Here is a 57,671-nt window from a genome sequence, read left to right as displayed (position 1 = left end):
AGAATGTTTTTGCCAAGAAGAAGCGCTGTAATAGCATCTTCAATAATGCTGTTATCAGATGCTTTATATATTTTCTTTCCAATTAAATGTGCATTTTCACCAGCTTCTTGTTTATTTTTTTCGTGAATGGTTGAGAGCTGTTGTTTTAAATCAGCATGTATATGAAATTGTTCTAACATGTATTTCCCACCTAACATTATTTTCATAAAGTAATACATCTTATGATAACTTGTTTTAATATGGTATGCAAAGAAAAGGAGAGAGGAGAAATGGAAAAGAAAAAGCAATCAATATTACATTGATTGCTTACAGTAAAGGAGAAATGAGTCGCATGAAAGACTCTAATATTCGTTTTTTGATACTTCTTTTTTGGAATGCGTTCCATTTAATTTCAGTGGAATGCTTAAAGTCGTCTTCAAAATCATGTTTAATATCATGAACGGTTTCTGATTCATATAGTACGCTAATAAGTTCATAATTTAACTCAAAGCTGCGTACGTCCATATTTGCCGTTCCAATTGTCGCGATCTTATCATCAACGAGTACAATTTTTGCATGCATAAAACCATCTTTATAACTATAAATGGAAGCACCAGCTTTTAAAAGCGGAGTGAAGTAGGACTGAGATGCTTGATCACTAATAATACTATCACTTTTACCAGGATATAAAATGCGTACATCTATGCCAGATATTGCACTTAAACGTAATAATGTTAAAGTTTCTTGATCTGGAATAAAGTAAGGTGTAGCGATCCAAATCGATTTTTTTGCAGATCCCATAACAGCTAATAATGTATTGCGAATGCTTTTATCATCTGAGCTAGGCCCGCTGGCTACAATTTGCACAGCACCTTCTGCACTTGAAATTTCTTTACCTGGGAAGTATTGTCTATTCATAAATTGATCCCAAGAATAAGTATTCAATCCACTAGAGGCATAGAGCCAATCTTCTAGAAAAATTGCTTGTAATTTATATAACGCTTTTCCTTCTATTTTTAAATGACTATCACGCCAAACGGGAAATTTTTTTGAACGGCCAAGATATTCATCACCGACGTTGAGTCCACCAGTAAAACCGATTTCTCCATCTACAATAACGATTTTTCGATGGTTACGATAATTGACAGTTTCAAGTAACCAAGCTGAAAAAATAGGGTCAAATTCTACAATTTCAATACCAGCTTCTTTCATAGGTTTTAAAAAGCGTCTTCTTAACGTATTACTTCCGAGTCCATCATAAAGAAAGCGTACAATAACACCAGATTTTGCTTTTTTTATTAAAGCATCTCGAACTTTCGTACCAATCTCATCAGATTTATAAATATAGTATTGAATATGTATGTGATGTTTTGCTTGCTCGATAGCTTGCAAAATTTCTGAGAATGTTTGATCTCCATTTGTTAAAAGTTTTGTCGTCGTTCTATCTGCGGCAGGCCCGCCTCCAAATTTTTGTACGACTTCTGTTAAATGTACAGAACGTTCATGTAAGGGGACTGTGAGTGCTAATTCTAGTCGTCTTCCTTCTAATATTTCACGGAATAATTTTCTTTGTTCTTCTGAACGATGGAGATGTTTTTTCCTTCTCCAACGGCTACGACCGAAAATAGAGTATAAAAGCACCCCTATAACGGGAAGAAGTGCTAATACTAAAAACCACGCTAAGGTGCTTTGAGGAGACCTATTTTCGATGAAAATAACGAATGAAATTCCTATGATTGTGATGGACCAGAGAGCGCCGACAAATGTATATAACGAAATAAATGATGTATTTAATAGGAAAAGAACGATAGATATAATTACAAATATTGATAGTAATTGAACGATAGGCTTCTTCATTTCTATAAAATTCCTCTAATCTTTCTTAAGTATAGACTTCTTATATAAAAAGGTATAATCCGACATTCTTATTATAAAGTGTTTTGTTTTTTTTACAAAATATAGACATTTTCCCCATGCTTTCCGCATTTGTCCTACATACATTATACTGTGACGTTATTATCCAGCTATTTGCTGGTTAATAAACAGTATAGGAGGGACAAAACCCTTGCCCTTTATATAGGAAAGGGGATAACCATATCATGGATTTGTAGCAGGTGCATGATGAAGACCAGGATATAGTTATCTTTATTACGCGGATTCTTCTTAATTATATAGGTTACTAACAAGGTCCGTACTATCCATACAATACCTATTAAGATGAGAAAATGGAAAAGGAGAGGGGAAACATGAATTATATAGAAAATAACGGATTGTATTATCGTAATCATCATCCTCATGGAGGGCACAACCATAACGGCGGACATCACCATCATGGAGGGCACAATCACTATGATCATCACCACCCTCACGGAGGCGGATGGGGCTGGGGTGGCGGCTCATGGGGCGGCGGATTTTTCCCAGGAAGTTTTGCTGGAGGCGTGTTAGGTGGACTTACAGCTGGCGCATTAACGGGTGCAGCAAGTGGAGGCTACTATCCAGCACCGTACCCAGTAACTTATCCAGCGCCATACCCAGCACCATATCCAACTCCATATCCGGGGTATCAGCAAATACCATATCCGTATTAAACTAAAAAAGAGGCTTTCCTCTTTTTTTAGTTTAATAAAGTATTTATAAAATATTTCCAAAATAAAGGTGAAAATATGTTAATATTTTGTTATTGTAATTCAAAAACATATATACTAATTTTAACTTTTATATTATTATCCGTGAATAGTTGTATAGTGTGCTCGAAATTCTATTTCGCTAGTAAAGTAAAGAGGTTAGATATGAGCGGGATTAATAGGGAATAGGCATTGTATAGAGCTAGCTATAAAGGAATGTAAGAGAATGAATTATAATAAAGTAAGCTAATTATAGCGATAAGAAACTACTGTTTATAATTGAAATGGTATTATATTGCTTTTTATTACAAATAATATTATGTTATTTTAATCGGCATATTTCAAAATGTGATGAATGCAAATAGCTATTATTAAGAAATGAAATATCTCTATTTCTATGAAGAGAAACAAGTTGTGTTTTAGTCAGATAGGAAGCAAGGAGAGATGCGCATGCTAGAACAAAGAGGTCATGCATTATATGACTCTTCATTGCGAGATTTAAAGTTAGCATTAGATGAGTCTTCAATTGTTGCGATTACAGACCGAAATGGTCTTATTACATATGTAAATGATAAGTTTTGTAAAATCTCCAAATATACACGAGAAGAGTTAATAGGAAAAGATCATCGTATTTTAAATTCAGGATATCACCCGAAAACATTTTTTCAAATTCTATGGAAGCGTATTTTGAACGGAAAAGTATGGAGAGGTGAGATTCGAAATCAAGCAAAAGATGGGACGTATTATTGGGTTAAAACAACAATTGTTCCGTTTTTAAATGAAAAAGGAGAGCCGTATCAATTTATCGCGATCCGAAATGATATTAGTAGTAGGAAAGAAGCAGAACAGAGGTTGCGGTTAAGTGAAAGTCGTTATAGGGAGCTTGCGTATCATGATGCTTTAACGAGTTTACCGAACCGATTGCAGCTAATAACGACTGTAAACGAGATGATTGCAGGAAAAAAAGAATTTGGTATGATTTACTTTGATTTGGATCGTTTTAAATTAGTAAACGATACGCTAGGTCATATGATAGGGGATTTACTTTTAAGCGAAGTTGCTTCACGGTTGCATTATGTGCTAGGAGAGAAAGACGTTCTGGCTAGGCTGGGTGGCGACGAATTTGTGCTGTTAACAAAAAATCATAAACAAGATGAAATGAGGCAGTTAGCGACATCTGTGTTGTCGTGTTTTCAGGCACCATTTATGCTTGAAGGTCATGAAGTATACATTTCAGCTAGTCTAGGACTGTGTTCATATCCGCAAGACGGACAAGATGTAGAAACTCTATTGAAAAATTCGGATTTAGCCATGTATAGTGCGAAAGAACAAGGCAGAAATGCCGCGTGTTTCTTTACAGATGAGTTACGTGCAAAAATAAATCGTAGAATGAAAATTGAATTCGCTTTGCAAAAGGCAATTCGTGATGAAGAATTAGATGTGGTACTGCAGCCTATTATTGATTTGAAAACGAAGAAATATACCGGTATTGAGGCTTTAGCACGTTGTTCGACAGAAGAAGGGCCTATTTCACCAGGCGAATTTATTCCAGTAGCTGAAGAATCTGGACTTATTATAAAATTAGGAGACTGGGTATTAGAAAAGTCATGTCGCTTGTTTAAAACATTGCCAGATTACGAAGAAGGACTAAAGTTATCTGTTAATTTATCCATACAACAATTAATGCAAAAGCGTTTTATTTTATCTGTACGTAGCATTTTAAGGAGAACTGGCTTTCCACCGAATCGTTTAATTTTGGAAGTAACGGAAAGTATCGCTGTTCGCCATTTTGATTATATTATTGCTACATTACAAGAATTAAGAAATATGGGTATTTTAATTGCTTTAGATGACTTCGGAACGGGCTATTCTTCCTTATATTATTTAAAACAATTACCACTGGATATAGTAAAAATTGATCGTAATTTTATTCGTGAATTTCATTATGATCATGCACAGCCAGAGCGAACGATTGTAAAATCTGTTATTGAAATTGCCCATAGCTTAAATTTAGCGGTAGTTGCTGAAGGGGTAGAAACAGTAGAGCAAGAAAGTTTATTACAATCTATGGGCTGTGATTACGTCCAAGGATTTTATTATGCGAAACCTTTATCTGTAGGAGAGTTAAAAGAAAAGTTAATTACAGATTTTTAATAAAAAAGAGAAGCTGGTAGCTTCTCTTTTTTTAATTCGTTTTTTGTGAGTTTTTCATTAGTACTGGATAAAGAATAAGACCTAATACGAACAATCCAATTCCTAAGAAGAACGTTTTTAAATCAGCAGTTCCGGTTTTGATAACCCAAATAGAGTATACAAATGCTAATGTAGTAATGATCCCATCCTTTATTCGAGAGCCAGGCATTATATCATACGTTTCTCCTGTAATAACCAATTTGAATTGGTACAGCGTAGAAACAAGGTATGGAATTAAATAAGCTAATGTTGCTACAACGATAGCGAAATTATACGCTTCTGACACGGTACCAGAAATCGTTGAGAATAAGAAAATTTGCGTCATCACATTTGTAATAAATAATGATTTTGAAGGACTACCTTTTTTATTTGTTTTCGCAAAAAACTTAGGGAAAAGTCCATTCTTTGCTGCTTGGTAAGGTACTTCTGAACTAACAACGATCCAGCCAACTGTAGATCCAAATAAAGATACAAGTGCAAGTAAAGCCATTATATAGGCGCCTTTATTGCCAATTGCTAAATTTAATGCGTCTACTAATGGTTTTTGAGATTCTTTTAAAGCATCTTGCGAGAGAGCTCCCATTGTAAGTAAAGTAATTGACATGTAAATAAGAAGAGCGATAATCAACCCGAAAATGGTAGCTTTTTTTACATCGCGCTGAGATTTTGCGCGGTTAGAAAGCATTACAGCAGATTCAATACCGATAAATGCCCAAAGTGTTGCGATAGCAGCTGAATTGATTTGTCCACCTAACGAAATTGATTGTCCTGCTTCATTCATAAATGTTTGACCGTCTCCGAAATTAGAGGCATTGAAAATGAATAATGTGATTACAATAAACATTGTAAATCCAATAATTTTTGCAATGGTAGCAAGAAGATTCATATTTCCAGCTCGGTCAATATTTTGAGAAAGAATATATTGAATTCCCCATAACATAAGGCTACATACGAGGAAAGTTAGTCCTTTTCCGAGTTCTAGTGAAAATCCGTTCGTTGAAAAAAGAATTTGCTTACTTTGTAACACTGGAAAGAATGTTGATAAATATCCAGCAAAGGAAATAATAACAGATGCGGTTGCAGCCCAGTTCGCAGCCCAATAGCCCCATGCCATACTATATCCTGCAACTTTACCCGCTTTTTTTGAAGGGAACATCGCTTGAGCATAACTTTGTGGTCCAGCTTTTAATTCTGGTTTTCGGATTGCTAAATTTCCAAATACGAGTGCAATCATAAATACGCCAAGGCCTGTAATACTCCATGCGAGTGTAGAACCCATTGGACCTGATACGTGTGCTAAATTTGCTGGGAGCATAAATACGCCACCGCCAACCATATTTCCGATTACAAAAGCTGTTAAAATCCATAATCCCCATTTTTTCGTTTCCATTTTTGTTAACTCCTTTGTAGTAAGTTTTGCTTAAACATCATTTTTTACTAGCTTTTTGGCAATAAAAAAAGAGCCATGTAGATAAAAAATACCTACATGGCTCTTCGCCTAACGTAGGTACAACGGGAATAACCCTTGTACCTACGCGTAATTTTTCCGCTAGGTTTCAAGGGTTACGTATGATGATGATGTTTTTGTGCAAATGTAACTACAATTGTTGTATAAGTAAGCATAGTTCTTTGCTCCCTTTCTCCTCTGATTTTGAAGTTAGTATACTACATGTTTTTTTGAATGAAAAGAAAAATATAAAAATTTTTATAAAAATACGTTTTAGAGATTAAATATTTTCCTGTATTTTTCCTATACTGGAAAATAAGTGAGAGATTGGCAGAAGAGTGTAGCATGGTATAATACATATAGAATTAGAAGGTGACAAGGGGCTATTGTAGATGATGAGTAAGTATGAACAAATTTATACAGAAATCAGTAAGTCTATTGATAATAAGCAATTAAAAGAGGGATGCAAAATCCCATCCGAAACTGAATTAATGAAGCAGTATGAAGCAAGCCGCGGTACGGTAAGAAAAGCTGTAGATTTATTACAAGAGCGTGGATATGTTCAAAAAATACATGGAAAAGGTGTTTTTGTTTTAAAGCGAAAAAACATTGAATTCAACTTTGGTGGTATTGTAAGTTTCCAAGAAGAAAATGAACGTTTAGGACGCCATTGTATTACAGAAGTCGTGGAAATGGAGAAAGTAAAAGCGACAAAAGAAGTTGCGAAGCTATTAAATGTGAAAGAGAAAACAGAAATAGATCATATTAAACGAGTACGAAATATTGATGGAGAAAAAGTAATTTTGGATATTAATCATTTTGTATCGGAATATATTCCTGGATTAACGAGTAAAATTGCAGCGGAATCCATTTATAAATACATTGAGAAAGAATTAGGTCTTCATATTAGTTACTCACAGAGGGTAATTGAAGTGCAGCCATGTACAGAGGACGATAGAGAGTATTTAGATTTAAATGGAACAGACTATGTTGTCGTTGTGAAAAACTTTACGCATTTTTATGATGGAAGTCAGTTCGAATATACAGAATCACGCCATCGTTTAGATATTTTTCATTTTTCGGATGTGGCGCGGAGAAAATAAGGAGATGGAACGAAATAACGTTTCATCTCTTTTTTTATAAAAAAATCACAAACTCGTATATACGAGTGTTGACTAACTTATATATACGAGTTAATATGTAATTGTAAACGGTATCAAAAAAAGAAAAGAGGGACGGGAATATGGGGAAAGACTATCGTCAAACAGCAGAGGAAGTGTTGCAGTATATTGGTGGGAAAGACAATATTGAACAAGCTGCGCACTGTGTAACGAGGCTCCGTATCGCTTTAAAAGATGAAAGTAAAATAGATAACGATAAATTGCAGTCTGTTTCATTAGTGAAGGGAGCGTTTCATAACGCTGGAGTATTTCAAATTGTAATTGGTCCAGGAGATGTTGATCGAGTATATGCAGAATTGATAACGCTTGCAGGTATGAAGGAAGCGACAGTAGCTGACGTGAAAGACTCTGGAAACCAAAAGTTAAACCCAGTTCAAAAGTTTGTAAAAGTATTTTCAGATGTATTTATGCCGATATTACCAGCGATCGTAACAGCTGGTTTACTAATGGGAATTAACAATCTATTAGGAGCGAAGGACTTATTTTTTGAAGGTAAAAATTTATTAGATGTATATCCAAACTTAAGTGGGCTTTGGGATTTAATTAATATGATGGCGAATACAGCATTCGTATTCTTACCAGCACTTGTCGGTTGGTCAGCAACGAAGCGTTTTGGTGGTAGTCCGATATTAGGGATTGTTATGGGATTAATGCTTGTGCATCCAGCCTTATTAAACGCGTGGGATTATGGTAAAGCAGCAACTGGTTTAGATGGACAAAAGATTGAGTACTTCGATATTTTAGGATTATTTCAAATTGAAAAGGTAGGGTATCAAGGTCAAATCTTGCCGGTCTTAGTAGCAGCATTCGTACTAAGTAAAGTAGAAATCTTCTTAAAGAAACATGTACCAAATGCAATTCAATTATTAGTTGTACCAATTACAACGATTGTCGTAACAGGTGTGTTAGCATTAGGAATTATTGGTCCAGTTACACGTCATATTGGAGATTTATTAACAGTTGGATTAGTAGGTGTATATGAAACAGTACCAGTAGTTGGAGCAGTATTGTTTGGAGCATTATATGCACCGCTTGTAATTACAGGTATGCATCATATGTTTATTGCTATCGACTTACAATTAATTGCACAGCACGGTGGTACATTCATTTGGCCAATGATTGCTCTTTCTAACATTGCGCAAGGTAGTGCGGCACTTGCGATGTTCTGGATTTCTAAAAATCAAAATGATAAAAGCATGGCATCTACATCAGCAATTTCAGCATATTTCGGTATTACAGAGCCAGCTATGTTTGGTGTAAACTTACGAAATAAATTCCCATTCTATGCAGCAATTATAGGATCGGCTATTGCAGCTATATTTATTACGTTAAATGGTGTATTAGCACCTGCTATCGGAATTGGCGGATTACCAGCATTTATTTCTATCATTCCGAAATCGATTCCAATATTTATTGTAGGAATGATTATCGCAGTTGTAATCCCGTTTACGTTAACATGGTTATTTGCAAAACGAGTAAAACAGAAGTAGGAGGAAGTTAAACATGAAGGATTGGCATAAAAGTGTAGTTTATCAAATTTATCCGAAGAGCTTTAATAGCTATTACAATAAAGAAACTGGTGATATAAAAGGGGTTACAGAAAAACTAGATTATTTAAAAGAACTCGGAGTAGATTATATTTGGTTAACACCGATATACCAATCACCACAAAATGATAATGGATACGATGTAAGTGATTACTACAGTATTGATCCATCTTACGGAACGATGGAAGAGTTTGAAGAGCTTTTAGAAGAAGCAAGGGCACGTAATATTGAAATTATGCTGGATATCGTGGTAAATCATAGTTCGACGGAGCATAAGTGGTTTAAGGAAGCGAAGGAAGATAAAAATAGTCCATATCGTAATTACTATATTTGGCGTGATGAAAAAAATAATTGGCAATCTAAGTTTGGCGGGTCTGCTTGGAAATATGATGAGAAGACAGAGCAATATTTTTTACATCTATTTGATGAGACGCAAGCGGATTTAAATTGGGAAAATGAAAAACTTCGTGAAGAAGTATATGATATGATGCGTTTTTGGCTTGATAAAGGGGTAACTGGATTCCGATTAGATGTTATTAATTTAATTTCAAAAGATCAACAGTTCTTAAATGATGATGGAAGTACGGCGACAAGCGATGGGCGTAAATATTATACAGATGGCCCGCGCGTTCATGAATATTTACAAGAGATGAACCGAAATGTTTTTGAAGGGAAAGATGTAATTACAGTTGGAGAAATGTCATCTACGACAATTGATAATTGTATTAAATATTCAAACCCTGAGCGTAATGAATTAAGTATGACGTTTAGTTTCCATCATTTAAAAGTAGATTATCCGAATGGAGATAAGTGGACGCAAGCGGATTTTGATTTCATTAAATTAAAAGAGATTATGTCTAATTGGCAAATTGAAATGCAAAAGGGCGGAGGATGGAATGCGTTATTCTGGTGTAATCATGACCAACCTCGCATAGTATCACGCTTCGGTGATGATAGAAAGTACCGAAATGAATCTGCGAAAATGTTAGCGACAGCTATGCATATGTTGCAAGGAACACCTTACATTTATCAAGGCGAAGAAATCGGTATGACGAATCCTAAATTCGAGTCCATCGAGCAATATCGCGATGTGGAATCGTTAAATATACACGATATAAAGCTAGAAGAAGGATTATCAAAAGAAGAGATTATCGGGATTTTAAAACAAAAATCTCGTGACAACTCTCGTACTCCGATGCAGTGGAATGAAGAGATGAACAGTGGTTTTACAACAAGTACACCTTGGATTTCAGTGGCTGAAAACTTTACAGAAATAAACGTAGAGAAGGCATTAGAAGATAAAGAGTCTGTATTTTATCATTATAAAAAGTTAATAGAACTTAGAAAAACGTATGATGTAATTACAGAAGGAGAATATGCTATTTTAGATGAAAATCACCCTAAGATTTGGGCATATACACGTATTGTAAATGATGAGGTATTACTTGTTATCAATAACTTCTATGGAGAAGAAATAACGTATTCTGTACCAGTCCATACTCAAGTAGATGGAATGAAGCAAGAAGTGTTATTGTCAAACTATAAAGATTCAAGCAACGATATTACAAAGCTTGACTTAAGACCATATGAATCAATTGTATATCGATATACGAAATAAAAAGGTTGTATGCCCATGGGGCATACAACCTTTTATTTTAAGACACCACTATACAAAATGCTTACTTCTACCTCAGGTTTGAATTTTACTTTTGCATAATCTTTATTCCAATTTTTTTTCTTCCATAAGTCAGTATGATAAGCGATAAGATGTCTGCCAATCCCGAAAGCATCACAATTTGCTTTTTGTAACTTTTTCGTTATCTTTTTAGCCTCTTTCGTAAGCTGTTTAGACAATTCTTTGTTTAGTTTGGCTCTTTCATCCATTTTGTAAAGATTATCTCTCGGAGCTTCAAGCGCTATAACTTTTAATTGAAGCTTAATGTGAGCATAAACATTTCCTTTTTTATCCGTTGTTATTTTTAAATCTCGTTTTAATTTTCGATTGCTAATTTCCATTGTTAAATAATCAGATGTCTTCTCTGATTCATCGCTAGTAAGTTTTTGGGTTATACGGGCACTTGTTCCCATTTTTCCGGTTAATAACACGAATAAAACAGAGTGTTTCAAAGGTAAATGCCCAGTTAATTTATCATTATTAAATAAAGCTAACCCGTTTGTAATTACTTCTTTTCCTTTTATTTTTATAGAGGGGAGGATAAAGTCTTTACCGGGATCTAGCATTTTTGTAGCAGCTGTTTCTAAAGTTTCTTTTGGAAATACACTCATATCTTCTAAGCTTTTCACTTTTTTCTTTAGAAAATCTCCAATTAGTAAATTTCCTACTTTCTTTTTTTCAAGTATCTCGGATGTTTCACCATCTACTGTAATAAGTTTTACTAAAGCAGTTGGGTTTGTTGGGTCACGAAAGCTGACATCTAAATAGGGTAGTATACCTTTTTTTAGAATTTTGGTTCCTAGTAATTGAACACCATATTTGAAATAGCGAATATTCCCAGTCACATTTTTTTTTAGGGCATCGCTTGTATCCCTTATGTTATGCCCGGTTGCTGAATGTATTTCATTTTCGAATGAAGATTGCTCTCCGCTTGAACTTTTTACGAGCTCGATAGTTTGCTGGAGTTTATTCTCTTCCGTAATATCAGATCCAATACTATAAGCTAACCTTGCCTCCCTTAATGGTTCTTGATCCCAACAGCCAGAAAGGAGGGAACTAGTACATAATATAAAAAGTAATTTAACTCTTTTTTTGAACATACTGTTCTCCTTTCTTCTTTCTTATTACTGAATAAAGTAGAAATAAAAGAGGGAGGACAACGATGAAAATATAGGTGAACTTATCAGTGAAAGTTGCAATTACTTTTAATTCTTCAGGTGTATCTATAAATAAGGCTATACTAAAAGCAATAATACCAACGATTGGAACAGCTTTTTTATGATTAGCAAGATTGAAGATATGTCCAATTCCGATTGAAGCAGCGCAATAATAACTCGCAATAGAAGCCACAACTGTTATCATCCATATTGGAATGAATAGTAAATCAGTCCGGTCTATAATCCCGATATGTAAGGAGCGTAATAAGTAAGCAACTGGCTCTGGAATAAGTTCAATTTGTTTTGGACTAAATACGATAAAGCAAATCCAAACAGTAAAAGTATAAAAAAGAGTTACAAGTCCATTAGCGATAGAAATGGCCTTTAGTTTTGCAACAGCAGTCCCATTTACTTTAGGAAATGCAATGAGAAAGATTTCAAACCCATACATGGCTGTAATTGTTTCTTTCGATGCTTGAATAATATTCCACCATCCAGCCTCTGTAATGGGGAAAATATAAGAAAAATCAGCCCGCGAGAGCCCAAGTGCAATTAAAAGTGCCATGGGGATAATAAGAATAGAAGCCATGACATAAAATCGTACAATCACTTTAAATGTATTATAGGCTACGTAGCAACAAGCTATTGTAAATAGTATGAGAATGGCATACCAAGGAGTTGCTTGTAATATCCAAACTTTAATGACATTACAAGCATTTAACATAACCGTCATACCGATAAGGGTAAAATAAAAAACATAAGCAAAACCTAATAGTTTTCCAAACTTATTCCCAAATAGCATACAAACACTTTCATACATATCTGCATCAGGAAATCGTTTTAAGAAAAGCCACATAAGTAAAATAATAAGTTGAATTGCAAGACCAGCGATGAGAGCAGAAATCCAACCACCGCCTTTGGCAATGGGGTGAAGACGGTTTGGTAAAGAAAGTATACCAACTCCAATTTGGCATTGAATAACGAAAAAGGTAAATTGAACTAGCGAGATTTTACTTTGCGTGTTTGTCACCGTCCTCATCCTCTCTCGTTACATGTTGTCGTTGCATTTTTTTCGGTTTTGGATCATGTGGTCGTTCCCAAAATGACCAAATTGGTAGTCTTACGAAAGAATCTTTCATGTCTTTTATCCGCATCGGGGCAACGGGAGAAAGATATGGTGTATGAAATGAATGTAGTTGACATAAATGAACGAAAGTTATAATGAGACCGAATGAGATGCCTACATATCCAAATATGGCAGCAAGGAGCATTAATGGAAAACGAAGAATTCGAACTGCTGAACTCATATCGTTTGATGGAACGAGAAAAGATGAGATTGCAGTTAAAGCTACAACGATGATCATTGTGTAAGAAACGAGTCCAGCTTTTACAATTGCATCACCAATTACTAAACCACCTACAATACCGATTGTTTGTCCAACGCGGCTTGGCAAGCGAATACCAGCTTCTCGTAACAATTCAAAGATTAATTCCATTAAGAGAGCTTCAAAAATAGGAGGAAGTGGCACTTTTTCTAATGAAGCTTTAATCGTATAAACAAGTTCGAGCGGCAACACATCAGGATGAAAAGCAACTGTTGCGATATATATAGCGGGCAAGAGAAAGGCAATCAAGAAACTGACTAAGCGAATCATTCGGATGAAAGAACCGACAATCCAGCGGTTATTATAATCATCTGGTGATTGATAGAAAGCAAATAACGTAACTGGAACGATAAGTGCAGTTGGATCTCCATCAGATAAAATAGCAACTCGTCCTTCCATTAAATTTGCTGCGACTCTATCTGGACGCTCTGTATTTAATTGTTGCGGAAAGGGTGAGAAAGACGTATCCTCTATAAATTCTTGTATGTATCCTGGAGGCATAAGGGCATCTGTCTTGATCATTTCTAACCTTCTTTTTACTTCTGCAACTAAATCGTCATTAACTATATTTTGCATATAAGTAATTGCCACTTTCGTGTGCATTTCTTCCCCGAGTGTGAAATATTTAACGACGACATTTGGACTTTTTATGAGTTTACGAATAGAAGCTAAATTGGTTGCTAAATCTTCTACAAAACCAGTATGCGGTCCACGTACAATGCCTTCATTATCAGGTTCTGTTATATCTCTCTTTAAAGATAGAGCTGTTTCGAAAATACAAAAGCTGTCGACGTGTTCATGAAAATATAAGGATTTACCTTGTAATAAAAGCTGCACACCATAATTTAAATTTGTTTCTTTTTTCATATTTAATGTGGAAAAAGCTTTATCTAAAGACAAATCCGACCTAGTTAATAAAGGCTCAAGAGCTAATTGGTGGATTAAATTTGGGTCGGCTAAAGATTCGATATATAAGATTGTTCCTTTTCCGTTTTGAAAAGGGAGATCTAATTTTTTTATATCATCAGAATGAGAAAGTTTATTTTCAATGTAATTAATGTTCTCCGGAAGTGATGGAAACATATGCTTTTGGTTCTTATTCTCTTGTTGTTCTTTGTGCTCTGTCATAATTTCCACCTCTTTTAGAATAAAATTACTTCTGTTAATTTTTGCTTTTTGTGAGAAAATTATGCTTGGATTATTTAGAAAAGTAGGGGAATGGAAAGAACGTATATATTTGCGATATTAATATATATCTTTTGTACTATAAGGGGGTAAACCTAGCGGTATGCATAATTACATCATTCGATGAATAGGAAATTTAAGAAAAGCGATTTATAATACTAGTATTGTGTCTTGCCTTTTTAGGTACAGTACACAGCCGGTGATTGGCTAGTGGAGGTTCTTCCATTTTGCCAGTGCCGGTTTTTTATTGGATAATAGAGAAAATGAAGTTTTATAAAGAAAGAAGGGGTTGTTTTGAAGGAGGTAAATTCTATCTTTATGAGAGAAAAGATTGCTAGTACTTATCTTTATTTTATTTCTTTTCTTGGTTTGGTTACTATAACTATATCTTTACTTGAAATTAAAATCCCTTCTCATCCAACAATACTAATATTGTTGTTACTATTTATGGGGATTGCAGAGTATTTTCCTGTACGATTTTGGAGAGGAACTAGCTCGCTTACCTTTCCGATCATTTACGCTATGAGTTGGCAGTTTGGAATTCATATAACTATTATTGCTATTGTACTCGTAACGCTAATTATTCACCTGCATCGTCGTTCACCGATACAAAGGATGTTATTTAATAGTACTCAGCATGCACTTAGTTTAATCTTGGCCGAATGGTTTTCAAACAAATGTATGTCCATATTAATTAATAAGATAGTTATGTCAGCTCTGTATGAAAATTTAATATCTTTGTTATTATTTTGCGTGTTTTTTTGTTTTTTAAACAACCGCTTTTACGATTTATTAATGATACTCCTTCCGCAGCCATACTCAATCTATCAGTGGTATAAAAAAACTGTAACGGTATTTCTTTGCGAAACTTTTGGTTTCTCTTATGCGGCACTGATGCACGTATTAATTAGTACATATAGTGTGGAAGTAAACGAGATTACAGTACTGTTTTTCTTTTTTCCACTTGTAGCAACTTCCGTTATTAGTTCTTTTTCGGTACGGATAAGGATGGAGAAGGAACGATTATATGAGTTATTTCTTATTACGACCGAAATTAGTCGAGGATTAACCGGAGGAAACTTGAAACATATTAAACAAGCACTGAAAGGGTTTTTTGGCATACAAGCATATGTAATATGGACAAAAGATGATGGGAACTGGAATATTCTATTAAAAGATGGGAAAGTGCGCTCAGATATATCTGATGATTCAGAAAAGTTTAGGGCGTTTGAGGAACTTTCTAAAAATCTTGTATTTAATGATTGGAAAATTGGTACGGCTCCTGGAGATGAAATATTTGATAGTGTTATACGCTCACTTGTATATTTTCCTCTTATAGTAAATGGTGAATTAGTCGGAATGTTTGTTGCAGGGAAAAGTAGAAATGCGGGTTTCTTTCCGGAAGATGTACAGTCGTTAGCTACATTTTCTAACCAATTAGCTAACGTTGTTAAAACAAGGATATTGATTTCTGAACAGAAAAAAAGAATGATCTTAGAAGAAAGAAATAGAATCGCACGAGAAATTCACGATGGTATTGCACAAACATTAGCTGGGGTGATATTCCAGCTAGAATCTGCGCAGAAAAAATACCGTGATAAACCAATAGATATGCAGCAAGTAGTAGAGAAAAGTATAAAAGATTTAAGAGGGAGCCTAGGAGAAGTTCGCTATTCTATTTATGCTTTAAAACCATATCCGACACAACAATTAGGGCTTAAGCAGGCGATAGCAAGTAAAATAAAATCTTTAAAACAAGAATATGAACTAGATATTACATATCATGAAAGAGGTCATGCACGTGCGCTTAGTTTTTCAAAAGAAAGAGTTATTTTTGATACATTACAAGAGAGTTTGCAAAACATCGTAAAACATGCACAAGCAGAAAAGACTGATGTTTTACTCAGCTATCAAAGTGAGCACGTACTTTTAAGGGTCAAGGATAATGGTGTTGGTTTTTCACTATTTGAGTCTATGGTTAAAACGAAGAATGAGCCACATTATGGTATATTACATATGAATGAACAAGCTGAACAATTAGGGGCTACTTTACAGATTGATAGTTCTGTAGGGCAAGGGACAGAAATTACACTGTTAATTCCAGATTCACAAACAAGGGGTGCGTAAAATGATTAAAATATTAGTAGTAGATGATCATGCTTTTTTACGGGACGCAATTCGGAGCATACTAGAGGATGAATCTGATATGAAAGTGGTTGGAGAAGCTAGCTCTGGGGATGGAGTATTGGGAAAAGTAGAAGAATGCCGACCAGATTGTATTTTGATGGATATTAATCTTCCAGGGAAAAATGGGATTGAAGCTACAGAGTTAGTGAAAAAAAAATATCCAAGTTGCAGAGTACTTGTGTTTACAATGTATGAACATGATGAGTATTTAATGGATGCACTCCAGGCCGGTGCTGATGGTTATTTATTGAAGGATTCCTCATCAGAGCAGGTAGTAGCAGCAATTCGAATGTTATATCGAGGCGATTCAGTTATTCATCCGCGTATGACTAAAAAATTAATTACATATCATCAGCAAAAGATGAAAGTAGAATCAAATGAAAATGAACTGACGGAACGGGAAAAGGAAATTCTATTTGAACTAGTAAAAGGACTTAGTAATAAAGAAATTGCTGAAGTTCTATATATTAGTGATAAAACAGTTAAAATTCACATCAATAAAATTTTTAAAAAACTAAATGTGAAAAGTCGATCGCAAGCAGTGATTTATGCAGTTCGAAATCAATTGGTTCCGTTGGATTAAATAAGAAATCTATCAAAGAACTATCGTGTTGCTTTATTCTGTATTACAAAGAATAAATGACAAGATAGTTCTTTTGTACTATGTAGGCATAGAATCCTTAGAGAAAAGATACTCCTTTTGATTAATTTTCGGAATAATCAAAATGTGAAATAATAAAAATAGAATTATATTTTAATCCTATTAATAATTCATTGTGTGAAAATCTTTTGTTGGAAATAAATGATGGGGGGCTCCTATAGAAAGAGTAAAGTGAGTGATTAGCTATATAAGGTATGGGGATGGTAGTAGTGTTGGAAATCTTTCATGATACAAAAGATTAAGATTGATAGATTTTCCAACGCTAAGTAGGAATGTAAGAATCAATTTGTTTCAAAAAATAATATGAATAATGGGGAGATGCAATATGAAACGAGGGAAATTTGGAAAGATTCTTATTGGAACGTTAACAGTTGGAATGTTATTGTCTCAAGGAATTCCATATAACGTATTAGCGGAAGAGGTAAATACGTCTACTTTAACTGGAATTGATGATGCAAATGCTATCTTAAAAGGTCTTACCAAGGAACAACGTAATGCCTTAAAAACGTTAGATACTAAACCAGGTTTTGTTATTTCGCCAGGTATCAATACAGCAAGTCCTAATAATGTGAATGTCATTATAGAATTTAAGCAAGCACCTAGCAAAATTGAGGTATTAAAACAAGCGGCTAAAGGGAAAAAAGTAGCTCTTTCAAATGCGGAACAAAAGGTAGAGGCATCACATAAAGGATTTAAAGCAGAGCTTGAACAGCTTCAAAAGAATAAAGAGAAAGGGACAAATGTAAAATCTGCAAAAATAAAAAGAGAATATAAGAATGCTTTTAATGGTGTAGCGATTTCTTTACCAGCGAATATGATTGAGGACTTAGTTCGTACCGGTATCGTTAAGCGCGTATGGGAAGATCATGAGGTTAAAATTGATTTGCCGAAAGAAACAGCTAAGACTGCTGTTGAACCGAAAATGGCAGATAGTGTACCGCAAATTGGTGTGGACAAGCTGCATGATGAAAAAATAACAGGTAAAGGAATTAAGGTAGGTGTACTGGACACTGGTATTGATTACAACCACCCGGATTTGAAAGATGCATATAAAGGATATCGTGCAAAACAAGGTGAGGATCCAAGCAAAATAGATCCGAACTCAATAAAAGGATGGGACTTTGTTAATAATGATGCTGATCCAATGGAGACAACGTATAAGGATTGGCAAAATTCTGGGGGATATCCTGAGATTTATGAGGGAAGTGCATATTATACATCCCATGGTACGCATGTAGCTGGGACAATTGCTGCAGACAAACAGAATAGTGTGGATTATGCAGTGAAGGGTGTTGCTCCAGATGTAGACTTATATTCATATCGCGTATTAGGTCCATATGGAAGTGGACAAACAAGCGGTATTCTTGCTGCGATTGATAAAGCAGTGAAAGACGATATGGATGTTATCAATTTATCACTAGGAGCGTCTATTAATGATCCTTTATATCCTACTTCTGTCGCAGTGAATAATGCGATGTTAGCAGGTGTTGTTACAGTAGTAGCAGCTGGTAATAGTGGTCCGGAAGAAGGTACCATTGGATCACCTAGTGCAGCAGCACTTCCCATTACAGTTGGAGCCAGTGATGCTGCAATGACTATTCCAACGTTTTCCGCCGATGCAGGTGATGTACATGTAGATAAGATGATGCTACTTGGAAAAAGCTTTACTGATAAGATTGAAGATTTGAAAGGACAATCCTTATCGGTTGTATATGCGGGGCTTGGGAAATTAGGTGATTTTACAGGGAAAGATGTAAAAGGGAAGTTAGTTCTTATCCAACGAGGTGAGATTACATTTGATGAAAAAATTAAAAATGCTAAGGATGCAGGCGCAAAGGCAGTAATTGTATATAACAATGTAGATGGGGAAATTACAAGTTATCTTGGGGAAAGTACTTCATCTATTCCATCGTTCCGCTTAACAAAAGTAGATGGTGAGAAATTACAAGCAAAAGCTGTACAAGGAGATGTGTCGTTAGCGTTTGGAGAACTTAGTAATATAAAAACAGAGGGAGATCACTTAGCTGATTTCAGCTCCCGTGGTCCTGCAACTAAAACAGATGATATTAAGCCAGATATTATAGCACCAGGTGTGTCTATCTTCTCAACTGTTCCTGAATATATTAATGATCCAAAGGATGGAGAAAATTATCCGTTAGCGTATGGACGTATGTCAGGTACATCTATGGCAACTCCTCATACTGCAGGGGTTGCGGCACTGATTTTACAAGAACATCCAAATTATAGTCCATTTGAAGTAAAAGAGGCACTTATGAATACCGCAGTTGATTTAAAAGAAGAGCGTTCTGTATTTGAGGTGGGATCAGGAAGAATTGATGCATATCGTGCAGTTCATGCAGATACATCTATTGAGGTTATCGATAAAACATCAAACGTTGTAGATGATGAAGAAGTAGAAATTGAAGAAAAAACAGGTTCTATTGCATTTGGGTATAAAAATCAACTTGAAAGTGGGCCTATTAAAGATAGTCGAAAAGTCTTAATTAAGAACAGCAGTAAAACAGATGGGAAAGAGTTTAAATTAGAAGTAGAATTTTCACCTACAAGTGTAGGTGTGCAAGATGCAGCGAAGAATGGTGTGAAGCTAAACGTATCAGATTCTATTAAAGTAGCTCCTGGTACATCAGAGGAAATTAGCCCTGAAATTATCATTCCAGAAAACGCTGAATTTGGTAGATATGAAGGCTATATTCATATTACAAATAAAAACAATGAAAAAGAAGTATATCAAGTACCATTTGCAGTTAAATTCACAGAAAAAGGGATTGCGTCTGTAGATTTATTGAGAGATGCAATGGCAACAGATACATCTAAATTCCATCCATTTATGGAAAGACCAAGTTCGCCGTTGGCATTTAAATTAAATAGTCCTCTTGAAACTATTGATGCAGTTGTGAAGGACCGAAAGACAGGGAAGGCATTAGGAGTCGTTGGTACACTTAATGCAAGTAGTCTAACACCGAATGTTGAATATATGATGTTTTCTGGTATGGGAGGGTATGTATTTCCATTCACAGGAGATCCAGCTCACCCAATTGGGGATAAGCCTGTTATGTTGCCTGATGGAGATTACGAATTGGACTTCGTTGGATATGATAAAGAAGGAAAATCGTATACAAAAGGCGATAGCATTATCATTGATAATGTAATACCTGAAATGAAATTTAAGGATGTACAACCTGGTATACACGAAGTCAATGATTCCATGTTTAAAGAAGAAGACGGTCAACGTGCATTATGGGTGCATGGTAATATTTATGATTCTACAGTAGATGCATTAAAGGCAAAAGGCTTGCAGTATGATCAAAAAGCGAATCAAATTGTATATTATCAAAACTCAGCCTTTCCATCAGGTTGGTTAAATACAATTCAAGCAAATGGTGATTTTAAATTTGGAGTACTTCCAGAGGAAATAAATGAGCCGTTAAATTTAAAATTATTTGGATATGACCTTGCCACTGCAGGGAATATGGCAAATGGATTTAAAGATTATGTCTTTGTTAAAGAGGGAACGGAATACGCTGTCCCAAGCTATGACAAGGATAAAATTAAACTAGGAGAAAAAATTACGTTAACTTTAAATCTTAATAATGTGAAAAAACTTATGTCAGGTACATTTGAGATTCCTTATAGTAAACAGTTGTTTAAATTTACAGATGTGAAACCAAATCCAGCACTTGCAGAATATGTAAAACAACATGGACTGGACCTTAAATTAGAAGATCCGAAGGTAAGTGAAGAAGGAGCTTGGGAAAATAAAGTGAAAGTTGGCGCGTCATTGGAAGGAAAAGAATTTAAAGGATTAGATGGTGATACACCATTTTTAGATGTTACATTCGAGATGACGAGTGATGAATATTTTAATGATTTAACTGCATTTGCAGCAGATAAGTTCACTTATACAAAAGCTGGTGCATCAGAAGGCACTGAGATTCCTGTGTTTAAAGATAAATCTTTTGCTATTGTCTCGAAACATTCAACGGTTACAGGTTATATTGGTCCGGAAGCTTTCTTAAATGAAGAGGGGTATTTAGGTAAGAAAGACTATACAAAGCTAGGAGCAAAAGTGTATGCAGTTGGTAAGGATGGAAAGAAATATACAGGAACGATTGATGATAACGGACAATTTGAAATTCGTAGTGTCCCTGTAAGCGATAAAGAATATGATATTTTCGTAGAAATGCCAGGTCATTTAAATAGTAAATTAACAACAAAAATAGGGGAAATGCAGGATGGAGAATTAGTGGGACAAAACTTTAGAGCTGACATGGATGATAATCTTGCAGGTGATGTAAACGGCGATAAAATGGTGGATATTCAAGATGCTAGAATAGCAGCTCTGTCATATGGAAAAGGAAAAGTATCTGTAAAAGATGGAGATATAAATCAAGATGGTGTTGTAGATGAAACGGATATTCGTTTTATTGAGAAAAACTTCTTGAAAAAGGGTCCAGATGCTAAAGAAAATCAAAAACCGAAAGAAAATGTAGGGCCAGTGACGTTAGATAAAATCTTACGCTCTATTGGTTTAGAACCTAAAAAATAAGTGGGCAAACTTCTAGGGTAAATAAAGCAATCAGACAATGAATAGTAAATGAAATGAGATTGGCTAAAAAATAACCGGTAATGATTTACAGGAACATTACCGGTTATTTTAAAAGTAATAGTTGTTTGGGTACATGAAGCAACTAGTTTAAAGTTAGTTCGCTTTTGATATGGGACAAGGTAGTTGGTTAATTAGTATTGTTTGTGGGATGGAAATAAGGTTTGGAGTTTGAACTTTAAAAATAGGGGGACTTGTGAAATGGGTATTAAGAAAAAACTTGGTATGGGTGTTGTAACTGCAGGGCTTGGTTTATCTTTAATTGGCGGGGGGACATATGCGTATTTTAGTGATAAGGAAGTATCACAAAACACGTTTGCAGCGGGTACTTTAGATTTGAGTGTTAATCCTGAAGTTGTTATTAATGTCGACAATATTAAACCAGGTGATGAAATGGAACGCGGTTTTCAATTAGTTAACAAAGGAACTTTAGCGATAGGAGACGTGAAACTTTTTACAGATTATAGTGTAATCGATGCTAAAGGAGATAATAGAAGTGCTGATTTTGGTGATCATATCCGTGTCGATTTCTTATGGAATTTGGATAAAAATGAGGTTCCAATTTGGTCTACTACATTATCTGAATTAAAGGTAGCTACGCAAAACGGAAGTATTCCTGATCTTGTACAAAAAGGTGTTGTAGACCGAGAAGGAAATGGACTTGCTCCTGGTGATGATGATACTTTCTATGTAATGTTCACATTTGTAGATAGCAATGAAGAGCAAAATGTATTTCAAGGAGATTCATTAAAATTAAATTGGACTTTCAATTCAATGCAGACAAAAGGTGAAGAGAGATAAAGATAAATGTTATATATAAGAATAAATTGATGAAGAATTGAGAAATAAAATTTTTAATAGTGTAAGGGTTGATTTAGTGAATCAACCTTTTTTGTGTTTTGAGAGAAAATTATGCTTGGATTATTTGAAAAAAATAAGCTTGAAAGTTACGTTACGTCATCTTTTATACTTAAGGAAACACGGAGTAGAGGGATGGTGTATATAATTTTGAAAAGTATGTGGGGATGGAAAGAAATTTTATATTTATTTGTGTTTGTATTTATTATTGTTCCAGTAACTGTTGAATCTCTTTTTTATGACTATGCTTTAAAAGTAATAGGGAACGCATTATATGCTGGAGTATTAATGGGATTTATAATGGCAGTGATATTTACTACTGTAGTTTATCTTTTTTGTATAAAAAGGTATAAACTCTCGTGGAAAGATATTGGAATTAGGAAGCTTTCATGGAAAAATCTTTTATGGACAGTTGGAGCGGTTATTTTCTTACTTGTAGCTAGTGTTGCTGTATTAGTGATAATGGAGAAAATGGGTATTTCTTTTGAAAATAGTAAGACGGAGGCGGTCCAAAATGATAAATCAATATATTCATTCTGTATCGCGGTAATTGGAGCGGCCATTATATCACCGATCTATGAAGAGATTTTATATCGAGGTGTTTTTTATACATTTTTTCGTGATAGGTATGGCATGTGGGGCGGTATGTTTATAAGTTCTATCATATTTACCGTTGTCCATATTCCCACATATAACACATTACCGGTGAACTTTTTGAGTGGGGTAGTATTTGCATGGTTATATGAGAAAACAAATTCTATTTTATCAGCTATGATTGCCCACGCACTATTCAATTTCATAGCAGTACTTTTAACATTTATGTCGAATTAAGAAGATATATAGGAGGGATATATATGGAAATAGCTGTAGAACGAGTTTTTACAAAAGAGATTTTAGCAAGAGCAGCAAAGGCATTTTATGTAACAGTGGAAGAGAAGCCGCTTGGAGATTTTGAAAATTATATTTTTAAGGCGAAGGGTGATCGTGGTGAAGATTACGTATTACGTTTAACACACTCTTCTCATCGTTCTAAAAAAGAAGTCGAAGCTGAACTAGATTTTTTACGATATGTTGCGGAGAATGGGGCAAAGGTAGCAGGGCCTCTTTATTCAGCGTCTCAAAATCTTGTAGAAGAAATTAGAGCAGAGGATGAAACTTTCTTTTTCGCTTCTTTATTTACATATGCAAAAGGTGAGCAAGTAAAAGGGGAAGGATCGCCTTATTGGGGAGATGCTTACTTTGAAGCATGGGGTAAAGCGATTGGCCAACTGCATCGCCTAACAATGAACTATCCTAAAACAGACTATCGTGATACGTGGGAAGAAGATGAAAGTGGAATTGTTAATGAATTAGAAGATGATCAAGTGAAAAAGATTGCAGCGGTATTAATGGATGAAATAAAGGCTCTTCCAATTGAAAGAGAAACGTTCGGCCTTATGCACGGTGATATCCATCCCGGTAATTTTCATTATGATGGTAAAGAGCTAACAATCTTTGATTTTGATGATGCGGCTTATAATTACTTTATACATGATTTAGCGATGGTTCTCTATTACTCTGTTCTATTTACACCGTGGACAGCGGAAGAGAAGACAGACTTTGCTCGTAAACAGCTACAAGTGTTACGAAAAGGCTATGAGCATGAGCACAGACTGGCGGATAGTTGGTATGAATCGTTACCGTTGTTTTTACGTCTACGTGATGTTGGTTTATACGGTACACTTCAAAAGAAGTTTAAGGGGAAAGATATGCCAGATAACTTCCGAGAATTATCAGAAGATCTATATGAAAGAATTATAAAAAGAGAAGCAATTGTGAATATATAATACATTTTGTTCAAAACAAAGTATATAAAATAAATATATACTTTGTTTTTTTATACAAAAATATGTTTGTTTTATTAAAATAATATTGTTATAGATTCGGTATACACTTATAATTTTATATATATATTCAGAATATTCTTTATAAAGAAGGAGGGGGAATATTGGAAGCTATCGTAAATTGGATAAATAATATTGTTTGGAGTCCAGCACTTGTTTATTTATGTTTAGGAGTAGGGTTATATTTTTCCATTCGAACGAGGTTTTTACAAGTAAGGCATGTAGGAGAAATGGTGAAGCTGACATTTCAAGGAGAAAAATCAGAGGCTGGTGTTTCTTCATTCCAAGCGTTAGCACTTTCGTTATCAGGGCGCGTTGGGACAGGGAATATAGCTGGGGTAGCAACAGCGGTTGCATTTGGTGGACCAGGAGCTGTATTTTGGATGTGGGCAGTGGCCTTTTTAGGAGCAGGATCAGCTTATGTAGAATCTACATTAGCACAAATATATAAGACGAAACATCAAGGGCAGTTTCGTGGTGGACCTGCTTATTACATTGAAAAAGGTTTAGGTGTGAAATGGTATGCATTAGTATTCGTTGCAGCGACAATTCTTGCAACGGGGCTTTTACTGCCAGGTGTGCAAGCAAATAGTATTGCTGTAAGTTTAGAAACAGCTTTTGGAATTAACACTACCGTATCAGGGGCTTTATTAGTTGTTGTATTAGCTATTATCATCTTCGGTGGGGTAAAGCGAATCGTTAACGTTGCACAAGTTGTCGTACCGTTTATGGCAGTTGGTTATATTTTAGTAGCTTGCGTTATTGTTGCTATGAATATTGAAAAGTTGCCAGAAGCATTTATGCTAATTATAAGGAGTGCTTTTGCATTAGAAGCGGCTTTCGGTGGTATTATCGGTTTAGCAATTTCTTGGGGAGTAAAACGTGGTATTTATTCCAATGAAGCAGGGCAAGGAACTGGACCACATGCAGCAGCTGCTGCGGAAGTATCACATCCAGCTAAACAAGGTTTAGTGCAAGCATTTTCCGTTTACATTGATACATTATTTGTTTGTTCAGCAACAGCATTTATGATGATTATTACAGGCATGTATAACGTATTTGATGCAAGCGGAAAAAGCTTTATCGTAAATAAATTAAATGGTGCTCAGCCAGGACCGGGATATACACAGGCAGCGGTAGAATCTGTTTTCCCTGGATTTGGAAACGGTTTCGTTGCAATCTCGTTACTATTCTTTGCATTTACAACAATTATGGCGTATTACTACATTGCAGAAACGAATATCGCGTACTTAAATCGTGATAAAGACCGTCCTTGGCTGTCTATGATACTAAAGTTTGTATTTTTAGGAGCTGTATTCTACGGCTGTATAAAAACAGCAGCAACGGCGTGGGCTTTAGGTGACATCGGTGTAGGAATTATGGCATGGGTAAATATCATTGCGATTTTATTATTACAAAAACCTGCATTAGTCGCATTAAAGGATTATGAAAAGCAGAAAAAAGAAGGAAAAGATCCAGTATTCGATCCAGGGCCATTAGGAATTAAAAATGCTGATTTCTGGGAGCATGAATACGGAAAAGATAAGAAAGAAGAAGTATCTTAATAGAATAGAAATGAAGAAGCAAAGGGAAATCCCTTTGCTTTTTTTATGGATAAAATGAGGCTGGAAGTTATTTTTTTGCCTATTTTTGAATATAAAAAGAATGTACATGCTTTGTTAAGGGAAGGGGGGAGTATGTTGATAGAGTTTCGTAATGTAAATAAATATTATGGTACCTTTCAAGTTTTAAAAGATATTAATGTACAAGTGAAAAAAGGTGAAGTGGTAGTAGTTGTTGGGCCGTCCGGATCAGGAAAAAGTACGTTGCTACGGTGTATAAATCAGTTAGAGACAATTACAGATGGAGCGTTAATTGTACAAGATACGGAAGTACACAATGCAAAAACAGATATGAATGAATTACGCCGAAATATTGGAATGGTCTTTCAACATTTTTATTTATATCCACATAAAACGGTTCTTCAAAATATTACACTAGCACCGATTAAAGTAAATAAAGTTTCAAAAGAGGAAGCTGAGAAAACAGCGATGTTTTATTTAGAGAAAGTAGGAATTCCGGAGAAGGCTAGTGTATACCCCCATCAATTATCCGGAGGACAACAGCAAAGGGTAGCAATTGCTAGGGGGCTCGCAATGCAGCCGGAAATTATGCTATTTGATGAGCCTACGTCTGCTCTTGATCCGGAGATGATTGGGGAAGTACTTGATGTTATGAAAACACTAGCTAAAGAAGGAATGACAATGGTCGTTGTCACGCATGAAATGGGATTTGCGCGAGAAGTGGCAGATCGGATTTTGTTTATGGATGATGGTCAAATTATTGAAGATACAACACCGACGCAATTTTTTGCAAGTCCTGAACAAGAAAGAGCTCGTCTATTTTTAAGAAGAGTGTTAAATCATTAAAGGGGGAGTTTTATGCTTAAAATGAAAAAGTTGTTTACGTTAATCGTATTTTCATGTTTATTCATACTTGTTGTTGCTGGATGCGGAAGTAAAAAAGATGAGACGAAAGAAACGAATACGAAACAAGGCGGGGCTGTTGAGCAAATTAAAAAGCGCGGGAAACTAGTAGTTGGGGTGAAGAATGATACGAACTTATTTGGCTTGAAAAATCCTTCGACAGGACAGGTAGAAGGGTTTGATGTTGATATCGCAAAGGCGCTTGCGAAAAAAATCCTTGGAGATGAAAAGAAATTAGAATTAAAAGAAGTAACGTCTAAAACGCGTATTCCACTACTGAAAAATGGTGATATTGATGCAATTATCGCGACGATGACAATTACGGAAGAACGTAAAAAAGAGGTTGATTTCTCAGATGTATATTTTAAAGCAGGGCAATCGTTACTTGTGAAAAAAGGAAGCGATATTAAAAGTATTGATGATGTGAAAAAGGGTGTGAAAGTGTTAGCGGTAAAAGGTTCAACGTCTACAAATAATATTCGTCAAAAATCACCAGAATCGACTGTATTAGAATTTGAAAATTACAGTGAGGCATTTACAGCGTTAAAAGCAGGGAAAGGCGATGTATTAACGACAGATAATGCAATTCTTTACGGCATGGCAAAACAAGATTCGAATTATGAAGTTGTAGGGAAAATTTTCACGGATGAGCCGTACGGAATTGCGGTGCAAAAAGGTGCGGATGATTTGACGAAAGAGATTAATAGCTTACTAAAAGATATGAAAGCGAATGGGGAATACGATAAATTGTATGAAAAATGGATTGGTCAAAAACAGGAGAAGTAAGGTGATAGTTTCATTAATGGAGCTTTATTCTCATTGATAAATAGTAAGAGGATGAGGGATGCTCATCCTCTTCTTGTAAAGAAAGAGGGGAGAATATGTGCCTGATTTTTCTATATTGACGAATAACATTGATATGTATTTAGAGGGCTTTAAGTATACAGTTATGTCTAGTGTAATTGCGTTAATAGGCAGCTTTATTTTGGGAGTAATTTTGGCTGTAATGCGCATTGCGCCTATTCGTATTTTAAATTGGTTGGGAACGGCTTTTGTAGAGTTTGTAAGAAATATTCCACTCGTATTAATTGCATTTATATTTTATTTCGCTTTACCTGTAATAGGAATTACTTTAAATGGTTTTGTAGCAGGAACAGTTACGCTTACTGTGTATACTGCAGCTTTTATTGCGGAAGTCATTCGGGCAGGCATTTTATCAGTCGCGAAAGGACAAATGGAAGCAGCACGGTCTTCAGGGTTAACGTATGTACAGGCGATGTATTATGTTGTTTTACCCCAGGCGATGAAAATCGTAATCCCTCCTCTAGGAAATCAATTTCTCAATTTAGTAAAAAACTCTTCCATACTCGGAATTATCGCTGGTACCGATTTGATGTATCAAGGAGATTTAATTTCAACGAAGACATTTGTTACGTTCGACGTTTATATATTTGTCGGGATGTTTTATTTAATATTAACAATTCCGCTCAGTATGCTAGTGCGTTATTTAGAAAAACGCTTAGCAAAGGAGGCGGTGTAAATGGATTTTAAGGGAGCCATAACAGGTGATCATATTCTATTTTTATTAAAAGGATTGCTTATAACGTTAGAGGTAGCGCTCGTCGCGATTGTACTTAGTTTTATTATTGGTAGTGTAATAGGGATATTGCGCTACATGAAAATACCTGTCGTCTCACAAATATTAGGGATTATCGTTGAAGTGATTCGAAACTTACCACTACTTTTAATTATATTTTTCACGTATTTTGCACTTCCAGAAGCAGGCTTGAAATTAGAAATTATAACGGCCGTAATTGTTGCTTTAACAATATTTGAAGCAGCGATGATATCTGAAATTGTTCGAAGTGGTTTATTATCTATTGAAAAAGGACAGATTGAGGCCGCAAGATCTTCAGGATTAACGTATGTTCAAGCGTTGTGGCATATTATTTTACCACAAGCATTAAGAAGAATGGTCCCGCCGCTTGTCAGTCAGTTTATTTCATTGCTGAAAGATACATCATTAGCAGTTGTTATATCACTGCCAGAGCTTATGCATAATGCCCAAATTATTAGCGGACAGAATGTAAATTATACGATTCCAACGTTTATAGTAGTAGCTTGTATGTACTTTATCGTAAATTATAGTTTATCAATTTTATCGAGAAGATTAGAACTTCGTTGACTCTTACAATATATGTAAGGGTTTTTCCTTGTTTCTCCTTATTTTCCTCTAAATAGAATCTAAATCTTGCAATAATTAGATTTTTTATATTATTTTATCAGAAAAGTTTTAATTTTATATAGAAATTGTAATCGCTTTCGTGTATATTTTTATTATCAGAAAATTTTAACAAGATATAGGGGTATCGGTAGGGGGAGGATTTAGATGCAGCAACCAACGAATGAGAAATTACATCGTACGATGAAGAGTAGACATTTATTTATGATCGCACTAGGTGGTGTAATCGGGACTGGTTTTTTCTTAGGTTCAGGTTACACCATTAATCAGGCTGGACCAGGGGGAGCCATCCTTTCATATTTAGTGGGCGGATTTATTATGTATTTAACAATGCTTTGTCTTGGAGAGTTAACGGTAGCAATGCCAGTTTCAGGATCTTTCCAAAAGTATGCGACGAAGTTTATTGGACCAGGAACGGGCTTTATGATCGGCTGGCTATATTGGCTTGGCTGGGCAGTGACAGTAGGTTTAGAGTTAACGTCAATCGGTTTAATGATGAAAAGATGGTTTCCAAATGTTGATGTTTGGGTATGGTGTCTCGTATTCGGCGTTATTTTATATGCTTCAAACGCTATCTCAGCGAAGAGTTATGCTGAATTAGAGTTTTGGTTCTCTAGTATTAAAGTAGTTACAATTCTTGCGTTTGTTGTTCTTGGTGGTAGTGCATTATTAGGGTTTTTACCATACGATGGAAAAGAAGCAGCACCTCTTTTCTCTAACTTTGTAAGCGATGGCGGGTTATTCCCGAATGGACTAGCTGCCGTATTACTTACAATGATTACAGTTAACTTCTCGTTCCAAGGAACAGAGTTAATCGGGATTGCAGCGGGAGAAAGTGAAAATCCAGAAAAAACAATTCCACGTGCGATCCGTAATACAGTATGGCGCATTATGTTATTCTTCATTTTAACAATGACGATTTTAGTAGGATTAATTTCTTGGAAAGAAGCAGGGGTAATTGAAAGTCCATTTGTAGTTGTATTTGATAAAATCGGTATTCCATACGCAGCTGATATTATGAACTTCGTTATTATTACAGCGTTACTATCTGTAGCGAATTCAGGCTTATATGCGGCAACTCGTATATTATGGTCACTTGCAAATGAAGGAATGGCACCAACATCTTTCCAGAAAGTAAATAAGCGTGGTATTCCAATTACAGCGTTAGTCGTAACGATTGCGGTAGCTGGATTATCTCTATTCACAAGTTTCCTTGCAGAAGATACAGTATACATGTACTTATTATCGATAGCTGGTTTATCGGCTGTTTCAAGTTGGATCATTATTGCTTTATCGCAACTTCGCTTTAGAAGTCAGTATATAAAAGGCGGAGGAAAGTTAGAGGACTTAAAGTATAGAACACCACTATACCCGATTGTTCCAATTTTAGCTTTAATTACAAATAGCATCGTTGTTATTAGTTTAGCGTTTATTCCTGAACAAAGAATGGCGTTATACTGTGGTATTCCATTTATCATTTTCTGCTATATATATTATTATATGAGTAAGAAACGGAAGAAACCGATGAAAGTGGAGATGGAAAAAACAAATGAAACTAACAATCAAACACGATGATATAGAAGCAGATTTATCGTATGGTCAATTAGCGATTGGAAAAGAAAACGGGTATTCACCGTTACAATTACTCATTTCTTCTATCGCAGGATGTAGTGCAATTGTCTTCCGAACAATTTTAGAAAAGAAACGTATTACATACGATACGTTTACAATTGAGACTGAAATTGGTAGAAGTGAAGCTGTATCAAAACCAGTTGAAAGTGTTCATTTGCACTATAAAATCAAAGCACAAAACATTACAGAAGAGCAGTTGGACAAGGCGCTGCAACTTGCAGTGAAAAATTGTACGATTGTTCAATCTGTAAAAGATAGTATAAAGGTTACGGAAACAATTGAACTAATAAAATGAAACATAAAAACGTGAGAATACGGCTCTCACGTTTTTTATGTTTTTAATACAGGGGGGGAAATATGATGGAATGTTTAGGGTGTAAATTAGCCAACGAAGAAGAAATTATATATAAAATATATGAAGATGACTATGTAACATGTTTTTTAGATCATGAACCTTTCTATCCAGGACATACTTTAATTGTGCCAAAGCAACATGTTGTAGAAGTAGACGAATTAGATGATGTTGTAGCAAAATCCATTATGGATGCTTCTAAGCTGATTGCAAAATCGATTAAGGCATTATATAAACCTGACGGAATTACAATTTGCCAAAATGGTGGAATCTTTAACGAGTTAACACATTACCATATGCATGTCGTACCAAGATATAAAGAGCGCTCGTTTGCCGAGTTTTATACGGTACAGCTAGGAGAAAAGAAGAATTATAACTTGGAAGAGACAAAGAATTTGTTAAAAGAAGCGATAGAGCAAATACCGCCTACTGAAAAGGCATAAGAGGGATGTGCGTAATAGAACAGTCAGGAAAATTCTAATAAACAAAAGCCCAATTTCTTAGTTACAATAGAGAAATTGGGCTTTTGTGCTTTTGTTTATTCTATTATTAAATTTTATCTATAAAAAGATTTTGCAGTGTCACAAAATATATCGCTCATTCGTTATATAGAGTGAGAGGAGGAATTATATGAAAGTTACAAACAACGATTATGAAAAGATGGAAGAGCTATATGAGTTGTACGAACAAAAAATTTATTATGTAGCGTATTCTATTTTAAATAATATTCAGCAGGCTGAAGATGCGGTTCAAGAGACGTTTATTACTCTTTATAAGAACTTGGAAAAGCTCCATAGCTTGAGCACTGAAGAGCTTAAACGCTACATTTTGAGAATCGCGAAAAACAAGGCGATTGATAGTTACCGGAAAAATAAACGACATGAAACATTTTTAGAAGAATATGAAAGAGAATCAATAGAAGCGGTAGATGAAAATATTGAAGAGTGGGAAAAACGTAAAATGTCTGAGGTTCAAATTGATACATTGCTAACAGAATTAAGTGAATCTAACAGACAGGTGTTTAAGTATAAAGTCTTCTATAACTTAACGTATCAAGAGATTTCAAGTGTTATGGGTATAACCGAGGCTAATGTCCGCAAGCAGTTTGAACGCGCTCGAAAACGAATCCAAAATATGATAGGAGGTATACAACATGACGAATTCAAAGAACTCCAAAGAAATATATGAACTTGCTGAAAAAATTGCTTTAGATGATTTTGATAAACTCGAAGAACAACATGAATTTTCACATACATATACGCGCAAAAAGAAATTGTTTATGGAGGAAATGAAGCTGAAAGATGGACAACCGCAGAAACAGCGTAAAAAACATCGTATGTTAATCGCTGCTGCTTGCTTATTGATTGGCATGCCGACAACCGTTTTTGGGGCAGTGAAAGTCTATAATATGATTGTCCAAAAACAAAATTACGAAGTAAATGTTTCAGTAACAAACAAGGACTCGAAAAAGGCTGATAAGTGGTATAAGTTGAAAATCGATAAATTACCAGAAAATATGGAGGCAATTGATGACTCTGCTATGAAATATTCATTTAAAGATAACGACGCAAAGGGTGGCTTTTCATTTGCTCTTTGGAGAATAGGAGAAAATGCAGATTTTCAAACTTTGTATTCAAAAAGCTACGAAGAAAAAGAGATAAGTGGCAAGAAAGCAGTAATTGTTCATAAAGAAACTGGAAACAACAATGTAATGTTTGACAGAAAGGTCCTCCTCTTTTTTGAAAAAGAAGGAATTATGTTAGAAAGTTTTATTGGATCAGATGTAAATGAAGAACAAATGATGGATGTGTTAGGGAACATTTCACTTGAGCCTACGTCAAAAGAAAAGGCAGTACATATAACAGATTATGATAAAAAGTATTTTAGCGCAGCGGATGAACCTAAAAAAACTAAGGTGATTCCTTTGAAAAAAGATAGCAAACGACTATTTCATATAGGGCAAAAGGTTCCAGTAACGATATCTATGGATAACAGCCAAATTGAATATGTGATAGAAAAAGTTGAAGTTTTTGATTCGATTAAAGATTTTAAACAAGAGAACTTTAATGAAATGGGCTTAGGAATACTAAGCAGGAATCAGGCTTTGGATCAAGCTGGTCAATTGATACCATATAGAAGGGATAAATATAAAATTGGAAATGGTAAAGATTCAATTGATCAATTAGTAGAGTCAAAATTAGTTCATCCTAAATTTGTTTATCTAACAACAACAGTGAAAAATATAGATAAGCAGGCGACAGAAGAAATTTATATGCATCCATCTATAAAACTGCTTAAATCTGAAGGTAATGCATGGAACTACGCTAAAGAAGATGGAATTGCTGAGAAAAATATTATGACGGGCGAAGTTGATTATTTAGAACCTCACGGAGACGGGAAAAGCTTTTACAATATTGGCAGTATCCGACCAGGACAAACGGTGAAGGTTAATTTAGGTTATTTTGTAGATGAGGATAAACTAGATTCAATCTTTTTGGATGCTTTCAAATACAGAGGGACTGGTGACACTGAAAATATGAATGCGAAACATCGTTGGTGGTTTGATATTCGTCAATAGTAAAAACAATAGGAAAAACTGAACCAAAAAGCTGCTTATGTTTAGCAGCTTTTTTCGTCTCCATACATATGTAAAACTTCTTTCGCACGTATACGTAAACCATCTATTAATTCTTTCGGTTCTAACACTTGTGCATCTTTTCCAAGTCTATAAAATAAAGGTGTAATAAAATTGATTTCTCCTTTATCAATTGGTGAATGTATATATCCTGTCCCGTCTTCATTTACTACAACGAATTCTTCAAGGTAAGGCACGCTTTTACATTGGCGCACACCTTCTGTCGTTAATAAGACATGTAACTGGGTAGGAATGTTTATGATGTTAGAGCTAGAGTCAAACCATTCTTCTAAATTCATGAACGTACTTTCATTTTCTTCCATCGATAATATGGAGAGAATACGATCGACGCGATACAGTAATATTTTTTTTCTACTAAAGTCGTAGGATGGTAAGTACCATAGCCCGTCATGAGCATATACACCGATAGGATGAACATGTTTTGTTTTTATCCCCGATTTAGATTCGTATTGAAAGTGTAAATTTTTATTTTCAATAGCCGCGGTTAACACTTCGTTTAAAAGTGGTGTATCAATTGTTCTCTTCGGATTCCAAAAGGCGATATAAGAATGTATTTTATCAACTTTCGCTTTCGCATCATGTTGTAGGGAGCTATACAGTTTATGTGTAACGGAATTGATTTCTGTGTTAAAAGGTAAGTCTCGATAGTAACTTAAAGATTGAAAAGCAAAAAAGATGGAGACTGCTTCTTCTTCCGTAAATAAGATAGGTGGAATGATTCTATTCGTTAATACTTTATAGCCTCCGTTACGACCTTGTTCTGCGTAAATGGGTAATCCCATATCACTTAAATCTAAAATGTATCTATGGACAGTACGAACGGAGATATTAAATTCATCAGCTATTTCTTGAGCTGTAAATGTCTTTTTGGCAGAAGCAAATATAAGAATATCTAATAAGCGTTTAGCTTTTGACAAATGTATCACCTTTTTCTTTTTAACATGACATAAAGTGTCATGTTTTATTGTTAGTATATTGTTTACATCATATGTTATCAAGATGAGATATAAGGAGGAAAAAATATGTCACGTGAAATAGTTTTATTTATTGCGGCGAGCTTAGATGGATATATTGCGAAAGAAAATGATGATTTAGAGTGGTTAATGGAAACCGAAGGAGAGGGAGATAACGGTTATACAGAAATGTACGAAACGATTGATACAATAATTATGGGAAAGAAAACATACGATTATGTAGTAGAGCATACGGAAACATTCCCGTACTTAGATAAAGCATGTTATGTTTTTTCTCGTTCAGAAAAAGGTTCAGACGGAAACGTGGAGTTTGTAAATGAAGATGTAGTGGAGTTTACAAAAAGGTTAAAAGCACAAGAAGGATCTAAAATATGGATGGTCGGTGGAGGAGAGCTACTGAGAGAATTCTTTAAGAATAATCTAATTGATGAATATATCGTTACGATTACACCGCATATATTAGGTTCTGGAGTTCCGTTGTTTCAAGACAAGAACCCGGAAATTAATTTAACTTTAACGGATACGAAACGTTTTGGGCAATTTGTAAATTTATATTATGAGGTAAAGTGAATAACCTACCAATGAATAGACCAAATCACATCTGATTTGGTCTATTCTTATTCCTAGTTATATCAATATTTATCTGTCTTTAACATATCAATTAACATAAGGGATAACATATTAATTTCGATAATTCAAAAGGGAAATTGTAATTTTATGTTGAAATGAATATGGAAATTATGAAGAAATGTACTTAGATTACTGAGGTGGTTGTCTTGAATAAAGGGAGTGAGGAATTGGATGAAAAGAAACTATTAAAATTAGTTTTAGAAATTCAAGAGCTACAAGATTTTGGAGAAGATTTTGAACATAAACTGACTGTATTTGAAAAGAGTGTTCCTTATCCACGTGCAAAAGAATTATTTTTTGCTGACTACGGTGCAGAATACATTGTAAAAAGAGCTATTAATCATAAAAATATAAAGTTAGGAGAGTTAAATAGAGAAGAGTTAGTTACCTTGGTTCAAAAACTTATGGATACAGAAGGAGAAGAATGGGAGCTGGCAATTTGGTTGGACATGGTTAAATCGTCTGTTATTGACCCTAAAATAAGTGATTATATTTTCTGGAGTGATGAAGAATTAACTGCCAGAGAAATTATAGATAAAGCATTGGCTTATAAACCATTACAAATATAAAGTGTGTTACTTTAAGTAGAATTAAAGATTCTTTTTAGAATAAAGAGTGTGAAATGAATATGTTTAGAAATTTATTTAAGTTTTGTCTTTAATTTGATTTAAGCTAAAGGAGAATTTAGTTCAATAAGAAAATAAAAGACGCCTAGAGTTTTTGAACTCTGGGCGTTTTCATATGCTAATTATGATGTGATTTTGTAAATCAAAACTGAACTTGTTAATTGATGATAGTTGTATTTCTATATAGATGGCAATGAAATGATAAAGCAAGACCCATGATCGACTTCGCTCGTTACAGTAATATTCCCGCCGTGTAGTTCTACAATTTCTTTCACGATAGATAGCCCTAAACCAGTTCCGCCTGTAGCTCGTGATCTTGCTTTATCAACTCGATAAAAACGGTCGAAAATGTGAGGGAGGTCTTCAGGCGGAATACCTTCGCCTTCATCTTCAATTGTAATGGAGATACTTTTATGTTCTTCTGTAACAGAAATGTTTATATGAGAATGTTCTTTTGAATGTCTATAAGCGTTATTTAAAATGTTTATTATAACTTGTTCAAATCGCTGTTCATCTAAGTTTACTAGCAGTGAAGGAGGACAAGAGAAAGAGACTTTAATGTATCTTTCTTTATATATGGTATTTACTTTTTCGGCTATGCGAGTAAGGAAGGTGTGTAAGTGTACTTCCTTTACTTGAATAGAAAAGTTATGTTGTTCCATTTGTGCAAGTGAAAATAAATCTTGAACTAAGTTCGTAATATAATCAGACTCATCTTTTATAATAGATAAATATCGCAAACGTTGCTCAGGAGATGTGGTTTCTTTTAAAGCAATGTCAGCGTAACCTCTTACGTATGTTAACGGTGTTCGTAATTCATGAGCAACACTTGCTAGAAATTCACTTCGCTCTGTTTTCATATAATGTAAATCATTAGCGAGCGTTTGAATGGATGAGGTTAGTTCACCAATTTCATCATTTCGAGTAGTCGTTAATGAAACAGATAAATCGCCTTTACTCATTTTTTCAGTGGCATGTTTCATGTGTAACAATGGTTTTGTTAACAACCGTGATAATAGAAAGATGGTGATGGCTGTTAATAGAAACGTAATGACTCCGGCAATAATGAATTGTCTTGTTAGCCCGTTAACCATTTCCTCAATCGATTCTGTTCCGAGAAACATATATACGTAGCCTTCTGTTTTTCCTGCTACTATAATGGGGCTAACTGTACATATATAATTAGATGTTTTCCAATGATTTTCTATAATTGCTCCGTCATGATCTGTCCGTGTTTGCATTTTTTCAATATGCTTTTTTATAGTAGTATTTATTTCGTTGGATTTAGCTAGTACATCCTTATTGGCATTTGTAATAACGACAGTGGTTTCGGCTTCGGATTCCATTAGTGCAACATGGGAGATTGTTTGCTTATCAAAATACTTTTCAAGGACATCTCGGTGACTATTTCCGCGCTTTAATAAAGCTGTCATTTCTTCGTTTACTCTATTGTTGACAAGGCTATAATAAAGCAAGACAAATAGAACACTTTCGATTAAAAGTGTAACAATTAAAAAATAAAATCCGAGTTGAATAGATATTCGCTTCATCGTTTTGCTCCTTAATCTACAGTATCAATCCACCGATATCCGACTCCGTAAACAGTTTTTAAATGATGATCAATAGGAAAATTTACTTTTCGTAATTTATCACGCAAATTACGAATATGTGAATCGACTGTTCTATCTTCTGTATTTGTATTTAATCCCCAAATTCGTTCAATGAGCTGATCGCGGCTTAACACGTAGTTCACATGACGTAAAAATAACCCGAGTAAGGAAAATTCGATTGGAGTGAGAAGAAGTTCTTCATTATAGACAGAAACGAAATGCTTTGCCTCATCCCATAAAATGCCGTGATATTGGATTTGCGCGTGTTGATTCGTTCGCCTTAAAACAGCTTCAATTCTTGCGAAAAGCTCTTCTTCATGGAAAGGTTTGGTTACATAATCATCCGCTCCAAGTTTTAACCCTTGGATGACATCTACCGTTTGATCACGGGCCGTTACCATAATGATAGGAACGTTACTAAAGGATCGAATTCTTTTGCACGTTTCCCACCCATCCATCTTTGGCATCATAATATCGAGTAAAACAAATTTGAAGTTTCGATTTTCTATATGTGAAATAGCTTCTTCCCCAGATACTGCACATACGCAATTGTATCCGATTGGAGTAAGATAAAGCGTTAATAATTCAAGCATTCTCGGCTCATCATCTACGAGTAGTATATCGACCATAGAGTACCTCCGCATTTGTAGTTATTACTTAAATTGTAAGTCAAAATCATGAAGAAATGGTGCAGATTATCATGCATCTGCATAATTTCTTCAGAATTGCTTGTTATTGTAAAGTTGAAATTCCATTTTAGGTAATCATATTGGCTCGAAAACGATTCAAATGGAGGCGGTATAGTGAAACAGATGACCCGAATTTTTGGGATAACAATAATTGCGGCGGTTGGTCTTGCGGCGTGTGGACAAACGAATACAGATCATAAAAATCATGAATCTACAAAAGAGAAGAAAACAGAGCAAAAGGAAATGAAAATGAATCAGGAGGTAACTGCGCCTAAAGAAATGAACGAAGGTGCATCGAATGGTTTATTAACGACAAGTTTAAAAAATGTAACGAGATTAAACACAAACGATCCTCTGCAAATGGCAGTATTAACTTCGCAAACGATATGGCCAGCAACGCATAAAGAGAATCAGCCAGGCGCTATTATTTTAGTACCAGTAAACGAGTGGCAATTAGGTATTGCGAGTGCGGATCTTATTCACCATCCGAATAACGGGCCGATTTTATTTATAGAAAAAGAAAAGGTACCCGAAGTGACGTTAAAAGAAATAAAACGATTAAATCCGCTCGGAACGAAAGATGGAACACAAATTATGGTGATGGGGGATATAGGTGAATCTACCCTTGAGCAATTAAAAGAATATAAAGTAAAGCAAATAAAAGAAACGGATCGAGCTACATTTGCTAAAGAAGTGGATAAAGAATATGCCGATATAACAGGAAGCTACCCGAATAGTGTTATTATCGGTTCGTCTGAAGAAGAAGGACGTTTATATACAACACCAGCTGTAAATTGGATTTCTCACATGCCAGAACCGCTTTTATATACTGAAAAAAATAAAGTGCCAGAAGCGACAATAGAGGCATTAAAGATGAGAAAAGATAAAGCGAATATATATGTATTAGGACCAGAAAAAATTGTTTCAAAAGCAGTAGAAAAAGAGTTAAGTAAATACGGGAAAGTAACGCGTATTAGTGGTGAGACCCCAACAGAAAATTCGGTTGCATTTGCGAGGTTTAAAGATGAAAAGACGAAATTTGGCTGGGGGTTCACAAAACCAGGTCACGGTTTATCATTTGTTTCAAGCAAAACACCAGATTTAGCAGTTGCTGGGGCACCTTTTTCTCATATGGGTAAACACGCACCTGTTGTATTATTAGAAGAAGGTAAAGCTTCACAACCAGTGTATGACTTCCTCGCTAGTATTCAACCGAAGTTTAAAGATGATCCAACGCTTGGACCGTATAACCACGGCTTCTTATTAGGAAGTACGAGTGATATTTCATTTGAAACACAAGGTATATTGGATGAGAGGTTAGAGATTGTGCAAGAAAGTGGTCAAGGTCACGGTGGACATTAATAAAATGAGAGAAGACGCTATGAAGGTAGCGTCTTTTCTTTAGGAAACTTTTACATAGCAAAAATATCTCTACTCGTTATATAATATCCTTCGTGCAGTCGGCTTAGATTTTCTTATGGAGAAAATCAAATGATAAAGTGAAACTTTAATCAGTGGGGGGGGTGTTCATCCCCCACTGATTATTAGTTGAACCAATCGGGCTTTTATGGGCAGTTGATCCCCACCCAACTTCTTTGCTTCCGCTGAATTTTGAGGTGGGGGTCTTACTGCCCGTTAATACGGGATAAAAGAGTAGAGGAGTGGTATTTTGTTTCAAACGATAAAAAATGACTGGTTCTCCAACGTGAAAGGGGATGTGCTATCAGGAATTGTCGTTGCTTTAGCGTTAATTCCTGAAGCGATTGCTTTCTCAGTTATTGCAGGCGTGGATCCGACCGTTGGGTTATACGCAGCCTTTTGTATTGCAGTTACCATTTCATTTGTTGGCGGAAGAACTGGGATGATTTCAGCTGCAACAGGTGCAATGGCATTATTAATGGTGACGCTTGTTAAAGATCATGGTTTGCAGTATTTATTTGCTACAACGATATTAACCGGTATTGTCCAAATTATTTTTGGCGTGTTCAAACTGAGCTCATTTATGAAGTTTATTCCTAAATCTGTTATGAGTGGTTTTTTAAATTCACTTGGAATTTTAGTTTTTACAGCGCAATTGCCACATTTTAAAAATGCAGCTTGGCAAATGTATGCACTTGTCGCATTAGGACTTGTAATTATATATGTATTTCCACGTATTACGACGGCTGTACCGTCTACACTTATTTCCATTATTATTGTGACAAGTATTGCACTTATGAGCGGATTACAGTTAAAAACAGTCGGGGATATGGGAAGTTTACCGAAAGAATTACCGTTCTTTAGCATTCCTAATGTACCGTTTACACTTGAGACATTAGGGATTATTTTACCGTACGCAGTTATGCTTGCAATTATCGGTTTACTAGAGTCATTATTAACAGCTTCAGTTTTAGATGATATGACGCATACGGAAAGTAATAAACATAAAGAAGCACGTGGACAAGGTATTGCAAACATTGTCGCTGGTTTCTTCGGAGGAATGGCAGGATGTGCAATGATTGGACAATCTGTTATTAATATTAAATCAGGTGGACGAGGTCGTTTATCGACATTTGTAGCAGGCGGGTTTTTAATCGTATTACTATTCGTTTTAGGTGATTATGTTGTTCATATTCCGATGGCAGCTTTAGTTGCAGTTATGATCATGGTTTCAATTGGAACATTTGATTGGAACTCTGTAACAACGATTCATAAAGTACCAAAAGGAAACGCATTTGTTATGATCGTAACAGTTGTGATTGTCCTAATTACACATAATTTAGCATTAGGTGTAATTATCGGAACAGTAATTAGTGCGGTTTTATTTGCATTTAATATGGCAAAGATTCACGTGAAACATTTATATATTGAAAATAAGAAAATATACGAAATTCATGGTCAACTTTTCTTTGCATCTACAGCAGACTTTATAAAAAATTTTGCATTTGAGGAAGATATAAAAGAAATTGAGTTGAATTTTACTCACGCACACGTATGGGATGATTCAGCGGTAGCAGCAATTGATAAAGTTATCATGAAGTATGAACAAAGTGGCGTGAAAGTAAGTATAACGGGATTAAATGAACGAAGCTCGAAGATTATTTCAAACTTAGCTATTTATAATAAAAGAATTGCTAGTTAGAAGCCTCCTTTTTAGGGGGCTTTATTATATAATACGGGTAGGATAACGAAAAGGGGATTCAGCATATGTACAAACAAATTATATTAGCATGTGACGGTTCTGAACATGCACTTCGAGCAGCGGAACATGCAACATATATTGCGAAATGTAGCGAAGAAACAAATGTTGAAGTTGTGTACGTAGTAGATAATAGAACGGCAAAATCAGATATTATACAAGGTCAAACAGATTTAGAAACAATATCGGCTAGTCGAAAAGATAAATTAAAAGAGATTGAAAGTTTATTAAAGAAAGAGAACATTTCTTATAAAATTACGATATTACATGGCGATCCAGGAGATACGATTGTTCAATATGTAAATACAGGAGACATAGATCTTGTTATCGCTGGAAGTAGAGGATTAAATACACTGCAAGAGATGGTGCTTGGTAGTGTAAGTCATAAAATAGCAAAACGAGTGAAATGCCCGGTAATGATTATAAAATAATATGAGTGAGAAATTTTGTAGTGTAAGCAAGACCTTGATATAATTCGAGGTCTTTTTTGACGTATAAAGGGAGAGAGCTTGGACATACTAGATATATAAGTTTAAAGGGAAATTATTAACTTACAAATTTGTAAGTTTGTTGTTAGGAAAATCGATGTTATGAAAATTTTCCCATTGGTAAAATAAGAGTATCAAAGGGGAGATAGGGAGGATGGAAGCGATGAAATCATTTCAAAATTTATCATATAGTCAAGGGGTAAGCTTAATTTGTTTAGGAGGATTTGCTGCATCTGTTACGTTAGCTGTTTTAATAAAAATGATTCATCAAATCTTTTAATATTGGAGTAGGGAAGGAATTGATTGTTATTAATAGCAAGAGAAGGGTTATAAATAAAAAATAGCTCCTAGCATGTACCTCAGTGCTAGGAGCTATTTTCTTATTTCTCTGTTTCTGCTTTATCGCTTGTTACGCTAACGTTACCCCATTTGTATTGATCCTCTGGTGTATATTTATAATCTTTTACGCGATTATTTACACCTTTTAAGTCAAATTTATAATGAAGTGGAATTAATGGTACTTCATCGTGAACTAATTTTTGCCATTTATCGTATACATCTTTACGGTACTTTTCATCGGCTGCTTTTGGAGAAATACCTTCTTTTAATAATTCTGTGTTTTTGTCGCTAGACCAACGTGTGTAATTGAACGCTGCATTTTTAGCCCAAATACCAGAAGGATCTGGATCAGATGCAGTTCCCCAAGCTGCAGAGAAAATATCAACTTTTGGATCATCTTTTTTAATCATATCGTAGAATGAGTTGAATTCATGCAAGCGACCATCAAGAAGCTCTACTTTTAGGCCGATGTCTTTCCAAGATTGAATAAAGAATTTTGCAAGTGGTTCACTTACATCGCTACCACTCATTGATAAGAAATTAGCTTTAAATTCTTTACCATTCGGGTCTTCACGGAATCCATCTCCGTTCGTATCTTTATAGCCAGCTTCATCTAATAATTTTTTAGCTTTCTCTACATCTTTATCATAGGCACCAATTTTATTGTTATGATATTTTGGTAGAGATGGTGGAATTGGTGAGTTAGCCGGATAACGTAGGCCATGATATAATTTTTCACCAATTTCTTTTCGATCAATAGCATAAGCCATTGCTTGACGTACACGAACATCTTTAAATTTCTCCTTATCCATCACTACTTCTTCTTTTTCTTTATCCATATGGCCTAACTTAAAGCCGATATAGCTATAGTATAAATCGGTTTTACCGACTAATTGTGCATTTTTTAATTTACTTACATTTGGATACTGATCTGCACTTACTTCAGCAATGTCAATATCACCATTTTTTAAGGACGCGTTAACAACGGAAGGGTTAACAACTTTTAAAACCATGCTTTTCAGCTTTGGTTTTCCGCCATAATAGTCATCAAAACGTTCAAATTCAACGGATTCTCCAGGAGTAATTTTCTTCACTTTAAAAGGTCCGAAACCAATTGGGTTTTTACGGATTTTATCAGACTCTGCTAATTTATCGATTGGTACATCTCCTAAATATTTCTTATGAAGAGGATATGCCCAAAGTCCAGTTTTCACTGAAGGATTCGGTTCTTTAAACGTAATCGAAATTGTTTTTGGATCCGTTACCTTGATACCTGAAATTTTTTCGGCTTTTCCATTGTGGTAATCTTCCATACCTTCAATCATTTGCATTTGAGTGTCATAGCGAGAACCAGCATATTGTTTGCTACCAATTACTAGATAAGAGTATTCTAAATCCTCAGCAGTAACAGGGTTTCCATCATGCCATTTTACATTATCTTTGATTTTTAGTGTAATTGTCTTTTTATCTTTAGAAATTTCATATGTAGCAGCACCATCATTCGTGTATTCCCAGTTTTCGTCATTTGATAATAAAGATTCATCGAAAATTGTAATGACCTGGTTATCAGGATCTCCTTCATATACGGCGAAGTTCAAAAGTCCTTCAAATGGTGTGTTAGAAACAAGACCATATGTTAATGAACCATCTTTAACTTCCTTTTTATCATTTTTAACAGATGCACTAAATTTATTTGTATCTACTTTTTTTGTGCTGCTCGTTTTTTCACTACCACCACTGCCCCCACATGCTGAAAGTAGTAATGTTGAAACTGCAAGTGTACTTAATACTTTGAAAAACTTTGGCTTATTTGTCATTTCTTCCACCCCTTATCCTTTTCTTTGTCTTGCGTCGGCCGAACGGCGTAGCGCTTGACCAATAAAATTTATACACAGCATCAATGTTAAAATCATGATTGATGCGGGTAACCAAATCCACCATTTTTCTTGTAATACATCTGGATTTCTAGCATAACTAACAAGTGTACCAAGGCTTGGTGTACTTTCTGGTAGACCAAACCCTAAGAAGGTTAGACCAGATTCAATACCGATGTTTCCAGCAAGGTTTAATGTAACACTAACAATGATAATCGAACTTAAGTTAGGTAGTACTTGGAAAAGAATGATCTTCCAGTTTGGTGTACCTAAAGTTTTTGATGCAGAGACATAATCGAGTTCTTTTTCAGTTAATACTTTTGAGCGAATTAATCTTGCCTTTCCTGTCCATAAGAACACGCTCATAATTAAAATGAAAGTGAAGATATTGAATGTAGGAACAAGTGTAATAAATACAATTACAAGCATTAAAAATGGTAAAACCATTACAAAATCGATAATGCGCATAATGATATTATCAATTGCTCCTCCAAAATAACCGGCAATTAATCCAATGGAAAGGCCAATTAAACAAGAAAGAATAGTAATCGCTAATCCAATTGTAAATGAGTTACGCGTACCAATAATAAGTTGGCCGAAAATATCGCGTCCTCCATAATCTGTTCCTAACCAATGTTCAGCAGAGGGAGGAGCATAAATAGCGAATAAATCAACTCGTACAATATCTTCTTGTTTCATAATAAAAGATGTTGCGTAGACTGCTAGTAATAAGATTGCTAGGAAAACAAGTGAAAACATTGCTAATTTATCTTTACGAAGTTCTCGCCACATAATAGAGAAACCAGAAGGGCTTTTTTCGAAATTAATAACTTCAGTTTGTTTTTCAGGGTTTGCTAACATAACGTCATCTCCTTTCTTTAATCAATACGAATACGTGGATCGACGATGCTTAGAATAATATCTGAAAGGAGAGTTCCAAGTAACGTTGCAAATCCAGTAAACATAACGAGTGCAGTTATTACACTAAAATCGCGTTGAGAGATAGATTGTATAAATAGTTGTCCAATTCCCGGATAGCTAAAAATGCTTTCTAAGAAGATAGCACCGCCAACTAATCCTGTAATTTCATAACCTAAGAACGCTGCAATTGGTAAGAATGAATTTCGTAAAATATGTCTAGAATAGATTTTTGATTCTGGAACACCCTTTGCTCTTACTGTACGCACAAAATCTTTATGTTTCGTATCAATAATTTCGCTTCGTAAATATTGAACCGTACCAACTGTCGCAATTAATGCACCAGATAAAGCTGGTAATAGCATGTGATTCAATTTGCTTAAATAGTAAGCAAATGTACCTGTTGCAACTTGAGGATCAACGCTACCGCCGGTTGGGAATATTGCAAACTTAAATCCGAATAGGAAGAGCATAATTAATGCAAATATAAATAGTGGTGTAGCAAAACCTAGATAGTTGTAAAGGGTAATGAGTCGATCAGCCCATGTATCATTCCACCGCCCACTTATAACTCCTAGTGGTATGGCAATTAAATAAGTAAGAATAAGAATAACAAGTGCTAAAGATACTGTATTTCCAAGTCGTTCTCCAATTAAATCGGTTACTTTCATTTTATGTGCATAGGAAATACCAAAGTCACCTTGGGCTGCATTTTTAATCCAGCGAACATATTGTGTTGCAACTGGGTCATTTAATCCAAGCTTTTCACGTTGTTCTTCAATCACTTTTGGATCCGCTTTTGGATTCATTGCTCTGCCGGTTAAGGCATCGCCTGGCATTGCCTTAGCTAATAGAAAGACAAGTACACTTAACACGAATAATTGCGGGATCATCACTAAAAATCTCCGTAATATAAACTTCCACATGTTTTATCACTCCCTTATGGTAATGCCACCCGGTGCGTTGGCGAGATTGCTTTTAAGTCATAAGCACGACCGTTTTCATTGAAATAATTTTCGTATGATTTCTCGTATTCAGAGCTTACTTGTTGACGGAGCTTACGCTGTCTCTCTCTGTTTTCAGGACGAATATCAGGAATTGCTGATATTAGGCGCTTTGTATAAATATGTTGCGGATTACTATAAATTTCTGCACTAGTTGCTTCTTCGACAATGCGTCCGCGATACATAACACCGATACGATCACACATATGACGAATTACACCTAAATCATGACTAATGAATAAGTATGTTAGTCCGAGCTCAGCTTGTAAATCTTGCAAGAAGTTTAATACTTGTGCTTGTACAGAGACGTCAAGCGCAGATACTGGCTCATCAGCAATAATAAGCTTCGGTTTTAATGTAAGAGCGCGCGCAATACCAATCCGCTGCCTTTGCCCGCCGGAAAATTCATGTGGATATTTATAAATTGACTCTGGATTTAGACCAACTTTATCAAGATATTCTTGAACCGCTCTACGTTCTTCATCAGGTGAGAGCTTCTCAAAATTTCGAAGAGGCTCAGCAATAATGTCGAGAACACGTTTCTTCGGATTTAATGATGAATAAGGATCTTGGAAAATCATTTGAATATCTTTTCGTTGTTCACGTAGCTCAGAGCGACTTAATTTTGTTAAATCTCTATTATTAAAATGAATGCTACCCTCTGTTGCTTTCGTTAAATGCATAATTGCTTTACCCGTTGTTGATTTGCCACTTCCTGATTCACCAACGATCCCGTATGTTTCACCCGGCTGTAATTCAAAACTTACACCATCGACAGCACGCACGTAATCTAATGTGCGGCCGAAGAAACCACCTTTAATTGGAAAATGTACTTTTAAATCTTCTACTTTAAGCAGTGCCATGAGCTACGTCATCTCCTTTCTTATCTTGGAAGTTGAAATGCTTGTAGCAAGTACAACGTACCCAATGGTCTGGTTTTACTTCATGTAAAATTGGATTTTCCTCGTGTTGATCAGGTCTAATCCATGGAATTCGAGCTTGGAAGCGACAACCTGTGCGAGGAAGCTTCGCTAACGAAGGAACGACCCCTTGAATTACATGCAATTTTTCTTTTTCACCATACGCAGATGGAATGGAGTTTAATAGAGAACGAGTATATGGGTGAAGAGGGTTGTTAAAAATCTCTTCAACTTTTCCTGTCTCTACAACTTGTCCGGCGTACATAACGACGATACGATCGGCTGTTTCTGCGACAACACTTAAATCATGAGTAATTAAAATGATGCCCATTTTCGTTTGTTCTTGAATAGATTTTAGTAAGTCTAAAATTTGTGCTTGGATGGTTACGTCAAGAGCCGTTGTTGGCTCATCCGCAATAATGAGTGCTGGGTTACAAGCAATTGCAATTGCGATAACAATTCTTTGTCTCATTCCGCCAGATAATTCGTGTGGGTATTGTTTATATGTAAGTTCTGGTTTTGGAATACCAACTTGATGAAGTAGTTCTAAGGTGCGTTCTTTTTTTTCAACTTTTGAAAGGCTTGTGTGGTAGTCTAAGTTTTCTTCGATTTGCTTTCCAACTGTCATAAGAGGATCGAGTGCTGTAAGAGGTTCTTGGAAAATCATACCGATGTTTGATCCGCGTACTTTATTCATTTCTGCGGCTGACATAGTTAGTAGATCCTTATCTCTATAGTTAAGCTGCCCTTGTAATTTTGTATTTGCTTCATTATGCAGTCGCATAATAGAAAGGGCAAGTGCACTTTTTCCGCAACCTGATTCACCAACTATCGCGACAATTTCATTTTCATGGACAGTTAACGAAACATCATCAACTGCGGCATGATAGTGATCTTGTATGCGAAAGGAAGTCTGTAAGTTTTCAATGCGAAGAAGTGGATTCTTCATGGCTATCCCTCCATCTTTTCTGAAAAGACTAAATATTTTGTATGTTGTTGTTATTTTAATATAAATTGACAATGTTTGACAAGCATAAGTTGAGAAAATATTCAAAAATCTTTTTATACAGAGATTGAATGCTGTTATATAAGGGATTGAAGTTAGTTGAAAACGCTAACATATATGTGAGAGGGAAATAAATCTTTTGTAAGAAAAAAGTATTATATGTAGAAAAAAGAGAGGTGTTCTGGAAAGAACAGTCTCTCTTTTTTTGATAAGAATAATATTAGTACTTAAGCTTGTTTTTGTTTTGCAGATCCTGTCTTTAAAGTAAGAGCAAGGAAGAACATTGCAAGTACACAAGATACAAGTAATAAGATGAATCCGCCATCCCATCCGAATGCATCAACGATAAAGCCCATAGCTGCGCTAGCAAAAGTAGCTCCACCTAGGTAACCGAAGAACCCAGTTAAACCAGCTGCAGTTCCAGCAGCTTTTTTTGGTGCTAAGTCTAGTGCGTGTAGGCCGATTAACATAACAGGTCCGTAAATTAAAAATCCAATCGCGACAAGTGCGATACTATCAACCATTGGATTACCAGGAGGATTTAGCCAGTAAACAAGAACGGCGATAAATACACCAACCATAAATAAAATACCAGCAGGTGCGCGGCGCCCTTTAAATAGTTTATCACTCATCCATCCGCAAAGAAGTGTACCTGGAATACCAGCCCATTCATATAGAGCGTAAGCTGTACGAGAGCTACTATGAGTGAAACTTTTTTCCTCTACTAAATAAGTAGGAGCCCAGTCTACAACGCCGTAACGTACGAAATAAACGAAAACGTTCGCGATAGCGATGTACCATAAAAATTTATTGTTTAGTACGTATGTAAATAAAATTTCTTTTACTGAAAGTTCGCGTTCTCGATCTTTTACTTTTTCATCTGATGGATATTCTCCAGTATGTTCTTCGATAGAAGGTAATCCACAAGATTGAGGTGTATCTCTCATCGTAATTAATACATAAATACCAACTAAAATTGAAAGAATACCTGGGAAGTAAAAAATACTCTTCCAGTCATTTGCGAAGAAGTATAAGCCTAATGTCACAAGAGAAGGCATAAGCGCGCCACCGACATTATGAGCAACGTTCCAAATAGACATTTTTGTACCACGTTCACTAATAGAGAACCAGTGAACCATCGTACGACCACAAGGAGGCCATCCCATACCTTGTACCCATCCATTTAAAAACTGAAGGACAAACATAAGTATAATGCTCGTTGTAATGAAAGAAAATGAGCCGAAAATAATATTAATGATACCTGATAAAAATAGCCCAGCTGCTAAAAAGTAGCGAGGATTACAACGGTCGGATACGATACCCATAAGAAATTTACTTAATCCGTAAGCGATAGATACTGCTGAAAGGATAACCCCAAGTTCCCCTTTACTAAAGCCTTGTTCGATTAAGTATGGCATCGCTAGTGAAAAGTTTTTTCGAACAAAGTAGTAACCTGCGTAGCCGATGAAGATACCTAAGAATACTTGTAAACGTAATTTACGGTATTCGCTATCAACGCGATCAGCTGGTAAGCGTTCCGCGTGGGGCGCAGGCTTAAATAATTGTGTGAAAAACATAAAATGAAAATCCTCCCCTAATGAATTCGAAATGTTGTAAGTCAGAGAGAATATAAAAAGGCCATGAAATATAAAAAAGTTTCCTTTTTTATGATTCATAGCCGTATACTCCGATTCTCCGTGACTGTCAATATTAACTTCGTCGAAAATTATACAACTTTGTGACAGAAATGTAAACGTTTTTATAAATAAAAAGTGTTGACGGATTTTGTTTGTGGGATTAATATTTAAATACGTTAAATATTTTATTGCTTAAATAAGAGGTGGATAACATGCCAAATGATATGACGCATATCGATAAAATTCAAGCTCTTGCCTTTTCGATTGGAAAGAAAATGCAGACGGAGTTATTAGAACAAATGCAAGCAACAGGACTTACACCACCGCAGTTTTATATTTTAAAGATTTTAGATCATTACGGTGCTTCAAGAGCGACAAAATTAGCAAAAAAGATGTATGTAAAGCCTAGTGCAATTACAGTGATGATTGATCGCCTAATTGACCAAGAGCTTGTAGAACGCTATCACGACAAAGATGACCGTCGTGTTGTCATCATTGAGTTGACAAAAAAGGGGAAAGCTAGAGTAGAAGAGGCAATGACCGCTCGTAATGAGCATATTGCAAAATATTTCTCACATTTAGAATTACAAGAAAGAGAAGATTTGTTACGCCTCTTTGAGAAATTAGAAACAATTATTTGCGGGACACAAGAGAAAAAAGAGAATAACTAAGAGGAATTGAGGAGATTACATGGAGCAACAAGAAAACATAAATAGAAAGTTGCTGTTAATTGGTTTAATAATCGCGATGCTATTTGCTGCATTAGATGGAACCATTGTTGGTACAGCAATGCCGCGTATCGTCGGTGAACTAGGCGGATTAAGTTTAATGACGTGGTTAACAACAGCTTATATGTTAACATCAACGACAGTTGTACCAATTGCAGGTAAATTAGCGGATTTACTTGGCCGTCGTAACGTATATATTACAGGACTAGTTATCTTTATGGTTGGTTCGGCGTTATGTGGTATGGCAAATGGTATGACAGAATTAATTATTTTCCGTGGTATTCAAGGTCTTGGTGGCGGTATTATGATGCCAATGGCTATGATTATTATCGGAGATATGTTTACGGGAAAAGAACGTGCGAAATGGCAAGGTATTTTTGGTGCGTTATACGGTCTTGCTTCTGTAATTGGACCACAAGTGGGTGGCTGGATTGTAGACGCAGTGAACTGGAGATGGGTATTCTACATTAACTTACCAGTTGGTATTTTAGCAACAATCTTTATTGCAATGGGATTAAAGTCACATAAACAAACAGGACCGATCAAAATTGATATTGCTGGAATCTTTACGATGATTCTCGGTGTTGTAAGTTTATTACTTGCATTAACGTTTGGCGGAAAAGATTATCCATGGGATTCTTGGCAAATTATCGGTTTATTTGCATTAGCTCTAATTGGTATTATTAGCTTTGTTATCGTTGAAACGAAAGCAGAAGAACCGATTTTACCGATGCATTTCTTTAAAAATCGCACGTTTACAATACTGAATGCGATTGGTTTCTTTATGAGTATCGGAATGTTCGGTGCGATTATGTTCGTACCATTCTTCATGCAAGGAATTGTAGGAGTAAGTGCTGCTGAATCAGGAACAATCATGACACCGATGATGATTACAATGATAGTGATGAGTATTATCGGTGGTCAACTTGTATTAAAAGTTGGTGTGAAACCACAAATTATTACAGGGATGCTTATTATGGCTGGTGGTTTCTGGTTATTAACAACGATGGATATGCACACGACTAAACTTACTGCTACTTTCTATATGAGTATTATCGGTTTAGGAATGGGTCTTGTTATGCCGACATTAACATTAGCGTTACAAGAAAGTTTCCCGAAAAAAGATCTTGGAGTCGTAACATCATCAAGTCAGTTCTTCCGTCAAATCGGTGGAACATTTGGTATTACAATTTTAGGGTCAATCATGAATAACACTTCAGGTACAACATTAACAAATAAATTAGTACCTGTATTAGATACGTTCCCGAAAGAAGCGGGTCAAATGGTAACGAAATTTAAAGATATGATTCACACAGATCCACAAGGTTTATATTCGATGCTATTTAGTCCAGAAGCATTAAAACAAATGCCAGAAGCATTCGCTAACAGCATTGTACCAATCTTGAAAAACTCTTTAATAGACTCACTTCATACTGTATTCTTAACAGGATTAGTATTTATCGTAGTAGGCGCTATCTTTACGATTTTCTTACAGAAGATTAAACTGTCAGATCGTAAAAAAGATGCTGAAGAGCCAGCTACAGAGGAAAAAGAACAAACTGTATCATATTCGTAATGAAAAAGCATCGCCTTATGGCGGTGCTTTTTTTGAGTATAACCTTAAAAGCTTTTTCGTGAGAAATGATTGACGTATTTCTAGAAATACGTTATATTATTTTCTGTAAACGGTTACATGAAATGGAGAGGGAAGAGAATGAGTACGATTAAAGACGTTGCAAAATTAGCAGGAGTATCTGTTGCTACCGTTTCCAGAGTGTTAAATAAAAATGGATATGTTCATGAAGATACATTAAAGAAAGTAGAACGAGCGATTGAGATGCTAGATTATAAACCTAGTACAGTAGCGCGTTCATTGTATAATAAAAAATCTCGTTTAATTGGCTTAGTTGTTCCAAATATCGTGAATCCATTCTTTCCAGAAGTTGCACGTGCCGTAGAAGATGTAGCGCATAAGCAAGGATACACAGTTGTCCTTTGTAACTCTGATGAGAGTTTAGAGAAAGAAAAGCAATATATTGATGTACTTAGGCAAAATAATGTGGATGGATTTATTGTAGCAACGAATCCACAAAATAGTGTTAATTACATGAAGTTGTCTGTTCCAGTTGTTGCAATTGACCGTATGTTTAATGAGCGTATCCCTACTGTATATGCAGATAACTATGCAGGGAGTCAGGCAGCGACAAATCTATTAATAGATAAAGGCTGTAAACATATTGCGCATATTCGCGGACCGCGTGACGTAAGCACGGCTAATGAACGTTTTGAAGGTTTTGTAGACGTTATTACGCAAAATAATCTTTCTTATATGATTGCAGAGAGTACATTTGATCCAGCTAATAGTGAGCGTGTAGCAGTGGAATTATTAGAAGAATACCCACATATTGATGGAATTGTTGCTGGAAATGATTTAATCGCAATAGGTATTGTAAAGGCTGCACTCCAAAAGGGGATTTCTATTCCAGATGATTTACAAATTATCGGATTCGATGGAATTTCTTTAACAGAAATGATGTATCCATCTATTACAACTGTTGCACAGCCAATTTATGAAATGGGGAAAATTGCAACAGAGCTGTTATTAGAGCAGATGGAAGGAAACGTATTAGAAGAGAAACACTATCGTTTACCGATTGAAATTATAGAACGAAATACAACAAAGTAAGGAGATGAAACAGATGCCAAATATTGCAGTGGTAGGTAGTATTTCAATGGACTTAGTGGCTGTTTCAAAAAAACGTCCGAAAGCAGGAGAAACAGTAATTGGTGAAGCATTTCATACAATCCCAGGAGGGAAAGGAGCCAACCAGGCAGTTGCTGCAGCTAGATTAGGCGCAAATGTAGCGATGGTTGGAGCGGTTGGAAACGATAATTATGGAACTGTAGTTAAGAACAATTTAGAGAACGAACGCGTTTTTATCGACTATGTGGTACCGGTTACAGATACGGCGACAGGAATTGCTCATATCGTTTTAGCAGAAGAGGATAACAGTATTGTTGTTGTGCAAGGGGCGAATGCTCTTGTAAATGAGTCGGTTGTAGATCGTTCAAAAGATCTTCTTATAAAAGCAGATATGGTTGTTCTTCAACTAGAGATTCCACTTGAAACAGTAAAATACGTATTAGCTATTTGTGAGGAACACAAAATCCCGGTTATGTTAAATCCAGCGCCAGCACAAGTGTTATCAGAAGATATTTTAGAAAAAGCAACTTATATTACACCAAATGAACATGAGTGCCGCATCGTATTAGATGATTTCATATCGCCAATTGAAGATTTACTGGCTAAATATCCAAATAAACTATTGATGACAGAAGGTTCTAACGGTGTTCGTTTCCATAATGGTAAGGAGATTGTACATGTTCCTAGCATTGCTGTTGATGTAGTAGATACGACTGGAGCTGGTGATACATTCAATGGTGCATTAGCAGTTGCGCTTTCTGAAGGAGAAACACTTCAAAAAGCAATTCGTTTTGCGAATATTGCTGGTGGTCTTTCTGTAACGAAACTTGGAGCACAGGGCGGTATGCCAACGAGAGATAGAGTACGTGAAGTGCAGGTGATTGTCGGATGAAAAAGCACGGTGTATTAAACAGTGAGATTGCATCAGTCCTTGCTTCACTTGGACATACAGATACGATTGTAATCGCAGACTGTGGGCTACCAATTCCTGACGGAGTAAAACGAATTGATTTAGCTGTTGAGATTGGAAAACCTAGCTTTTTAGACGTATTGCAAGTGGTATCTGATGATATGGCAATTGAAAAAGTAACGTTAGCAGAAGAAGTCATTAACAATAATGCGGAAGTAAATAAAGAAATCGAGCTGAAATTAATAGAGCCAGCGTTTGAATATGTATCGCATGAACAATTTAAAGAGCACACGAAGAAAGCGAAGGCGATTATTCGTACAGGAGAGGCTACTCCTTATGCCAATGTAATTTTACATGCGGGCGTGATTTTTTAATAAAAGGAAGTGATGGGAATGCGTATTGAAATGAAAAATATTTCAAAGGCGTTCAATGGTAATCCTGTTTTGAAGAATGCACAGTTTATGATTGAAACAGGGGAAGTCCATGCATTGATGGGGGAAAATGGAGCGGGCAAATCAACGCTCATGAAAATTTTAACAGGTGTATACAAAAAAGATGGTGGAACAATCACGATTGATGGACAAGAACGAACTTTTAAAAATGCGAAAGAAGCAGAAGAGTACGGTATTGCATTTATACATCAAGAATTGAACATATTATCGAATTTAACAGTAGCTGAAAATATGTTTCTCGGTAAAGAGTTAATGTATGGGAAGACAGGTATTTTGCGTACGCGTCAAATGAACGCGATTGCGCAGCAGCAACTAGCGGAGTTAGGGTTACATGTAAAAGGCGCTATGTTTGCAGGAGAGTTATCGGTTGGACAACAGCAAATTATCGAAATTGCGAAAGCGTTAATGACAAACGCGAGCGTTATTATTATGGATGAACCTACAGCTGCATTAACAGAACGCGAAATTGAAACGTTGTTTACTGTCATTAATAAATTACGTAAAGAAGGTGTTTCGTTCGTTTATATCTCACACCGAATGGAAGAAATTTTTTCAATATGTGATGCCATTACGATTTTACGTGATGGGGAATACGTAGGAAAGAGACTTATTCCGGAAACATCATTTGATGAAGTAGTGAGTATGATGGTGGGGCGCAGCATTGGTGAACGTTACCCAGAGCGAAATAGTCAAATTGGCGATGTCATTTTTGAGATGCGTAACGGAACGAAAAAAGGGAAGTTTGAAAATGTTTCGTTTCAAGTGAGAAAAGGTGAGATCCTTGGTGTTGCTGGCTTGATGGGAGCTGGCCGTACAGATATTATGAAAGCGATATTTGGATACGAACCTTTAGATTCTGGCCAAATTTTTATAAATGGACAAGAAGTAAAGATTGATAGTCCGATAGATGCGATTAGACAAAGAATAGCTTTCATTACAGAGGATAGAAAATCTGAAGGGTTAGTGTTAGATTTCTCAATTCGAGAAAATTTAGCTTTACCGAATTTAGAAAGTCTTTCAAAGGGAAGTGTCCTTAGTAACGAACTAGAACAACAGTTTACAGCGGATATGATGAAACTTCTTAATGTGAAAGCAGCTAGTGGAGAGCAAACGGTGAAATCTCTTTCTGGTGGAAATCAGCAAAAGGTTGTTATTGCAAAATGGCTAGGTATCCACCCGCAGTTACTCATTTTAGATGAGCCAACAAGGGGTGTAGATGTTGGAGCGAAAAAAGAAATTTACTCTATTATGAATAAGCTTACTGAGCAAGGCGATGCCGTTATTATGGTATCATCTGAGCTTCCAGAAGTTTTAGGAATGAGTGATCGCGTTCTTGTTATTCATGAAGGGAAGGTCGGCGGCATTTTAGAGAAAGGTGAGGCATCACAAGAGTCTATTATGGCACTAGCTACAGGGGGAGAGTAAGGATGGCTAAGAAGGGGAATGTATTACAACAACTCGGTTCTTTAATCGGTTTAGTATTAATTATCGTCGTAATTACAGCTTTAAATCCAGCTTTTATTGAGATTCCAAATTTATTTAATATACTGCGTCAAGTATCGATTAATGCGCTTATTGCATTCGGAATGACCTTTGTAATTTTAACAGGGGGTATTGACTTATCGGTAGGTTCTATTTTAGCATTATCAAGTGCACTTGTTGCTGGAATGATGGCAAGTGGTATGGACCCGTTCCTTGCGATGGCAGTTGGATTATTAGCTGGTCTTGTAATGGGAATTGTAAACGGTATCATCATAGCGAAGGGAAAAGTAGCTCCATTTATTGCAACTTTAGCAACAATGACTATTTTTCGCGGGTTGACGCTTGTTTATATGGACGGACGTCCGATCACTGGTCTTGGTGATCATTTAATGTTCCAAATGTTTGGCCGCGGTTATTTTCTCGGTATTCCGGTACCAGCTGTTACAATGATGGTCGCTTTCGCAGTACTGTACTTCATTTTGAAGAAAACGACATTTGGTCGCCGTACATTTGCAATTGGTGGAAATGAAGAAGCAGCAGCATTATCAGGTATTAATGTTACGAGAATTAAAGTAATGATTTATGGTCTTTCCGGAATTTTGGCAGCGCTTGCAGGTATTGTCTTAACATCAAGACTAGATTCTGCACAGCCGACTGCAGGTACTTCTTACGAACTAGATGCAATTGCAGCAGTTGTATTAGGTGGAACAAGTCTTTCTGGGGGAAGAGGTTGGATTGTTGGTACATTCATCGGGGTACTTATTATCGGTGTACTAAATAACGGTTTAAATTTATTAGGTGTATCTTCTTTCTTCCAACAAGTTGTAAAAGGACTTGTAATCTTACTAGCTGTATTAATTGATCGTCGAAAAGAAGCGTAATGGAGGGACAGTTCATGAAGAAATGGTTACTTATACTCGTTGCATGTATTATGGTCATTACTGCTGGTTGTTCAATGGAACCACCAGAATGGGCAAAGGATTCTAGCGATAAAGGTCGAAATAAAACTATTAAAGTTGGATTCTCTGTTTCAACTTTAAATAATCCCTTCTTTGTAACTTTGAAAAAAGGTGCAGAAAAGAAAGCGAAAGATAGTGGCATCGAATTGATTGCTGTTGATGCACAAAATGATGCAGCAAAGCAAACGAACGATGTTGAAGATTTAATTCAAAAAGGTGTCGATGTAGTTGTTATTAATCCAACCGATTCAGATGCTGTTGCTTCAGCAGTAAGTGCGGCAAACGCCGCGAATGTCCCTGTTATTACAGTAGACCGCGTTGCAAATTCAGGTAAAGTTGTTTCTCACATTGCCTCTAATAATATTGAAGGTGGTCAAATGGCTAGTGATTACATTCGTGAATTAGTTGGCGGGGGAGCAAATGTTGCTGAATTAGAAGGAATACCTGGCTCTTCTGCTGCTCGTGAGCGCGGGAAAGGATTCCATAACGTAGCTGATAAATCTTTAAAAGTAGTTGCAAAACAAGCAGCTGATTTTGATAGAGCAAAAGGATTATCTGTTATGGAAAACATTTTGCAAGCAAATGGTGA

General features: G+C 35.7%; 50 protein-coding genes (2 of these 50 cut by a window edge). 35 read left to right on the top strand and 15 right to left on the bottom strand.

What is annotated here, in order from left to right; genetic code table 11:
• On the bottom strand, positions 1–179 hold the 5' portion of the coding sequence (locus DN392_RS08420; RefSeq protein WP_000892965.1) for an ATP-binding protein. Its footprint begins 715 nt before the window's first position; only the first 179 of its 894 coding nucleotides appear in the window; the start codon lies at positions 177–179; the stop codon falls past the left edge of the window.
• 127 nt (positions 180–306) lie between these two features.
• Positions 307–1,836 (bottom strand): cardiolipin synthase, encoded by a 1,530-nt coding sequence (locus tag DN392_RS08415; protein WP_000743057.1) that lies wholly within the window; start codon positions 1,834–1,836, stop codon positions 307–309.
• Between the two features lie 389 nt (positions 1,837–2,225).
• Between DN392_RS08415 and DN392_RS08410 the strand changes: the two genes are divergently transcribed.
• Positions 2,226–2,567, top strand: a complete 342-nt coding sequence (locus DN392_RS08410) for a hypothetical protein (RefSeq protein WP_061673506.1) — start codon at positions 2,226–2,228, stop codon at positions 2,565–2,567.
• Between the two features lie 486 nt (positions 2,568–3,053).
• Positions 3,054–4,757, top strand: a complete 1,704-nt coding sequence (locus tag DN392_RS08405; protein WP_061673505.1) for a putative bifunctional diguanylate cyclase/phosphodiesterase — start codon at positions 3,054–3,056, stop codon at positions 4,755–4,757.
• 31 nt (positions 4,758–4,788) lie between these two features.
• Here DN392_RS08405 and DN392_RS08400 read toward each other — a convergent pair whose 3' ends face one another.
• Positions 4,789–6,186, bottom strand: coding sequence for an amino acid permease (locus DN392_RS08400; protein WP_000448430.1), 1,398 nt, complete (start codon positions 6,184–6,186; stop codon positions 4,789–4,791).
• A gap of 449 nt (positions 6,187–6,635) precedes the next feature.
• On the opposite strand from DN392_RS08400, the gene treR reads away from it, so the two are divergent.
• The 3 genes from treR to treC all read left to right on the top strand — a co-directional run bounded on the left by treR (position 6,636) and on the right by treC (position 10,589).
• Positions 6,636–7,346, top strand: a complete 711-nt coding sequence (treR, locus tag DN392_RS08395; RefSeq protein WP_000987246.1) for a trehalose operon repressor — start codon at positions 6,636–6,638, stop codon at positions 7,344–7,346.
• Between the two features lie 140 nt (positions 7,347–7,486).
• Positions 7,487–8,914 (top strand): PTS system trehalose-specific EIIBC component, encoded by a 1,428-nt coding sequence (gene treP, locus DN392_RS08390; RefSeq protein WP_000513961.1) that lies wholly within the window; start codon positions 7,487–7,489, stop codon positions 8,912–8,914.
• Between the two features lie 13 nt (positions 8,915–8,927).
• Positions 8,928–10,589: an alpha,alpha-phosphotrehalase gene (gene treC / locus DN392_RS08385; RefSeq protein ID WP_064057365.1), complete on the top strand. Its 1,662-nt coding sequence runs from the start codon at positions 8,928–8,930 to the stop codon at positions 10,587–10,589.
• 32 nt (positions 10,590–10,621) lie between these two features.
• Here treC and gerKC read toward each other — a convergent pair whose 3' ends face one another.
• The 3 genes from gerKC to gerKA are packed head-to-tail and all read right to left on the bottom strand — an operon-like array spanning position 10,622 to position 14,316.
• Positions 10,622–11,746 (bottom strand): spore germination protein GerKC, encoded by a 1,125-nt coding sequence (gerKC, locus tag DN392_RS08380; protein WP_064057364.1) that lies wholly within the window; start codon positions 11,744–11,746, stop codon positions 10,622–10,624.
• Complete coding sequence (locus tag DN392_RS08375) at positions 11,727–12,833, bottom strand: GerAB/ArcD/ProY family transporter (protein ID WP_000185778.1); 1,107 nt, start codon at positions 12,831–12,833, stop codon at positions 11,727–11,729. The genes gerKC and DN392_RS08375 overlap by 20 nt, the downstream gene beginning before the upstream one ends.
• A complete protein-coding gene (gerKA, locus tag DN392_RS08370; protein ID WP_064057363.1) occupies positions 12,814–14,316 on the bottom strand; it encodes a spore germination protein GerKA in 1,503 nt (500 codons plus the stop codon). The genes DN392_RS08375 and gerKA overlap by 20 nt, the downstream gene beginning before the upstream one ends.
• Before the next feature lie 351 nt (positions 14,317–14,667).
• Between gerKA and DN392_RS08365 the strand changes: the two genes are divergently transcribed.
• From DN392_RS08365 to DN392_RS08290, 16 genes are all read left to right on the top strand, one after another.
• Positions 14,668–16,500, top strand: a complete 1,833-nt coding sequence (locus DN392_RS08365; protein WP_002108805.1) for a GAF domain-containing sensor histidine kinase — start codon at positions 14,668–14,670, stop codon at positions 16,498–16,500.
• 1 nt (position 16,501) lies between these two features.
• Positions 16,502–17,143, top strand: a complete 642-nt coding sequence (locus tag DN392_RS08360) for a response regulator (protein ID WP_000590676.1) — start codon at positions 16,502–16,504, stop codon at positions 17,141–17,143.
• 403 nt (positions 17,144–17,546) lie between these two features.
• A complete protein-coding gene (locus DN392_RS08355; protein WP_088321544.1) occupies positions 17,547–21,788 on the top strand; it encodes a S8 family serine peptidase in 4,242 nt (1,413 codons plus the stop codon).
• Positions 21,789–22,046: 258 nt separating this feature from the next.
• Positions 22,047–22,646 carry a TasA family protein gene (locus DN392_RS08350; RefSeq protein WP_064449779.1) on the top strand — a complete coding sequence of 200 codons (600 nt, stop codon included), beginning with the start codon at positions 22,047–22,049 and terminating at the stop codon, positions 22,644–22,646.
• Between the two features lie 201 nt (positions 22,647–22,847).
• The gene (locus DN392_RS08345; protein WP_033658909.1) at positions 22,848–23,534 is read left to right on the top strand and encodes a CPBP family intramembrane glutamic endopeptidase; all 687 of its coding nucleotides are present in this window, start codon (positions 22,848–22,850) and stop codon (positions 23,532–23,534) included.
• Positions 23,535–23,557: 23 nt separating this feature from the next.
• Positions 23,558–24,529, top strand: coding sequence for a phosphotransferase enzyme family protein (locus DN392_RS08340; RefSeq protein ID WP_064449778.1), 972 nt, complete (start codon positions 23,558–23,560; stop codon positions 24,527–24,529).
• A 161-nt stretch (positions 24,530–24,690) separates the two neighbouring features.
• Positions 24,691–26,151 (top strand): alanine/glycine:cation symporter family protein, encoded by a 1,461-nt coding sequence (locus DN392_RS08335; protein WP_000387483.1) that lies wholly within the window; start codon positions 24,691–24,693, stop codon positions 26,149–26,151.
• 45 nt (positions 26,152–26,196) lie between these two features.
• Complete coding sequence (locus DN392_RS08330) at positions 26,197–27,015, top strand: amino acid ABC transporter ATP-binding protein (protein ID WP_074651408.1); 819 nt, start codon at positions 26,197–26,199, stop codon at positions 27,013–27,015.
• 12 nt (positions 27,016–27,027) lie between these two features.
• On the top strand, positions 27,028–27,858 hold the full coding sequence (gene glnH / locus DN392_RS08325) for a glutamine ABC transporter substrate-binding protein GlnH (protein ID WP_064449776.1): 831 nt from the start codon (positions 27,028–27,030) through the stop codon (positions 27,856–27,858).
• 97 nt (positions 27,859–27,955) lie between these two features.
• Positions 27,956–28,612 (top strand): amino acid ABC transporter permease, encoded by a 657-nt coding sequence (locus tag DN392_RS08320; RefSeq protein ID WP_001112679.1) that lies wholly within the window; start codon positions 27,956–27,958, stop codon positions 28,610–28,612.
• Positions 28,613–29,257: an amino acid ABC transporter permease gene (locus DN392_RS08315; RefSeq protein WP_000345969.1), complete on the top strand. Its 645-nt coding sequence runs from the start codon at positions 28,613–28,615 to the stop codon at positions 29,255–29,257.
• Positions 29,258–29,461: 204 nt separating this feature from the next.
• Complete coding sequence (locus DN392_RS08310; RefSeq protein WP_001187117.1) at positions 29,462–30,889, top strand: amino acid permease; 1,428 nt, start codon at positions 29,462–29,464, stop codon at positions 30,887–30,889.
• Complete coding sequence (locus DN392_RS08305) at positions 30,864–31,241, top strand: OsmC family protein (protein WP_000778833.1); 378 nt, start codon at positions 30,864–30,866, stop codon at positions 31,239–31,241. Before DN392_RS08310 ends, DN392_RS08305 begins: the two co-directional genes overlap by 26 nt.
• Positions 31,242–31,306: 65 nt before the next feature.
• Positions 31,307–31,741: an HIT family protein gene (locus tag DN392_RS08300; protein ID WP_088321548.1), complete on the top strand. Its 435-nt coding sequence runs from the start codon at positions 31,307–31,309 to the stop codon at positions 31,739–31,741.
• 187 nt (positions 31,742–31,928) lie between these two features.
• Entirely contained in the window at positions 31,929–32,486 is a 558-nt protein-coding gene (locus DN392_RS08295; protein ID WP_076542393.1) for an RNA polymerase sigma factor, read from the top strand.
• Positions 32,452–33,876 carry a DUF4367 domain-containing protein gene (locus DN392_RS08290; protein ID WP_088321543.1) on the top strand — a complete coding sequence of 475 codons (1,425 nt, stop codon included), beginning with the start codon at positions 32,452–32,454 and terminating at the stop codon, positions 33,874–33,876. Before DN392_RS08295 ends, DN392_RS08290 begins: the two co-directional genes overlap by 35 nt.
• 41 nt (positions 33,877–33,917) lie before the next feature.
• Here the strand turns inward: DN392_RS08290 and DN392_RS08285 are convergent, their stop codons facing one another.
• Entirely contained in the window at positions 33,918–34,871 is a 954-nt protein-coding gene (locus DN392_RS08285) for a helix-turn-helix transcriptional regulator (protein ID WP_000030243.1), read from the bottom strand.
• 105 nt (positions 34,872–34,976) lie between these two features.
• On the opposite strand from DN392_RS08285, the gene DN392_RS08280 reads away from it, so the two are divergent.
• Complete coding sequence (locus tag DN392_RS08280) at positions 34,977–35,498, top strand: dihydrofolate reductase family protein (protein WP_048567099.1); 522 nt, start codon at positions 34,977–34,979, stop codon at positions 35,496–35,498.
• Positions 35,499–35,704: 206 nt separating this feature from the next.
• Positions 35,705–36,127, top strand: coding sequence for a hypothetical protein (locus DN392_RS08275; RefSeq protein ID WP_001032608.1), 423 nt, complete (start codon positions 35,705–35,707; stop codon positions 36,125–36,127).
• A 236-nt stretch (positions 36,128–36,363) separates the two neighbouring features.
• Here the strand turns inward: DN392_RS08275 and DN392_RS08270 are convergent, their stop codons facing one another.
• Both DN392_RS08270 and DN392_RS08265 read right to left on the bottom strand, forming a co-directional pair.
• Positions 36,364–37,734 carry a sensor histidine kinase gene (locus DN392_RS08270; RefSeq protein WP_088321542.1) on the bottom strand — a complete coding sequence of 457 codons (1,371 nt, stop codon included), beginning with the start codon at positions 37,732–37,734 and terminating at the stop codon, positions 36,364–36,366.
• Between the two features lie 11 nt (positions 37,735–37,745).
• On the bottom strand, positions 37,746–38,423 hold the full coding sequence (locus tag DN392_RS08265) for a response regulator transcription factor (protein WP_064477080.1): 678 nt from the start codon (positions 38,421–38,423) through the stop codon (positions 37,746–37,748).
• A 174-nt stretch (positions 38,424–38,597) separates the two neighbouring features.
• Here DN392_RS08265 and DN392_RS08260 point away from each other — a divergent pair, with 174 nt between their 5' ends.
• From DN392_RS08260 to DN392_RS08245, 4 genes are all read left to right on the top strand, one after another.
• Complete coding sequence (locus tag DN392_RS08260) at positions 38,598–39,845, top strand: cell wall-binding repeat-containing protein (RefSeq protein WP_088321541.1); 1,248 nt, start codon at positions 38,598–38,600, stop codon at positions 39,843–39,845.
• 307 nt (positions 39,846–40,152) lie between these two features.
• Positions 40,153–41,604: a SulP family inorganic anion transporter gene (locus tag DN392_RS08255; protein WP_000487873.1), complete on the top strand. Its 1,452-nt coding sequence runs from the start codon at positions 40,153–40,155 to the stop codon at positions 41,602–41,604.
• 65 nt (positions 41,605–41,669) lie between these two features.
• Complete coding sequence (locus tag DN392_RS08250; protein WP_000278000.1) at positions 41,670–42,092, top strand: universal stress protein; 423 nt, start codon at positions 41,670–41,672, stop codon at positions 42,090–42,092.
• Between the two features lie 211 nt (positions 42,093–42,303).
• Positions 42,304–42,429 (top strand): DUF4027 family protein, encoded by a 126-nt coding sequence (locus DN392_RS08245; protein ID WP_000387883.1) that lies wholly within the window; start codon positions 42,304–42,306, stop codon positions 42,427–42,429.
• 100 nt (positions 42,430–42,529) lie between these two features.
• Here DN392_RS08245 and opp4A read toward each other — a convergent pair whose 3' ends face one another.
• From opp4A to glpT, 6 genes are all read right to left on the bottom strand, one after another.
• Positions 42,530–44,305, bottom strand: coding sequence for an oligopeptide ABC transporter substrate-binding protein (gene opp4A / locus DN392_RS08240; protein ID WP_000182629.1), 1,776 nt, complete (start codon positions 44,303–44,305; stop codon positions 42,530–42,532).
• A gap of 12 nt (positions 44,306–44,317) precedes the next feature.
• Entirely contained in the window at positions 44,318–45,223 is a 906-nt protein-coding gene (locus DN392_RS08235) for an ABC transporter permease (protein WP_000880739.1), read from the bottom strand.
• 17 nt (positions 45,224–45,240) lie between these two features.
• Positions 45,241–46,206, bottom strand: a complete 966-nt coding sequence (opp4B, locus tag DN392_RS08230) for an oligopeptide ABC transporter permease (RefSeq protein ID WP_000265438.1) — start codon at positions 46,204–46,206, stop codon at positions 45,241–45,243.
• A 14-nt stretch (positions 46,207–46,220) separates the two neighbouring features.
• On the bottom strand, positions 46,221–47,147 hold the full coding sequence (locus DN392_RS08225; RefSeq protein WP_001196372.1) for an ABC transporter ATP-binding protein: 927 nt from the start codon (positions 47,145–47,147) through the stop codon (positions 46,221–46,223).
• Positions 47,134–48,153, bottom strand: a complete 1,020-nt coding sequence (locus tag DN392_RS08220; RefSeq protein WP_000795363.1) for an ABC transporter ATP-binding protein — start codon at positions 48,151–48,153, stop codon at positions 47,134–47,136. The genes DN392_RS08225 and DN392_RS08220 overlap by 14 nt, the downstream gene beginning before the upstream one ends.
• A 284-nt stretch (positions 48,154–48,437) precedes the next feature.
• A complete protein-coding gene (gene glpT, locus DN392_RS08215) occupies positions 48,438–49,787 on the bottom strand; it encodes a glycerol-3-phosphate transporter (protein WP_088321540.1) in 1,350 nt (449 codons plus the stop codon).
• A gap of 272 nt (positions 49,788–50,059) precedes the next feature.
• On the opposite strand from glpT, the gene DN392_RS08210 reads away from it, so the two are divergent.
• From DN392_RS08210 to rbsB, 8 genes are all read left to right on the top strand, one after another.
• Positions 50,060–50,518: a MarR family winged helix-turn-helix transcriptional regulator gene (locus DN392_RS08210; protein ID WP_001132358.1), complete on the top strand. Its 459-nt coding sequence runs from the start codon at positions 50,060–50,062 to the stop codon at positions 50,516–50,518.
• Between the two features lie 19 nt (positions 50,519–50,537).
• A complete protein-coding gene (locus DN392_RS08205; RefSeq protein WP_000437638.1) occupies positions 50,538–52,151 on the top strand; it encodes an MDR family MFS transporter in 1,614 nt (537 codons plus the stop codon).
• Between the two features lie 138 nt (positions 52,152–52,289).
• Positions 52,290–53,261: a ribose operon transcriptional repressor RbsR gene (gene rbsR, locus DN392_RS08200; protein WP_000104030.1), complete on the top strand. Its 972-nt coding sequence runs from the start codon at positions 52,290–52,292 to the stop codon at positions 53,259–53,261.
• 13 nt (positions 53,262–53,274) lie between these two features.
• Positions 53,275–54,171: a ribokinase gene (rbsK, locus tag DN392_RS08195; protein ID WP_001132877.1), complete on the top strand. Its 897-nt coding sequence runs from the start codon at positions 53,275–53,277 to the stop codon at positions 54,169–54,171.
• On the top strand, positions 54,168–54,563 hold the full coding sequence (gene rbsD / locus DN392_RS08190; protein ID WP_000716164.1) for a D-ribose pyranase: 396 nt from the start codon (positions 54,168–54,170) through the stop codon (positions 54,561–54,563). The genes rbsK and rbsD overlap by 4 nt, the downstream gene beginning before the upstream one ends.
• 18 nt (positions 54,564–54,581) lie before the next feature.
• Positions 54,582–56,066: a ribose ABC transporter ATP-binding protein RbsA gene (gene rbsA / locus DN392_RS08185; protein WP_001217678.1), complete on the top strand. Its 1,485-nt coding sequence runs from the start codon at positions 54,582–54,584 to the stop codon at positions 56,064–56,066.
• Positions 56,067–56,068: 2 nt separating this feature from the next.
• The gene (locus DN392_RS08180; RefSeq protein WP_001074645.1) at positions 56,069–57,004 is read left to right on the top strand and encodes an ABC transporter permease subunit; all 936 of its coding nucleotides are present in this window, start codon (positions 56,069–56,071) and stop codon (positions 57,002–57,004) included.
• Positions 57,005–57,018: 14 nt separating this feature from the next.
• Positions 57,019–57,671, top strand: the 5' portion of a protein-coding gene (gene rbsB, locus DN392_RS08175; RefSeq protein ID WP_000758981.1) for a ribose ABC transporter substrate-binding protein RbsB. Its footprint extends 274 nt past the window's final position; only the first 653 of its 927 coding nucleotides appear in the window; its start codon is at positions 57,019–57,021; its stop codon lies off the right edge, out of view.

Origin of the sequence: Bacillus sp. BB51/4 (genome assembly GCF_008368845.1) — a bacterium.
Lineage (GTDB): Bacteria > Bacillota > Bacilli > Bacillales > Bacillaceae_G > Bacillus_A > Bacillus_A wiedmannii.
This window is presented reverse-complemented; position numbering and strand designations above follow the sequence as displayed.

What these genes read in the sequence shown, in the direction of transcription:
- DN392_RS08415 (WP_000743057.1), bottom strand. Translation starts at nt 1,836, where the DNA reads ATGAAGAAGCCTATCGTTCAATTACTATCAATATTTGTAATTATATCT.
- DN392_RS08410 (WP_061673506.1), top strand. Translation starts at nt 2,226, where the DNA reads ATGAATTATATAGAAAATAACGGATTGTATTATCGTAATCATCATCCT.
- DN392_RS08405 (WP_061673505.1), top strand. Translation starts at nt 3,054, where the DNA reads ATGCTAGAACAAAGAGGTCATGCATTATATGACTCTTCATTGCGAGAT.
- DN392_RS08400 (WP_000448430.1), bottom strand. Translation starts at nt 6,186, where the DNA reads ATGGAAACGAAAAAATGGGGATTATGGATTTTAACAGCTTTTGTAATC.
- treR (WP_000987246.1), top strand. Translation starts at nt 6,636, where the DNA reads ATGATGAGTAAGTATGAACAAATTTATACAGAAATCAGTAAGTCTATT.
- treP (WP_000513961.1), top strand. Translation starts at nt 7,487, where the DNA reads ATGGGGAAAGACTATCGTCAAACAGCAGAGGAAGTGTTGCAGTATATT.
- treC (WP_064057365.1), top strand. Translation starts at nt 8,928, where the DNA reads ATGAAGGATTGGCATAAAAGTGTAGTTTATCAAATTTATCCGAAGAGC.
- gerKC (WP_064057364.1), bottom strand. Translation starts at nt 11,746, where the DNA reads ATGTTCAAAAAAAGAGTTAAATTACTTTTTATATTATGTACTAGTTCC.
- gerKA (WP_064057363.1), bottom strand. Translation starts at nt 14,316, where the DNA reads ATGACAGAGCACAAAGAACAACAAGAGAATAAGAACCAAAAGCATATG.
- DN392_RS08360 (WP_000590676.1), top strand. Translation starts at nt 16,502, where the DNA reads ATGATTAAAATATTAGTAGTAGATGATCATGCTTTTTTACGGGACGCA.
- DN392_RS08355 (WP_088321544.1), top strand. Translation starts at nt 17,547, where the DNA reads ATGAAACGAGGGAAATTTGGAAAGATTCTTATTGGAACGTTAACAGTT.
- DN392_RS08350 (WP_064449779.1), top strand. Translation starts at nt 22,047, where the DNA reads ATGGGTATTAAGAAAAAACTTGGTATGGGTGTTGTAACTGCAGGGCTT.
- DN392_RS08340 (WP_064449778.1), top strand. Translation starts at nt 23,558, where the DNA reads ATGGAAATAGCTGTAGAACGAGTTTTTACAAAAGAGATTTTAGCAAGA.
- DN392_RS08330 (WP_074651408.1), top strand. Translation starts at nt 26,197, where the DNA reads ATGGATAAAATGAGGCTGGAAGTTATTTTTTTGCCTATTTTTGAATAT.
- glnH (WP_064449776.1), top strand. Translation starts at nt 27,028, where the DNA reads ATGCTTAAAATGAAAAAGTTGTTTACGTTAATCGTATTTTCATGTTTA.
- DN392_RS08315 (WP_000345969.1), top strand. Translation starts at nt 28,613, where the DNA reads ATGGATTTTAAGGGAGCCATAACAGGTGATCATATTCTATTTTTATTA.
- DN392_RS08310 (WP_001187117.1), top strand. Translation starts at nt 29,462, where the DNA reads ATGCAGCAACCAACGAATGAGAAATTACATCGTACGATGAAGAGTAGA.
- DN392_RS08305 (WP_000778833.1), top strand. Translation starts at nt 30,864, where the DNA reads ATGAAACTAACAATCAAACACGATGATATAGAAGCAGATTTATCGTAT.
- DN392_RS08300 (WP_088321548.1), top strand. Translation starts at nt 31,307, where the DNA reads ATGGAATGTTTAGGGTGTAAATTAGCCAACGAAGAAGAAATTATATAT.
- DN392_RS08295 (WP_076542393.1), top strand. Translation starts at nt 31,929, where the DNA reads ATGAAAGTTACAAACAACGATTATGAAAAGATGGAAGAGCTATATGAG.
- DN392_RS08290 (WP_088321543.1), top strand. Translation starts at nt 32,452, where the DNA reads ATGACGAATTCAAAGAACTCCAAAGAAATATATGAACTTGCTGAAAAA.
- DN392_RS08280 (WP_048567099.1), top strand. Translation starts at nt 34,977, where the DNA reads ATGTCACGTGAAATAGTTTTATTTATTGCGGCGAGCTTAGATGGATAT.
- DN392_RS08270 (WP_088321542.1), bottom strand. Translation starts at nt 37,734, where the DNA reads ATGAAGCGAATATCTATTCAACTCGGATTTTATTTTTTAATTGTTACA.
- DN392_RS08265 (WP_064477080.1), bottom strand. Translation starts at nt 38,423, where the DNA reads ATGGTCGATATACTACTCGTAGATGATGAGCCGAGAATGCTTGAATTA.
- DN392_RS08250 (WP_000278000.1), top strand. Translation starts at nt 41,670, where the DNA reads ATGTACAAACAAATTATATTAGCATGTGACGGTTCTGAACATGCACTT.
- DN392_RS08245 (WP_000387883.1), top strand. Translation starts at nt 42,304, where the DNA reads ATGGAAGCGATGAAATCATTTCAAAATTTATCATATAGTCAAGGGGTA.
- opp4A (WP_000182629.1), bottom strand. Translation starts at nt 44,305, where the DNA reads ATGACAAATAAGCCAAAGTTTTTCAAAGTATTAAGTACACTTGCAGTT.
- DN392_RS08235 (WP_000880739.1), bottom strand. Translation starts at nt 45,223, where the DNA reads ATGTTAGCAAACCCTGAAAAACAAACTGAAGTTATTAATTTCGAAAAA.
- opp4B (WP_000265438.1), bottom strand. Translation starts at nt 46,206, where the DNA reads ATGTGGAAGTTTATATTACGGAGATTTTTAGTGATGATCCCGCAATTA.
- DN392_RS08225 (WP_001196372.1), bottom strand. Translation starts at nt 47,147, where the DNA reads ATGGCACTGCTTAAAGTAGAAGATTTAAAAGTACATTTTCCAATTAAA.
- DN392_RS08220 (WP_000795363.1), bottom strand. Translation starts at nt 48,153, where the DNA reads ATGAAGAATCCACTTCTTCGCATTGAAAACTTACAGACTTCCTTTCGC.
- glpT (WP_088321540.1), bottom strand. Translation starts at nt 49,787, where the DNA reads ATGTTTTTCACACAATTATTTAAGCCTGCGCCCCACGCGGAACGCTTA.
- DN392_RS08210 (WP_001132358.1), top strand. Translation starts at nt 50,060, where the DNA reads ATGCCAAATGATATGACGCATATCGATAAAATTCAAGCTCTTGCCTTT.
- DN392_RS08205 (WP_000437638.1), top strand. Translation starts at nt 50,538, where the DNA reads ATGGAGCAACAAGAAAACATAAATAGAAAGTTGCTGTTAATTGGTTTA.
- rbsR (WP_000104030.1), top strand. Translation starts at nt 52,290, where the DNA reads ATGAGTACGATTAAAGACGTTGCAAAATTAGCAGGAGTATCTGTTGCT.
- rbsK (WP_001132877.1), top strand. Translation starts at nt 53,275, where the DNA reads ATGCCAAATATTGCAGTGGTAGGTAGTATTTCAATGGACTTAGTGGCT.
- rbsD (WP_000716164.1), top strand. Translation starts at nt 54,168, where the DNA reads ATGAAAAAGCACGGTGTATTAAACAGTGAGATTGCATCAGTCCTTGCT.
- rbsA (WP_001217678.1), top strand. Translation starts at nt 54,582, where the DNA reads ATGCGTATTGAAATGAAAAATATTTCAAAGGCGTTCAATGGTAATCCT.
- DN392_RS08180 (WP_001074645.1), top strand. Translation starts at nt 56,069, where the DNA reads ATGGCTAAGAAGGGGAATGTATTACAACAACTCGGTTCTTTAATCGGT.